Genomic DNA, 56295 nt, shown 5'->3' with positions numbered 1-56295 from the left:
CCCGGAGTCCGACCGGGCCCCCCTGCGGCCCTGGTCGGCGGACATCTGCGGGATGTACGAGCTGAACCCCTCGGAGGACACGGCGGCGAAGGCCGTGCGCGCCTCGGTCGAGTTCTCCGAGTATCTCCGCGAGCTGATCGCCGCCCGTCGCAAGGAGCCGGGTGACGACCTCATCTCCGGTCTGATCGCCGCGCACGACGAGGGTGACCGGCTGACCGAGCAGGAGATGATCTCGACGGCCGTGCTTCTCCTCAACGCGGGTCATGAGGCCACCGTCAACGCCACCGTGAACGGCTGGTGGGCCCTGTTCCGCAACCCTGACCAGCTGGCCGCCCTGCGCGCCGACCACTCCCTGATCCCCTCCGCGATCGAGGAGCTCATGCGCTATGACACCCCGCTCCAGCTCTTCGAACGCTGGGTCCTGGACGAGATCGAGATCGACGGCACGGTGATCCCCAGAGGTTCGGAGATCGCCATGCTCTTCGGGTCCGCCAACCACGACCCGGCCGTCTTCGCCGACCCCGAGCGGCTGGACCTGACCCGGAAGGACAACCCGCACATCTCCTTCAGCGCGGGCATCCATTACTGCATCGGCGCACCCCTCGCCCGTATCGAGCTCGCCGCCTCGATGGCGGCCCTGCTGGAGCAGGCCCCGACCCTGCGGCCAGCCGCCGAGCCGAAGCGGAAGCCGAACTTCGTGATCCGGGGGCTGGAGGGACTGAGCGTGCAGGTGAGGTGACTCAGGGTGCATCATGACGTTGATGAAAGAGCGACCGTCGACAAGCGAGACCGATACCGACACCGACACCGATACCGATACCGACACCGATACCGACACCGATACCGACACCGATACCGATACCGACACCGACACCGATACCGACACCGATACCGACACCGATACCGACACCGACGCCCTAGGCTTCCAGGCGTTGCTGGACGACCTCGATGAGCTGGTCGAGCCCGTCGGCTACAAGGCCGAGATCATCAAGGGGAACATCGTCCTGTCTCCGTGCTCACCAAGCCCTTCGGCGAGAAGCTCCACATCCCCGAGCCCTTCGACTGCCCGCTCGACACCACCGGCTTCCAGGCGCCCGGCTCACGTTGACGGCACCGTAAGCCCCCAAGCCCCCTCCACCACCCGCCAAGTCCGCCTCCGCACCGGCCCCGCCACCCCCGTGTCCGCGCGGTAGCGGAAGTCCGCGCCGGTCACGGTCACCGTGCGGCCGGACGCCAGCAGGGGGGACGCCTCCGCGCCCACCGAGGCCGGACGCACCTCCACGTCGGCCACGCCGGAGGCGCCCGCGGTCACCGACACCGCCTGCACCGGCTGCTCCAGGCCGATGACCGTCTCCCCGTCGACCTCCACCCGCAGCCGGGACGGGCCGGGGCCGGGGACGGTGGTGGTGAGGCGGGTGGGGCGGGCCGCCAGGGTGCGTACGAGGGAGCGGTAGCGGGTGCGCAGCCACGGGCCTCCGGCAGCCGATGCCACCGACGCCGCCGGCCCCACCGTCTCGGCCTCCCGTACGGGGACCGGCGGGATGCGCAGCGCGCCCAGCACCACCCCGTCGCTCTCGTCGACCAGCAGGTCCATGCGCCGCTCCACCCCGTCCAGCACCGTACGGGCCGCCGCCACGGCCCCCGTCGGCACGCCCAGCGTCTCCGCCAGGGCGAGGGAGCCCCCTACGGGCACCATCGACAGCACGCACCCGGCCAGCTCCCGCTGCCGGTGCAGCAGGGTCACCGCCCGGACCAGCGCCCGGTCGTCGCCCACGACCACCGGCCGTCGCGAGCCCCGCCGGGTGAGTGCCCGGGCGAATTCCTCGGGGTCGTCCGGCAGGCACACCTTCGTGGCCGCACCCGCGCTGAGCACGTCTTTCGCGATCCGTACCGCCTCCCCGTCCGCCTGCCGGGCGACGGGATCGATGATCACCAGCAGCTGATCGGACGTCGCGAAAGTCGCCACCTCGGTCCTGCCTCGCTTCCTCGGGTAGCATCTTTGTGCAAGAGCCCCTTGCGCTATTGCGCCAGGGGCTTCGTCTATTCCGGGGCATCCGGTCCGACGGTTGTGCGACCAACGACGGTCGCGGTGGTACGCGGCGGTGAAGCCTACGCGTACGCCCCTGACCTTGGACATGCCCCGCCCGGAAGGGGTGTACGCGCGTGCCCGCACTTGTGCTGCTCGGTGCTCAGTGGGGTGACGAAGGCAAGGGAAAGGCGACCGACCTGCTCGGTGGCTCGGTGGACTATGTAGTGCGCTACCAGGGCGGCAACAACGCCGGCCACACGGTGGTCGTCGGCGACCAGAAGTACGCACTCCACCTTCTCCCTTCCGGAATCCTCTCGCCCGGTTGTACGCCGGTCATCGGTAACGGCGTCGTCGTCGACCCGTCGGTCCTGCTCTCCGAGCTGAGCGGTCTGAACGAGCGAGGCGTCGACACGTCCAAGCTCCTCATCAGCGGTAACGCGCACATCATCACGCCCTACAACGTCACCGTCGACAAGGTGACGGAGCGCTTCCTCGGGAAGAGGAAGATCGGGACCACGGGGCGTGGCATCGGGCCGACGTACGCGGACAAGATCAACCGTGTCGGCATCCGGGTGCAGGACCTGTACGACGAGTCGATCCTGACGCAGAAGGTCGAGGCGGCCCTCGACGTCAAGAACCAGGTCCTGACCAAGCTCTACAACCGGCGCGCGATCGCCGTCGAGCAGGTGGTCGAGGAGCTGCTGGGCTACGCCGACAAGCTCGCGCCGTACGTCTCCGACACGGTGCTGGTCCTGAACCAGGCCCTGGAGGAGAACAAGGTCGTCCTCTTCGAGGGCGGCCAGGGCACGCTGCTGGACATCGACCACGGCACGTACCCGTTCGTCACTTCCAGCAACCCCACCGCCGGCGGCGCCTGCACCGGTGCCGGTGTCGGCCCGACGAAGATCAGCCGGGTGATCGGCATCCTCAAGGCGTACACCACGCGCGTCGGTGCCGGGCCCTTCCCGACCGAGCTGTTCGACGAGGACGGCGAGGCTCTGCGCCGCATCGGCGGTGAGCGGGGCGTGACGACCGGCCGTGACCGGCGTTGCGGCTGGTTCGACGCGGTGATCGCGCGGTACGCGACCCGTGTGAACGGTCTGACCGACTTCTTCCTCACCAAGCTGGACGTGCTGACCGGCTGGGAGCAGATCCCGGTCTGCGTGGCGTACGAGATCGACGGCAAGCGGGTGGAGGAGCTGCCTTACTCGCAGACCGACTTCCACCACGCCAAGCCGGTCTACGAGACCCTGCCGGGCTGGTCCGAGGACATCACCAAGGCGAAGTCCTTCTCCGACCTGCCGAAGAACGCCCAGAACTACGTCAAGGCGCTGGAGGAGATGTCCGGCGCCCCGATCTCCGCGATCGGCGTCGGTCCGGGCCGTGACGAGACGATCGAGATCAACTCGTTCCTGTAGGACGCGGTTCCCTCTTGGGCCGGTCATGGACATGAGCATCCTTGACCGGCCCTTGGGCTGTTCGTGGTTCCGCGCGGAAGTGGCCGAGGCAAGCATCTACGCGGGTAGTTGCCATCCCTCCACCCTCCTCAGCTCCAGGAGCCCCGAATGCCCGTCAGTCCCATGAACCGCCGTGAGTTCGTGCAGAAGTCGGCCGTCACAGGCGCGGCGGTCGCCGTCGCGGGAGCGGTCGGCACCGGCACCGCCGAGGCCGCCGGGCAGAAGTCCGGGCACAGGCCCGAACCCAAGCCCCGCACCTGGACGTTCTCCATCCTGGGCACCACCGACCTGCACAGCCACGTCTTCGACTGGGACTACTACAAGGACGCGGCCTACAGCGACAAGGCCGGCAACTCCGTGGGCGTGGCCCGGGTCGCCACCCTCATCAAGCAGCAGCGGGAGGCGAAGGGCGAGCACCGGGTGCTGCTGGTCGACGCCGGTGACATCATCCAGGGCACCTCCCTCGCCTACTACTTCGCGCGCGTCGATCCGATCACCGGCACCGACGGCAAGCACGGCCCCAAGCACCCGATGGCCGTCGCCATGAACCACATGCGCTACGACGCCGCCGCGCTCGGCAACCACGAGTTCAACTACGGCATCGACGTGCTGCGCAGGTTCGAGAAGCAGTGCCGCTTCCCGCTGCTCGGCGCGAACGCGCTGGACGCGAAGACCCTGCGCCCGGCGTTCGCCCCGTACACCGTGAAGAAGATCCGCGTCCCCGGCGCCCCCGACATCAAGGTCGGCATCCTCGGCCTCACCAACCCCGGCATCGCCATCTGGGACAAGGACAACGTCAGCGGGAAGATGGTGTTCCCCGGGCTGGTGGAGCAGGCGAAGAAGTACGTGCCCCGGCTGCGGGCGCTGGGCTGCGACGTCGTCTTCCTCACCGACCACTCCGGCCTCGACGGCTCCTCCTCGTACGGCGACGAACTGCCGTACGTCGAGAACGCGTCGAACCTGGTCGCCGAGCAGGTCCCCGGCATCGACGCGATCCTCGTCGGCCACACCCACGTCGAGGTCCCGTCCTACACCGTGAAGAACGAGCAGACCGGCGAGGACGTCCTCCTCTCCGAGCCGTACTGCTGGGGCTACCGCCTCAGCGTCTTCGACTTCGAGCTCGAACTGCGCGACGGGCAGTGGAAGGTGACGGGCAAGACCGCCCAGACCCTCAACCCGAACACCGTGGACGAGGACCCGGAGATCAAGAAGCTCCTCGCGGCCGACCACGAGCTGGTCGTGAAGTACGTCAACACGGCGGTGGGCACCTGTACCGAGGACCTCTCGGCGGCGGAGTCCTGCTGGAAGGACGTGCCCATCATGGACTTCATCCACAAGGTGCAGGCGGACACGGTGAAGGCGGGCCTGTCCGCGGCGGACGCGGCCCTCCCGCTGATCTCGGTCGCCGCGCCGTTCAGCCGCACGGCGGACATCCCCGCCGGGAACGTGACCATCAAGGACATCGCCGGGCTCTACATCTACGACAACACCCTGTACGGCAAGAAGCTGACCGGCGCCCAGCTGAAGGACTACCTGGAGTACGCGGCGAAGTACTACCACCAGGTCCCGAGCGGCACGAAGGTCGACACCGCCACCCTCACGGGCGCCAACAGCTTCTGGGACTACATGTACGACACCGCGGCGGGCGTCGACTACGAGATCGACATCGCGCAGGCGGAGGGCTCGCGGATCAGGAACCTGACGTACGGCGGCGCGCCGGTCGCCGACGACCAGGTCTTCGTCGTCGCCGTCAACAACTACCGGGCCAACGGCGGTTCGGGGTACCCGCACATCGCGTCCGCGGAGATCGCCTACAGCTCCACGAACGAGATCCGCCAGCTGATGATCGACTACGTGACGGCGAAGAAGACCCTCGACCCGAAGGACTTCGCGGCCGTCGACTGGAAGCTCACCCAGGACGGTACGCCGGTGTTCTAGACGGCCGGCCGGTGGACGGGGGCGGGCGGCTACTTCAGACCGATGGCGGCGCAGTCCGAGGCGTATTTCGGGGTGCAGAGCTGCTTGACGGTGTAGACGCCGTCCGCGATCACCGTGTCCTTGATGTTCTTCCTGGTGAGGGAGACCACCGGCACCAGGGCGGCGGGGATCTTCTTGGTGGTGGGGCTGTTCACCGTGTCCCGGGTCAGCGCGTCGAACTGGATGTCGTGGCCCTGGACCTTGTACACCGCCATCTCCGCCGCGTTGGTGGCCTCCTCCAGGAACGGCTTGTACACCGTCATGTACTGCTCTCCGGAGATGACCCGCTGCACCGCGTCCAGGTTCGCGTCCTGCCCGGTCACCGGCGGGATCCTGGTGGCGCCCGCCTCCTTCAGCGCCTCGATCGCGGCGCCCGCCATACCGTCGTTGGCCGAGTAGACGGCGGCGATGTCACCGAGGCCGAGGGCCTGGATCGCCTTCCGCATGTTCGCCTTGGCGACGTCCGGCGACCACTTGGCCGTGTCGTACGCCTTGGCGATCCGGACCTTGTCCTTGAGCTCGCTGAGGGCGCCTTCCTTGAACTTCCCGGTGTTCGGGTCCGCGGGGTCGCCGTTCATCATGACGACCTGGCTGGTCGCCGCCTTGCTGCCGAGGGCTTCGAGGATGGCGCGGCCCTGGACCTCGCCGACGAGCTCGTTGTCGTGCGAGACGTACGCGTCGATCGGGCCCTGCGCGAGCCGGTCGTAGGCGATGACGGGGATGCCGGCGGCCTTCGCCTTCCGGATGTCCGGCGCGATGGCCCTGGAGTCCAGCGCGTCCACCACGATGATGTCGACCTTCTTGGACACCATCTCCTGGAACTGCCGGCTCTGTCCGGCCTGGCTCGCCTCGGCGTTGGCGTAGTCGACCGTGCCCTTGCCGTGGGTGAGGGAGGCGACCTCCTTCTTGAAGATGGGGTGGTCGAAGGCCTCGAAACGGGCCGTGTCCTTGTCGGGCAGGAGCAGCCCCACCGTGATGTCGTCGCCCTTCTTGGGCGTCGCGGTGCCGTCGCTCCCGCCGATGCCGTCGACGGCACCGCACGCGGTGAGCGTGAGGGCCGAGGCGGAGGCGGTCAGGGTCATGGCGATACGGCGTACCGGGGGCCTACGGGTGCTGCACACAGCGGTGCCTTCCGTGGGGGGCATCATGCGGGAACCGATGATGTGCAAGGAAGGAAACGCAGAGAAACCAGGTGACGTCAAGACGTAAGGACAACAAGACGAGGGGCTCGTGTCCCGATCGTGACACGAGCCCCTCAACTACCGGGGAGTAGGCGGAGATCGGTTCAGCTGAACACGATCATCGAGCCCTGCGCCAGGCTCCGTGTCGCCGCCGCGTGCAGCCCCAGCCAGACGTGCCGCTCGCGCGCGAACGGGCTGGGGTCGTAGGGGGCGGCGACGGCCGGTTCCTCCAGCTCGGTCGGCGCCCGGGGCGGCTCCGGGGGCGCCGGCGGGTTGGCCGGGTCGATGCCGATCGACGGGGCCACGAACTCCAGCTCCCTGAGCAGGGTCTGCGCGGAGCCCAGCGGTCCGCCGCCGGCCAGCAGCTCGTCGTTGGAGAGCGGGTTCGGGAAGTCCACCGGGACGTAGGCGCCCGCGTGGTCGTAGTGCCAGACCAGGTGGGACTGCTGTGCCGTCGACTCGAACATCTCCAGCAACTGCTCGTAGTCCCCGCCCAGTTCGTCGACCGGGGTCACCGGCAGCCCGCACATCTGGAGCAGGTAGACGCGGCGCAGGAAATGCAGTGCGTCGTAGTCGAAGCCGGCCACCGGGGCGACCTCGCCGGACAGGCCCGGCATGTACTGGTACACGGGCACTGGTGGGAGCCCGGCCTCGGTGAGCACCTTGTTGTATTGCGCGAGTTCCTCGGCGAACGGGTTGTCAGGGGTGTGGCACAACACATCGACGAGCGGGACCAGCCACAGGTCACAAGCCAAAGAGGGCTCCTCGCATCAGCACGCGTACAGCATGGCGGTGTGGACAGGGAAGCCTAGTCGGTGCGGTACCCGGTCGACTCCCCTCGTGCACGTCCCATACCCATGCCCCGGTGCTCATTCGCCGGCCGGCCGCTCGATCGGCCGCTCGACCGGCCGCTCGGTCCGGCGCTCTATCAGGGCCAGGGAGTGCGCGTTGTACGCGGCGACGATCGACCGGGCGGTCGCGGCGTCCCGCTGGGCCAGGGCGTCGACCAGTTCGGTGTGCCGGGACCACAGGTGGCCGCGCAGGTCGGTGAGGCGGCGCAGGTGCTGCACCGTGCACACCCAGGACTGCACGCGCAGCCGGTGCAGGAAGTCCGCCAGGTAGGGGTTGCCGAACATGGCGCTGAGCTCGCGCCAGAAGCGCAGGTCGTAGCCGATCAGCACGGAGAGGTCCCCGGCCGCGGCGGCGCGTCGCGCCTCGTCGCCGCGGCGGCGCACCACGGCGAAGGCGGCCGCCATGCGGGGGTCCTCCGGGTTCCGGAAGCCGTCGTGGCCGTCGGCGAGGGCCTGGAACATGCCGTCGGTGACCAGACTGCGGGCCTCGATCATGTTCCGGTGGTCGGCCGCCGTGTACCGGGGGACCCGGAAGCCGCGGTGCTGGTCGGCCTCCAGGACCCCCTGGGCGGACAGGTCGACCAGCGCCTCGCGGACCGGCGTCGCGGAGACCCCGTACTGCTCCGCTATCTCCTTCACGGTGAACTCCCGCCCCGGCAGCAGCCGCCCGGCCAGCACCTCGTCGCGTAGCGCGTCCGCTATCTGCTGTCGCAGGGTGCTGCGGGTCACGGCGCCGGTGCCGGGCATGGTCGGGGAGCTCTCCTCACGCGTGCGGGTGGTTACTCGTTCAGCTATACGAGCACGCCACCTTACGCGTTCGGAGCATTCACGTACGTAGTTGTGACAACCGCTACTCAGGTCACTCCGTGTACTCGTCCGCCACGCTCAGCGCGGTGTCGAGTGCCGCGAGGCCCTCCTTCAGCTCGGCCTCGCTCGCGTTGCACGGCGGCACCACGTGCGTCCGGTTCATGTTCACGAAGGGCCACAGGCCCTGCTCCTTCGCCGCCGCGGCGAACGCCGCCATGGGCGCGTTGGCCTCCCCGGCCGCGTTGTACGGCACGAGCGGCTCCCGGGTCTCGCGGTTCTTCACCAGTTCGAGCGCCCAGAACATGCCGACGCCCCGCACCTCGCCCACGCTCGGGTGCCGCTCGGCCAGCGCCCGCAGCCCCGGTTCGAGCACCGACGCGCCCTGCGCGGCGGCGTTCGCGACGATGCCCTCCTCCTCCATCACGTTGATGGTGGCGACGGCCGCCGCGCACGCGAGGGGGTGCCCCGAGTAGGTGAGCCCGCCGGGGTAGGGCCGCCTGGCGAAGGTCTCCGCGATCCTCCCGGAGATTGCGACGCCGCCGAGCGGCACGTACCCGGAGTTCACGCCCTTGGCGAAGGTCATCAGGTCGGGCACCACGTCCAGCAGCCCGGCCGCGAACCACTCGCCGGTCCGCCCGAACCCGGCCATGACCTCGTCCAGGACGAACACGATCCCGTACTTGTCGCACAGCTCACGCACCCCGGCGAGATACCCCGGCGGCGGGACCATGATCCCGGCCGTGCCCGGGATCGTCTCCAGGATGATCGCGGCGATCGTCCCCGGCCCCTCGAAGGCGATGGTCGTCTCCAGGTGCTCCAGCGCCCGCGCGCACTCCTGCTCCTCGGTCTCGGCGTAGAACCGGGAGCGGTAGAGGAAGGGCGCCCAGAAGTGCACGACCCCGGCCGCGCCGCCGTCGGAGGCCCAGCGGCGCGGGTCACCGGTGATGTTCACCGCCTGCTGGGTGCCGCCGTGGTACGAGCGGTACGCCGACAGCACCTTCGGGCGGCCCGTGTGCAGCCGGGCCATGCGCACCGCGTGCTCGACGGCGTCGGCGCCGCCGTTGGTGAAGAAGATCCTGTCCAGGTCGCCGGGCGTCCGCTCGGCGATCAGCCGGGCCGCCTCCGAGCGCGCCTCGACGGCGAACGCGGGCGCGAAGGTCGTCATCGTCGCGGCCTGCTCCTGGATGGCGGCGACGACCTTGGGGTGCTGGTAGCCGATGTTGGTGAAGACGAGCCCGCTGCTGAAGTCCAGGTACCGCCTGCCGTCGTAGTCCCAGAAGTACGACCCCTCGGCGCCGGCGACGGCGAGCGGGTCGATGAGCTCCTGCGCGGACCAGGAGTGGAACACGTGCGCACGGTCCGCGGCCTTCACGGCGGCGCCGGCCTGAGGATTGGGCTGAGGGGTCATGGCGGTGAGCGTAGATGTCCGCGATGCGGGACCGGTATCGGCGTCCTGTTCCCTCGGCGGGGGCTAACCGCGACAGGGTGTCGAGAGCTGTTACGGAACCGTAGACCCTGCTCGCTGCGAAGGGGATCAGTGCCGCACTATTCTCGGTTTGTTGCACACGCGCAGATTTCGGGCCTATCGGGGGAGGCGGCGCGGCGATGGAGAAGCTGGTGCCGGGGGATCCGCAACGTATCGGGGCGTATCGGCTGCTGGCGCGGCTGGGCGCGGGCGGCATGGGGCAGGTGTATCTCGCCCGGTCGGACCGGGGCCGTACCGTCGCCGTGAAGCTGGTGCGCGAGGAGCTCGCCGCGCAGGAGGAGTTCCGGGCGCGGTTCCGGCAGGAGGTGCAGGCCGCGCGCCGGGTCGGCGGCCACTGGACGGCGCCCGTGCTGGACGCGGACACCGAGGCAGCCGTGCCCTGGGTGGCCACCGGGTACGTCGCCGGGCCCAGCCTCCAGCAGGTCGTCGGGCACGATCACGGGGCGCTGCCCGAGCGGTCGGTGCGGATCCTCGCGGCGGGGCTCGCACACGCGCTCCAGGACATCCACGCCGCCGGGATCGTCCACCGCGACCTCAAGCCGTCCAACGTGCTGGTCACCATCGACGGGCCGCGGGTCATCGACTTCGGTATCGCGCGGGCGCTGGAGACCCTGGCCGGGGACGGGCTCACCCGCACCGGCGCGCTGGTCGGCTCGCCCGGGTTCATGGCGCCCGAGCAGGTGCGCGGCGACCGGATCACGCCCGCCTGCGACGTCTTCTGCCTCGGCTCGGTCCTCGCCTACGCGGCGACCGGCGCGCTGCCCTTCGGGACCTCCAACAGCGGTGTGCACGCGATGATGTTCCGCATCGCCCAGGAGGAGCCCGACCTCGACGGCGTGCCCGAGGGCATCGCCGACCTCGTCCGCGACTGCCTGAAGAAGGACCCCGCCGCACGTCCGACGCTGGACACGATCCTGGCGCGTACGGGCGCGGAGGACACCGTCGCCGACGGCCGCTCCCGGGACCCCTGGCTGCCGGGGGCGCTCGTCGCCCAGCTGGGGCGGCACGCGGTGCGGTTGCTGGACACGGAGGATCCGGAGGGGGCCTCGGGGGCTGGAGGAGCCGGAGGGGTCAACGGGACCGGGGGATCCGGCGGGGCCGGTGAGGTGGCGGCGGCGTCCGCTCCCGCACCCGGTCCGGCGGCCGCCCCCGGGGGAGACCGGATGCCCGACCCCGTTCCCGACCGCATGCCCGACCGCGCGCCCGGTCAGGACCGTATGCCGGACCGCCCGCAGGCCCCCGCCGCCGCACCCGCGGCCTCCCCCGAGCACGCCCCCGCCTCCGACGACGCCTCCGCGCCGCCCCCGCCCGGGGATCCGCGCCCGCAGGGTCAGCAGGGCGGCGGCACGCCCCTGAACCACCTCCCCACGATGGTCGCCGGTCAGGGGCAGACGCCCCCGCCCGGCATGCCCCCGGCGCACCCGGCGTACGGCTATCCCCAGCAGCACCCGCAGCCCGCCGCCTACGCCTACCCGCAGCAGCCCGGCCCCCAGGCGCCGTACAACCCGTACGCGGGCGGCTACGGCTCGACCCCGCCGTACGGCCCGCCGCCCATCGGCCTCGGGCCCCAGCAGCCCGCGCGGGGAAACCGGCGGTCCAGCGCGCTGCTCGTCGTGGTCGCGCTGGTCGTCGCGCTCGCCGCGGGCGGCTCGGTGTACGCGCTGATGCGGGACGGCGGCGACGACACCGGCGGGGGCACGGTCAGCCCGTCCCCGACCGCCACCGGCGCACCCACCACGCCGGGGCCCACCCCGGCCACCACGGAGCCGGAGTCCCCGACCCCGTCGCCGTCGGACGGCGCGATCCCGGCCGCCTACCTGGGCACGTGGTCGGGGACGATCGACAACTCCCTCGGCCACCACACCCGCGAACTGACCCTCCAGCAGGGCGAGGTGGGGGACACGGTCCTCAGGGTGGTCGCCGACGGGCCCACCAAGGAGGGCGGGACGTACCACTGCGTCTTCGAGGCCAAGCTCGCCCAGCAGCCGGGCGCCGACGGCCCGTTGGAGATCGAGCCGTCCACCGTCACCGAGGGCCCGGGTTCGGAGTGCAAGCCGGGCGTCGCCAGCGAGGTCACCCTGCTCTCGGACGGCCGGCTGCGGCGCGACATGCAGGGCAGCGTGGAGAGCCTGACGTACACCAAGGAATGAGGTCGTCGAACGCCCGGCAGCGCCGAGTCGCGCACCCCCACCCCCGGCCGTCGCCCCGCGCAGCGCTCCGGCAGGGATCAGCGCGGCTCCGGCGGCCGTTGCCGGGGCATGTTCGGGCGGGCCGGCCCCGGCGGGAGGGGGAACCGGCCGGCGGGCGAGGCCGTCTCCGGTCGCGCCCCGGAAGCCACCGCCGTCTGGATCCCCAGCGGTGCCGCCCCGGTGCGGAACTCCACCATCCAGTCCGCCGTCTCCACCCGCACCAGCTCCGTCACGTCCTCGGAGAACCTCCGCAGCACCCCGAGGCACCGCTCCGCGGCCTCCCCGGCCGTCCCCTCCGTCGGACCGAGCACCTCCCGCACGCTCTCCGACGCCCAGTCGAACTGGAGCACCTGTAGCCGCCGCTGCACGGCCTGCGCGGTGGCCACGTCCCTCATCCACCCGGACGTGACCCCGAAGAACCGGTCCACGGCCACGCACGCCACCGCCAGCACGAACGCCAGGTACCCCCACGCGGCGGCCCCGCCGGCCACTCCGGTGAGGTCCAGCAGCGGCAGCGCGGCCCCGCACACCGCCCCGGCCGCCGCTCCGCCCCGCAGTGCCCGCGCACCGCGACGTTTCCACACCCGGTCCGCGAGGTACCAGGCCGCGGTGTCCAGTGCTCCCCGTTCCACCCACCGGTACAGCTCGTCGAGCCGCTCCGCCGGCTCGCCCCAGTCCCCGAGCGGAAACGGCCGCCCGGTCAGATCGCCCGGCCGCAGCCCGGCCGCCCCCTCGCCCCGCCCGTCCTGAGGCGGACCCTCGGGCCGCATCTCCGGCTGACCCACCCGGCACTCCCTACTGATTCCGACCCTACCGATTCCGACCCGTCACTCCGTGTGATAGCGCATGTCGATGTGCGGACCCTTCCTACCGCCCAACGGGTGGCGAGGGTGTCGCTTCGGTCGGTTTTCCGCCCGTAAGAGGGCCTTGGTCAGGTATGGCGCTGCCGCATATGTCACTCGAAAGAGTGCTGGGGCGACGGCCGAGTGGACCACGTAGGCTCGTGCACAACGGAGGAAACGACGAGACCAGGAGCTGATCGTGATTCCCGGTGGTGGCCAGCCCAACATGCAGCAGTTGCTCCAGCAGGCCCAGAAGATGCAGCAGGATCTGGCGCGGGCGCAGGAGGAACTCGCGGCCACGGAGGTCGACGGGCAGGCGGGCGGCGGCCTGGTGAAGGCCACGGTGACCGGCGCCGGCGAGCTGCGCGCGCTGCGGATCGATCCCAAGGCGGTGGACCCGGAGGACACCGACACCCTCGCCGATCTGATCGTCGCGGCCGTCCAGGCGGCCAACGAGAACGCGCAGGCGTTGCAGCAGCAGAAGTTGGGCCCGCTGGCCCAGGGGCTGGGCGGCGGCACCGGCATTCCGGGCCTGCCTTTCTAAGACCGGCCACCGCCAACTACGGTACGTACCGTAAGACTCCAGGAAGGGCAGTCCGTTGTACGAAGGCGTGGTCCAGGACCTCATCGACGAGCTGGGTCGCCTGCCCGGCGTCGGTCCCAAGAGCGCGCAGCGGATCGCCTTCCACATCCTCCAGGCGGAGCCGACGGACGTACGGCGGCTCGCACAGGCCCTCCTCGAGGTGAAGGCGAAGGTCCGCTTCTGCGCGACCTGCGGCAATGTCGCGCAGGAGGAGCTGTGCGGCATCTGCCGTGACGCGCGCCGCGACCCGGCCGTCATCTGTGTGGTGGAGGAGCCGAAGGACGTCGTGGCGATCGAGCGCACCCGCGAGTTCCGCGGCCGCTACCACGTGCTCGGCGGCGCGATCAGCCCGATCGAGGGCGTCGGCCCCGACGACCTGCGTATCCGGGAACTTCTCGCGCGGTTGGCCGACGGGACGGTCACGGAGCTGATCCTCGCCACGGATCCGAACCTGGAGGGCGAGGCCACGGCCACGTACCTCGCCCGAATGATCAAACCCATGGGCCTGAAGGTCACCCGCCTGGCCAGCGGCCTCCCGGTGGGTGGCGACCTGGAATACGCGGACGAGGTCACACTCGGCCGCGCCTTCGAGGGGAGACGACTCCTAGATGTCTGACGCCACGCTGCACGACTCGACGCGGAACCCGGACGACTTCGCGGTCCAGATCGCGGACCAGGTGGAGAGTTTCCTGGTGGCAGTCACGGAGGTGGCGAAGGGCGACGAACCGGACTCGGCGGTGCCCTTCCTCCTCCTGGAGGTCTCCCAGCTCCTGCTGGCCGGCGGCCGGCTGGGCGCCCACGAGGACATCGTCCCCGACGAGCGCTACGAGCCGGACCCGGGCCCGGAACCCGATGTCGACGGACTCCGCGAGAACCTGGCGCGTCTCCTGGACCCCATCGACGTCTACTCGGAGGTCTTCGACCCCTACGAGCCCCGCAAGGCGCCGGTTCCGGCCCGGATCTCCGACGACCTGGCCGACGTCATCACCGACCTGCGCCACGGCATGGTCCACTACCGGGCCGGCCGCACCACGGAGGCCCTGTGGTGGTGGCAGTTCTCCTACTTCTCCAACTGGGGCCCCACGGCCTCCGCCATGCTGCGCGCCCTCCAGTCGGTGCTCATCCACGTCCGGCTGAACCAGCCCCTGGAAGAACTCGACGGCCTCGACACCGACCAGCCCGCCATGGGCGACGAGACCCTGGAGTTCGAGGCGGGCCGCGTCATGGCCCAGGAGATCGGGGACCCGCTGGGGATGCGCGACGCCAGGTCGTAGTCGCCGGTTTCAAGGGGCCCGGTGGTCGCTGTGACCCCGGGCACTTTCCGAGTGGGCTCCCGTGAGCTGGGCATGTGCTGTTCCGGACGGGCGGCCGGGATCTCACGATGCGATATCGCGGAGGGGAAATCCGGGCGCTCGATAGACTGAGCCGACCGATACACACCGGAGCGAGGAGCGCACGTGGGCCTTGTCGTGCAGAAGTACGGAGGCTCCTCCGTAGCCGATGCCGAGGGCATCAAGCGCGTCGCCAAGCGGATCGTGGAAGCCAAGAAGAACGGCAACCAGGTGGTTGTCGTGGTTTCCGCGATGGGCGACACGACGGACGAGCTGATCGATCTCGCCGAGCAGGTGTCCCCGATGCCTGCCGGGCGCGAGTTCGACATGCTGCTGACCGCCGGAGAGCGGATCTCCATGGCACTGCTGGCCATGGCGATCAAAAACCTGGGTCACGAGGCCCAGTCGTTCACCGGCAGCCAGGCAGGTGTCATCACCGACTCGGTCCACAACAAAGCCCGGATCATCGACGTCACGCCGGGCCGCATCCGCACCGCGCTGGACGAGGGCAACATCGCCATCGTCGCCGGGTTCCAGGGTGTCAGCCAGGACAAGAAGGACATCACGACCCTGGGCCGGGGTGGCTCCGACACCACGGCCGTGGCCCTCGCGGCGGCGCTCGACGCCGAGGTCTGCGAGATCTACACCGACGTCGACGGCGTGTTCACCGCCGACCCGCGTGTGGTGAAGAAGGCGAAGAAGATCGACTGGATCTCCTTCGAGGACATGCTGGAGCTCGCGGCCTCCGGTTCCAAGGTGCTCCTCCACCGCTGTGTGGAGTACGCCCGCCGTTACAACATCCCGATCCACGTCCGGTCCAGCTTCAGCGGGCTCCAGGGCACGTGGGTCAGCAGCGAGCCGATCGAGCAAGGGGACAAGAAGGTGGAGCAGGCCATCATCTCCGGTGTCGCGCACGACACCTCCGAGGCCAAGATCACGGTCGTCGGCGTGCCGGACAAGCCGGGCGAGGCCGCCTCGATCTTCCGTGCCATCGCGGACGCCGCGGTCAACATCGACATGGTCGTGCAGAACGTGTCCGCCGCGTCCACCGGCCTGACCGACATCTCCTTCACGCTGCCCAAGACCGAGGGCCGCAAGGCCATCGACGCGCTGGAGAAGAACAAGTCCGGCATCGGCTTCGACTCGCTGCGCTACGACGACCAGATCGGCAAGATCTCCCTGGTCGGCGCGGGCATGAAGACCAACCCGGGCGTCACCGCCGCCTTCTTCGAGGCGCTGTCCGACGCGGGCGTGAACATCGAGCTGATCTCGACCTCCGAGATCCGCATCTCGGTCGTCACCCGCGCCGACGAAGTGCCGGAGGCCGTGCGGGCCGTGCACTCCGCCTTCGGACTCGACTCCGACACCGACGAGGCCGTCGTCTACGGAGGCACCGGGCGATGACCCGCAGACCGACGCTCGCGGTCGTGGGAGCGACCGGAGCCGTCGGCACGGTCATGCTCCGGATCCTGTCCGAGCGCGCCGACGTCTGGGGCGAGATCCGCCTGATCGCCTCCCCGCGCTCGGCCGGCCGCAAGCTGGCCGTGCGCGGCGAGGAGGTCGAGGTGGTCGCCCTCACCGAGGAGGCCTTCGACGGGGTCGACGTCGCCATGTTCGACGTCCCCGACGAGGTCTCCGCGCAGTGGGCGCCGATCGCCGCCGCGCGCGGTGTCGTCGTCGTGGACAACTCCGGCGCCTTCCGGATGGACCCGGACGTGCCCCTGGTCGTCCCCGAGGTCAATCCGCACACCACCCGGGTCCGCCCGCGCGGCATCATCGCCAACCCCAACTGCACGACCCTGTCGATGATCGTCGCCCTGGGCGCGCTGCACGCCGAGTTCGGGCTGCGCGAGCTGGTGGTGTCCTCGTACCAGGCGGTGAGCGGGGCCGGGCGGGCCGGCGTGGACACGCTGCGAGCCCAGCTGTCCCTGGTCGCCGGCACGGAGCTCGGGACCAGCCCCGGTGACGTGCGGCGGGCCGTGGGGGACGACACGGGGCCGTTCCCGGAGCCGGTCGCGCTCAACGTCGTGCCGTGGGCCGGATCGCTGCGGGAGGACGGCTGGTCCTCGGAGGAGATGAAGGTGCGGGACGAGTCCCGCAAGATCCTCGGACTGCCGAAGCTGCCCGTCGCCGTGACCTGTGTGCGCGTGCCGGTCGTCACCACGCACTCCCTCACCGTCCACGCCCGCTTCCAGGGCGAGGTCAGCGTCGACGGCGCCCGGGAGATCCTCGCCACGGCGCCCGGTGTCGTGCTGTGTGACAACCCCGCCGCCGGGGAGTTCCCCACACCCGCCGACGTGGTGGGCACCGATCCGACCTGGGTCGGACGGGTGCGGCGGGCGCTCGACGATCCCACCGCGCTCGAACTCTTCGTATGCGGGGACAATCTGCGCAAAGGTGCCGCGCTGAACACCGCGCAGATCGCCGAACTGGTGGCGGCGGAGTTCTCGTGAGCCCCCCGGGGCCGCCGGAAGACCGGCGGTGGGAGCGCGCCCATTCGTAGGTTCTGCGCAAAAAAGTGTGGTCAGAGGCATGGTCCGGACCACTTGAACCGACCCCCTTCGGTGTCCGAAGATTTTCCTCCCCGCCCTCCGCAACCGCGCGGAGGGCGGGGAGCGTCTTTGCGGTCGCCCTTACGGGGCGTGGGGACGCATGATCCTGGCGTGGGGACGCCGTGATCGGGGCGTGGGGACGCCCGTTCATATGGGACATAAGGGAAGAGCGGGACGGATGACGGCATTTGAGGCCTCGCCGGGTGTGCTGTCGGGGAAAGTGATGCCCGGCACGTACAACCCCGACGGGGGGAAGCGTGTCCAACAGGCGTGGCAGAGGTACTCGACTTCACTGTGGCGCCCCACGGCACGCCTTTCCGGCCCCGTGCGACGCTCCGACCCCGCATGCCCGGCACGCCCGGCGGCATGCCGGTGATCGCGCCCATGCCCGCAGCGCGGCCCACCCGCATCCCGAACCAGCGCGACGGCGTACCGGCTCCGCGTGAGAGCGCCGAGAGTGCCGGGACCACCGAGGACACCGTCGCGGCCGGCACCACGGTCGACCACCTCACCGAGACCTACCGGGCCCACTACCGCTCGCTGCTCGGCCTGGCCGCGCTCCTCCTCGACGACACCGCCTCCTGCGAGGACGTCGTCCAGGAGGCCTTCATACGCGTCCACTCGGCCCGCAAGCGCGTCCGGGACCCGGAGAAGACGCTCGCCTACCTCCGCCAGACCGTCGTCAACCTCTCCCGCTCCGCACTGCGCCGCCGCATACTCGGCCTGAAGCTGCTGTCGAAGCCGATGCCGGACATGGCGAGCGCGGAGGAGGGCGCGTACGACTCCCTGGAGCGCCGGGACCTCATCAAGGCGATGAAGGGCCTCCAGCGCCGCCAGCGCGAGGTCCTCGTCCTGCGCTACTTCGCCGACATGACCGAGGCCCAGGTCGCCGAGACGCTCGGGATATCGCTGGGCTCCGTGAAGGCGTACGGCTCGCGCGGCATCGCGGCCCTCCGGGTCTCCATGGAGGCGGCGACGTCATGAGCGACCGCGTGGAAGAGGGCGGCTCCCACGACCGCCACGAACCCTATGCCTGGCACGAGCCGACGAAGCAGGACGAGCAAGAGCACACGCCAACGCACGCTGGGAACGGAACTGTGAACCACGGCCCAACCGACCAGAGCCCTGACAGGCTCGACTCGGACGAGCTGGACCTGCGCCGGCTGCTGCACTCGGCCGTCGACGGCATCGAGCCGCGCGACGGCACACTCGACCACCTGCGGCGCGCGGTGCCCGCCCGGCGGGCGCGCAAGCGGCAGGCCGTCGTCGGCATGGCCGCCGCGGCGCTCTTCATCGGCACCGCCATCCCGGCCCTGGTGCACGTCTCCAACTCCCCGGGCTCCGACCCCAACACCTCCATGGCCGGCCAGGCCTCCCAGGCCCAGAGCGGCGGCTCGGGCAAGAACCCCGACGGCGGGGCCAGCACCGCGGGCGGCTCCAGCGGCAAGCCGGACAGCAAGGACAAGGGCGGCACGAAGCCCTCCGGCAAGGACAAGGGCACGAGCACCGGCCCCGGCTCCACCGGCGGCGCGAACCCCTCCGCCACCGCGGGCACCGCCACCTCGGTGTGCACGGCGGCCCAGCTGGGTTCGGCCACGGGGACCGTCAACGCGCCCGACTCGACCGGTGCGGTCTACGGCACCTTCCGCGTCGTCAACGTCTCCTCCACCAGCTGCACCGTCGGCGGCCCGGGCAGCGTGGGCGCCGCCGCGCAGGGCGCCGCGGACCCCACCAAGATCCTCACGGCCCGGCACGTGTCCGGCGACGCGGCGGCGGGCCTGCCCGACCCGTCGCTGGAGGCCTCCGGCCTGGTGCTGCTGCCCGGCGCCGCGTACGAGGAGAAGTTCGCCTTCGTCCCGTCCGAGACCTGCCCCACGACCGGCGGCGGCACGGACACCGGCGGCGGCTCGGAGACAGGCGGCCCCACGCCCGACCCGACGCCCACGCAGGACACCGGTGCGACCGGCAGCACGGACACCTCCGGTACGACCTCCTCCGGGACCACCACCCAGCTCTTCGCGGCGGACGGCACGGCGGACGGCAGCGTGGTGGTGTCCCACACCGCGGAGGGCGGCTCCCCTACGGCGGCCGTGACGGTACCCAACGCCTGCGCCGGCACCGTGTACTGGACCGGGGTGCTCTCGGGGGCCTGATCCGGGCCCGCCAGGGGGCTCCGCCCCCTGGGTCCCCGATCGGCCTGAACGGCCTCGTCCTCAAACGCCGGACGGGCTGAATAATCCGCACCGGCGCCGACGTAGCTGCGGGCAGTCGTGCCGCTGGGGCGGCACGGGTGGGCGCAGCGGCACCCCGTAGCGCCGGGTTGCGCAACCCCTGCCCGAGCCGGACCCCGGTGCACCGGAAAAGGGGTCACACCCCAGCGGTCTCCTGATCCGGCACCAAGCCCAGCGCAGCGTCCCGCGCGAACTCGACCTCCCGCCTCAGCAGCCGGAACCACATGAAGACGACGAAGCCGGCGAAGACGAACCACTCTCCGGTGTAGCCGAGGTTCTGGAAGGCCTTGAGGTCCAGCCCCGAGCCGGCGGGGGCGCTCGCCGGGACGGCCTTCATCCCCGAGTCCCCCTTGTCGAGGGTGACCCAGGCGTCGTACACCCGGTACGGCACCAGGTTCACCAGCGACGCGGAGCTGATCGCCGCCGTCTGGTCGGCCGGCAGTCCGCCCGCCGAGCTGACGCCGTTGTCCCCGGGCGTCTCGGAGGCCTGGAGCGCCCCGGTGACGGTGACCCGGCCGGCCGGCGGGGCGGGCGCCGCGGCCGGATCCGCGGTGCCGGGCAGCCAGCCGCGTACGACCGGCAGGGCCCGCCCGGAGTCGGTCCGCAGCAGCGTCAGCACGTAGAAGCCGTTCTTGCCGTCCAGCTCCCGGCCGGGCACGAGGAGCTGCTTGCCGTACCGCCCGGTCGCGGTGACCTGCCTGCCCGAGGTGTTCTGGTCCACGGGCAGCAGCTCGGCCAGCGGCCGGGCCGCCTCGTGCCGGTCGGACACGGCCCGCTCGCCGGCGTCGCGGTGGTCCTGCACCCGCGCCTCGAACCGGCTCAGCTGCCAGGACCCCATGAAGACGCAGAACGGGATGGCGAGCAGCACGAAGACGTTGATGCCCCACCAGCGGGGTGTCAGCAGAAAGCGGTACACGCCGTCAACGGTACGGGGGCCCGCCGCGGGCCCCGGACCCGGGAGGCCTCCGGAGGCGCATGATCGCAAAAGTTATCCACAGGCTGCGCACACCCACCAGCTATTTGTCGTCGTGGACGGGCAGTATGGGCGCATGACTGGGGCCATGAGTGAGAGCAACATGCCGGACTGGGAGAAGCGCTTTCGGGCGCCGCGGGTTTCGCTGCCCGACTGGGCGGAGGACGCGCCGCACCGCTCCCTGTTCGTGTCGAACGCGACAGGGACGTACGAGCTGTACGCCTGGGACCGCACGAGTGGAGAGCAGCGCCAGGTGACGTCCCGGCCGAACGGCACGACGGACGGCGTGCTCTCCCCGGACGGCGCCTGGATCTGGTGGTTCGACGACAAGGACGGCGACGAGTTCGGGGTGTGGCGCCGCCAGCGGTTCACGGGCGGCGAGGACGAACTGGCTACCCCGGGCCTGGAGCCCTCTTACCCGGCGGGCCTGGCCCTGTCCCGGGACGGGCGTACGGCGGTCGTCGGGCGCTCGACGGACGACGAGGGTTCGACCATCCACGTGGCGAGGGAGGGCGAGGCGCCCTTCGAGCTGTACCGGCACCGGGAGTCGGCGGGCGTCGGGGACCTCTCCCACGACGGCTCCCTGATCGCCATAGAGCACACGGAGCACGGCGACGCGATGCACTCGGCGCTGCGCGTGCTGCGCCCGGACGGCACGGCGGTCGCCGAGCTGGACGACACCAGGGGCGGCACCGAGGAACTGGGCCTGGAGGTGCTGGGCTTCGCCCCGATCGACGGCGACACGCGGCTGCTCATCGGTCACCAGCGGCGCGGCCGGTGGGAGCCGCTGGTCTGGGACGTCGCCTCGGGTGAGGAGACGGACCTGGTGCTGGACCTGCCGGGTGACGTGAGCGCGGAGTGGTATCCGGACGGGTCGGCGCTGCTCGTCGCCCACAGCTTCAAGGCCCGCAGCGAGGTGTTCCGGTACGACCTGGGCAGCCGCGAGCTGACGAGGATCCCCACCCCGCCGGGCACGGTCTCCGGCGCGACGGCCCGCCCCGACGGCAGCGTGGAGTACCTCTGGTCCTCGGCCGCCGAGCCGTCGTCGGTCCGCTCGACGACGGGCCGGGTGGTCCTGGACCCGCCGGGCCTGAAGTGTCCGGGCTCGGTCCCCGTGGAGGACGTGTGGGTGGAGGGACCCGGCGGCCGTATCCACGCCCTGGTCCAGAAGCCGGCCGGCGCGACGGGCCCCCTGCCGACGGTGTTCGACCTGCACGGCGGCCCGACCTGGCACGACAGCGACGCCTTCGCCGCGGGCCCGGCCGCCTGGGTGGACCACGGCTACGCGGTGGTCAGGATCAACTACCGGGGTTCCACGGGCTACGGCCGGGCCTGGACGGACGCGCTCAAGCACCGGGTGGGTCTGATCGAGCTGGAGGACGTGGCCGCGGTCCGCGAGTGGGCGGTCTCCTCCGGGCTCGCCGACCCCGAGCGTCTGATCCTGACCGGCGCCTCCTGGGGCGGCTATCTCACCCTGCTCGGCATCGGCACCCAGCCGGACTTCTGGACCCTGGGCATCGCCGTCGTCCCGGTCGCCGACTACGTCACCGCGTACCACGACGAGATGGAAGCCCTGAAGGCCATGGACCGCACCCTCCTGGGCGGCACCCCGGAGGAGGTCCCCGACCGCTTCGAGGCCTCCTCCCCCCTCACCTACGTCGACCAGGTCAAGGCACCCGTCTACATCTCCGCCGGCGTCAACGACCCCCGCTGCCCGATCCGCCAGATCGACAACTACGTCAAGCGACTGGAGTCCCGTGGGGCCGTCCACGAGGTGTACCGCTACGACGCGGGGCACGGATCGCTGGTGGTGGACGAGCGGATCAAGCAGGTGCGGCTGGAGCTGGACTTCGCGGCGAGGCACCTGAAGCCGACGGTGTGAGGTGCGGGGCCGTGCGTGTCCGCGCGCACGGCCCCGGCGCGGTGGACTGTGTGCAATGCGACTTACGTTTCTTTTTCAGTCTGGTTATCCGCGCTGCTTTAGATCCGGAAGAAAGGAGGGTTATTTTAAGCGTTTTTCCGTGTGGTTGTTCACCCGATCGCCGCGCATCCAAGTGAAAAGGGCCGACGTTAGTCGGGCATGGCTAATGCAAGCGATCCTGGCGAGTCGGTCGGCCTGTACGGGGTGACGGTGGGACCGTACGTCTATACTCCGGGAATCCTCAGTAAGGATGGTGTGCCTGTCGTACTTCAGGTCACCGACCCCTTGCTCCAGAATTTCCTCACCGCTGTCCGGAAGCTGGAATCCGACCTCGCCGGTCGCTGGGCCTGCGCACTGTCCTTCTCATGAATGACGAGCGCTACGGCCGTATGTGGCACGGCAGCACCGACTACCTGGACGAGTTCGACGAATCGTCGCCGGATCCGGCTTGGGACCCGGCCGAGGAACTGGCCTACCTGCTCCAGAAGGCCAGCCAGGAGGAGGCCGCGAGGTCCGTGCCGCACCCTCGTGACGAGGCGTCGGTCACCGCTCCTCCGGCCGGCAGCCCCATGCGGCACCTCCAGGACATCCAGGCCGACCTGCCGCCGGTGCGGGGGCCCCGCCGGGGGCACCGCAGAATTCCGGCGCACCGGCGCATCGGCGGACTGCGCATCGCCAGCTTCCTCATCGCCGCACTGGCCGCGATCATCGTGTCGATGGTGAGCGTCTTCAGCGGCCTGGCCACCTACGAGCCGTTGCTCGTCGTCACCTCGCACGACCAGGGTGGCTCCGACGCGTGGTGGCCCATGCTGGTCTACGGGCCCTGGATGGCTGGATCGCTGTCCATCCTGCGGGCGGCGCTGCACCAGCGGCGGGCCGTGCACTCGTGGTTCGTCGTGCTGCTCTTCTCCTCCGTCGCGGTACTGCTCTGCGTGGTGCAGGCCCCCCGGACCATCGAGGACACGGCGTCGGCGGCCCTGCCCGGAGTCGCGGCACTGGCCTGCTTCCAGCAGCTCGTCCGCCAGATCACCCTGACCCGACCGCCCCGCCGAGCCACCCCACGGCACCGCTCGCGGGCCCCCCAGGAGCACTTGGCCTCGCCGCCCACCCCCGGCGGCACGGAATCCCCGTGACCCGGAACCCGCCCGGCAGTCCCTGACCGGCGCCCGTTCAGCTCGCCGCTCCCGGTGGCTGGGCGGGCGCTCCGTGTCGGCCCGGGAGCTCCGCCGGTTCCGGGCGCGGGTCCGCGAGCAGCCACCGGGTCCGCGCGCAGCACTTGGTGTCGCCGCCCACTCCCGGCGGTGGGGGATCGGTGTGGCCGAGGACTCGTCCGGCGCCCGCTCAGCCCACCGGTCCTGGTGGCTGGTGTCGGCCCAGGAGTTCCGCCAGGCCCCGGCGGGTGGCCGCGAGGAGTACACGGTCCTCCGCGCGCAGCACGTACTCCTCGTCCGCGTCCGGTCGTCCCTCCAGTGCCAGGACCCGCCAGGCCCCGGGCCGGAACGCCGCCCGGGCCGTCCGTCCCTCCAGTTGCGGATGCCCGCCCACGTCCATCACCGCGAACAGCAGCACCCGCCGCTCCACGGGAATCGCCCCGAGGATCTGGCGCCCGAGCATCGCCCCGGCGAAGGCGGGCGCGGCCAGGTGGGTCACGCTCCGGCTCCGGGTCTGGGCCTGGGGGTGCGCGGCCCGCAGGGTGCGGTACACGGCGGTCGCGAAGTCGTCGTCGTACAGCCGCAGGACCACGCGCAGATCCGGGCGTACGGACCGCGCGTACAGCACCGCCTCCAGGTTGGTCGTGTCCGCGCTGGTCACCGCCAGCAGGGCGTGCGCGCGGTGGATCTTGGCGGCCTCCAGGACCCCTTCCTGCGTCACGTCGCCCAGCACCACCGGCACCCGCAGCCGCCGGGCCACCGCCAGCCCTCGCGCCTCGGGGCCGGACTCCACGCACACCACCGGGATGCCCAGCTCCCGCAGCCGCACCAGCACCCGTGTGCCGATCTTGCCCAGGCCCAGCAGCACCACGTGCCCGCCCAGCCCGCGCGGCGGTTTGCGCAGCCCGGACGCGGTCCGGAAGGTGCCCAGCGCCTCCAGGACCGCGGCCAGCAGCACGGGCAGCAGCAACAGCCCCACCAGCCCGGACAGCAGCTGGAGGATCTGCCGCCCGAGGGACTTGCCGATCGCCGGGTCGTCGATGGCGAACATGTCCAGCAGCGTCAGGTAGAAGGCGCTCAGCGGATGGATCCCGGTCACCACCGACAGGGCGACCGCCAGCGCCACCACGCACCCCACCATCCCGGCCAGCGACCACCGCAGCCGCGGTGAGAACAGCGAGGCGAACGGCGGCACGACCCCGACGCCGCGCCCCGTCGGCAGCGGTGTCCCGGCGGAGTACGACACCTGCTCCAGCACCACGGCCGCGCGCCCGCCGGCGTCCCGCACCTGAGCCGCGTCGGGCAGCAGCCGGGGCCCCTGCTCCCCGCTGCCCTCCGCCCCGTCCGCCCCGGCCGGATCGCTGCTGGACAGCAGCGCCAGCGTGCACAGCCCCGGGTCGGCGACCTGTCCCGGCCGCGGCGGCGGCCGCTCCACCGCGCGCAGCAGCAGCCCGTCGGTCTGTACGACCTTGCTGGTGCCGGCGACCGCGGTGGCCGCCAGCGCGGGCGCGGCGGTGTCGGCGTCGGACAGCACGACCGTGGACGCCTCCCCGGCGGCGGCGTCGTTCCCGGCCAACGTGGCGGCCTGGTCGAGGAGTTCCTCGATGTGCTGGCCCAACCGCCGGTTGTAGAGCCTGAGGACCAGCCGCAGCCGCGGGTTGAGCCGCCGGGCGGTGAGCGCGGCACGGATGTTGGTCTCGTCGTCCTCGTACACGAGCGCCAGCGCGACCGCCTGCTCGACGCCCGCCTCGGCGAGCACCGCCTCGCTGGGTTCGACGGCCTCCAACAGCCGCTCGCCCCGCGGTGGTTCACCGCTGCCGGCACTGCCGCTGTTGCCGCCCGCAGCCGCGGGGCCGCGCCCCACCGCGGCGTTCACCACCCGGTCGAGGAGCGCCGACGCGGCTCGCGCCCGCCCTACGACCGGTGGGCGCGCCGTGCGTTCGTTCGGCGGTACGACGAGCGTCACCTGCTCCCCGTACACCCCGCGCAACTCGGCGGCCAGCCGGTGCGCGAGCCCGTCGTCCCCGCACACCAGCATGCGCGCGGGCGCACCGTTGTGCCCACCACTGTGCCCACCTTGATACGGAACGCTCGCCACGAGGGAAAAGACTGCCCCAAAGGGACGGGTGGTTCCAGCAATCATCTGAACGCCGGGCGTCCGGGTGCCGTACTGAAGGGGAGGGAGAAGACGCACCCAGATCGCGGACCAGCGCCCGTACGCGGAGGTACCCCACCCGTGGCCATCACCGAAGAAGCCCCGCCCGGGCGGGCCCCCGACGACGCCGGCGCGCCGGCCGGCGGCGGGAAGCGGCCGGAGCAGGACGGCTGGCACCTCAACTCCCCGCTGGCGCTGACCCTGTTGCTGATCCTGGTGGTGGTCCTCCAGGGCCCGATCCGCGGGGCGCTGTCGGCGCCGGTGATGCAGAGCTGGATGACGGTGTTCGTGGCGGTGGTCGTGCAGGCCCTGCCCTTCCTCGCCCTCGGTGTCCTGCTGTCGGCGGGGATCGCGGTGTTCGTGCCGCCGTCGTTCTTCGCCCGCGCACTGCCCAGCCGGCCCGCTCTCGCCGTGCCGGTCGCCGGGCTGGCGGGCGCGGTGCTGCCGGGCTGCGAGTGCGCGTCGGTGCCGGTGGCCGGGGCGCTGGTCCGGCGCGGGGTGACGCCCGCCGCGGCGATCGCGTTCCTGCTCTCCGCCCCGGCGATCAACCCGATCGTCCTGACCGCCACCGCCGTCGCCTTCCCGCGGAACCCCGAGATGGTGCTGGGGCGGTTCGCCGGAAGCCTGCTGGTGGCGTGCGCGATGGGCTGGCTGTGGCAGCGGGTCGGCCGTACCGACTGGATCCGGCCGCCCGCGCACGCCGCGCACGAGGGGGAGAGCAAGGGCGAGGCGTTCTGGGGCTCGGTCCGGCACGACCTGATGCACGCCGGGGGCTTCCTCGTGCTCGGCGCGATGGCCGCGGCGACGCTGAAGGCGGTGGCCCCGGCGAGCTGGCTACGTACCGCGGCCGGCAACCCGGCGGTCTCGGTCCTCGCCCTGGCGGTCCTCGCCGTACTGCTGTCGATCTGCTCGGAGGCGGACGCGTTCGTGGCGGCCTCGCTCACCCAGTTCTCGCTCACGGCCAAGCTGGCGTTCCTGGTCGTCGGCCCGATGATCGACCTGAAGCTGTTCGCGATGCAGGCGGGCACCTTCGGCCGGGGCTTCGCCCTGCGCTTCGCCCCCGCCACCTTCGCCCTCGCCATCGTGGGCGCGGTGCTGACCGGGGCGGTGCTGCTGTGAACCGGCAGGCCCAGGCGGCGGTCCTGTTCCTGACCGGCGCGGCCCTGCTGCACGCGGGCCTCACCGACCTCTACCTGCGCTATGTGAAGGCGGGGCTGCAACCGCTGCTGCTGACGGCCGGCGCGCTGCTGGTGGTGACGGCGCTCGCGACGGCCTGGTACGAGTGGAAACGCGCCCGGCGCAAGCCGCCCGCGGCCGGGTCCATGCCCGCGACCGACGGCCACGACGACGCGGAGGACCACGGTCACGCGCACCCCGAGCCCCGCATCTCCTGGCTGCTGATCCTCCCCCTCCTGGCCCTCATCCTGGTCGCCCCGCCCGCCCTGGGCTCCTACAGCGCCATGCGCACCGGTACCGCCCTGCAACAGCCGTACGGCTACACGTCCCTGCCGGCCGCGAACCCGGTGCCGATCGGCCTGGTCGACTACGCGGGCCGCGCCGTCTACGACCACGGCCGCTCCCTCGGCGGCCGCCAGGTCCGCATCACCGGGTTCGTCGCCCTGGACCGCGCCGGCACCCCGTACCTGGTCCGGATGGCCCTCAACTGCTGTGCCGCCGACGCCCAGCCGGTGAAGATCGGCCTGATGGGGAAGATCCCGCCGGTCCTGCAACCCGACAGCTGGCTGGAGGTGACGGGCACGTACACGCCGAAGCAGGTCAAGGACCCGGTCAACAACGGGCCGATCCCGTTCCTGAAGGTGACCGCCGCCCGCCCGGTGCCCACGCCGCACGACCCGTACGACGAGTCGTGGAACACCTGACACCGGGGGGACTCACTGGTCCGCTTTCTCACCCCGGCCGGCGCCGCCGTCCTCGGCGCCGCCGTTGAAGTCGTACGGCCCGCCACCGCGCCACTCGATCAGTTCGGGATCGTCGACGGCCTGGTCCTCGGCGGGGAGCCCCGCACGGTGTACGAGGTCCAGCACGTCGAACAGGTCGTACGCCGTCCCCACGTGCTCACCGCGCACCGTCACCTGCCGGCCACCGTCCGAGGCCGGCGGCAGCACCACCACTGGAGGACCCGTACTCATGCCACCACCATGCGCCCGGCGCGCGCAAAACGCAGCACGTCACAGAGGCGGCACGTCACAGTTGTCTGGCCGGCCAGTCCAGCAGCCTGGCACCGATCACCGCCGTCTGAAGCATGTAGCGGTGGGTGGGGTCGGACGGATCGGCGCCGGTGAGGCGGTGGATGCGTGCCAGCCGGTAGGTCAGGGCGCGCACGCTCAGCGACAGCCGGCGGGCGGCCTCCGCGGCCACACAACCGCAGTCGAAATAGGCCGTCAGGGTGTCCAGGAGCGGCTGGGCGCCGCCCCGGGCGGTGGTGAGCGGGCCCAGCGCGGCGCGCACGAGGTCGGCCATGGCCTGCCGGTCGCGGGTGAGGACGGGGTAGACGAGTAAGTCGGCGGCGCGCAGGACCGGGCCCTCCAGCTGGAGCCGTTCGGCCAGCTCCAGCGTGTTGAGGGCCTCCTCGTACGACTGCACGACCCCACCGGCGCCGGGCTGCGGGCGGCCGATCGCGACCTGGCCGCCGTCCGAGGCCGCGTACACCTGCTTGGCGAAGTGGGTGAGGATCTCCTCGTCGTCGCCGGGCGCGACGCACAGCATCCGGCCGCCCTTGGTGGTGAGCAGGATGCTGCGGCCGCCGAACCGGGCGATGAGCGAGCGTTCCACCTGCCGGGGGACCGGGCCGCTCTCGTCGTACGCCGTCGGCCCCTGCGCCACGGCGACCGCGTGGGTCTGCGACAGGCGCAGCCCGAAGCGTTCGGCGCGTTCGGCGAGGCGGCCCAGGTCGCTGCGGCCGTACAGGAGGTCGTCGATGAACTCCCGGCGGGCGGCCTCCTCCTGGCGTACGGCGTGCCGCTGGGCGCGTTCGTAGCCCTCGGCGAAGGCGTCGACGGCCTGCTGCACGGCGGCCAGGGCGCTGTCGGTCGAACCGGGGCCGCCGGGCCAGGCGGCGCGGGCGGCGGCCAGATGGGCCCTGACCAGGGCGCGCAGTCCGTGGCCGGCCTCGGCGGCCTGTTCGCCCAGGACGCGCCGGGCCTCGATCTCGTCCCGGTTCAGGCGCCGGCCGGTGGCGGAGACGTCCGCCAGGAGCTGGGCATACCCGCGCAGATACTGGTCGGGTATCTCGTACTCCGTCACGTCGTCCCCCCGGATTCTGACGCGCCGGTGACGCTTTCCTGGCGGCCCCGGCACGCTGACCCTAATGAACACTGCCGGAAACCGGCAATGCGCCGGTGCGCGCGGGACGTGCACCATGACCCGAGGGGAGCACTGCGGATGGTCCCGATGCCGGAGCCCGGCAGATGGCGGGCGCCCGGCACCGGGACCTCGGTGCGCCGCCCCCGAGCGTGCGGGGCCGTCGTACAGGGCGTACGACGGGAGAGAGCGGAGGAGTTCCGGGACCGGATCATCCAGGTCATCGGCACCGACCTCAACGGCTACCACCTCGCCGGCCCGGCCCGCCCCGAGACACCGCGGCCCCATCCCCGGCGACCCGACGCGCGTGAACCAGTCGTAGCTGGTCTGATGGTTCAGGGGGTGTCCTTTCGGACCCGTACCCGCACCCCCGGGAGACCCCGATGAGTACGCATCGAGTCGCGCAGGTGACCGAGGCCGGTGGCCGTTTCGAGATCGTCGAGCGTGAGGTGCCGGAGCCGGGCTCGCGCCACGTACGGATCGCCGTGGAGGCCTGCGGGGTCTGCCACAGCGACGCCCTGTTCGTGAACGCGGCCGTGCCGGGGATCACCTTCCCGGTGGTCGCCGGCCACGAGATCGCCGGGCGCATCGACAAGGTCGGCGAGGCAACGGACGACGTCTGGCAGGTGGGCGACCGGGTGGCGGTGGGCTGGTTCGGCGGCAGCTGCGGCCACTGCACCCCTTGCCGGCAGGGCGACTTCGTCATGTGCGAGAACCTGAAGGTCCCCGGCTGGGCGTACGACGGGGGCTACGCGGAGAACGTCATCGTCCCGGAGGACGCCCTGGCCCGCATCCCCGACGCCCTGGCGGCGCCCGACGCGGCACCCCTGGCCTGCGCCGGCATCACCGTGTTCAACGGGCTGCGGCGTAGCACGGCACGCCCCGGCGACCTGGTCGCCGTACTGGGCATCGGCGGCCTGGGCCACCTGGGAGTGCGGTACGCGGCGGCCATGGGCTTCGAAACGGTGGCCATCGCCCGCGGCGCCGACAAGGCCGACTTCGCCAAGCAACTCGGCGCCCACCACTACATCGACAGCACCGCGGACACATCCGTCGCGGACGCCCTGCGGTCCCTCGGCGGCGCCCGGGTGGTCCTGGCCACCGCCGCCAACTCCGACGCGATCACGGCGGCCGTGGAGGGGCTCCGTCACCGGGGCGAGCTGGTGGTGCTCGGCGCGGCCGCCGAGCCGATGCGGATCAGTCCCACCGAGCTCATCATGGGCGGCAGGGTCGTCCGCGGCCATGCTTCCGGCACCTCCCAGGACACCGAGGACACGATGGCCTTCAGCGCCCTGCACGGCATCCGCCCGATGATCGAGCCCGTCCCCCTGGACCAGGCCGACGCGGCCTACCGGCGGATGATGTCCGGCGCGGCCCGTTTCCGGATGGTGCTCACCATGCCGTGAGGGCGGGGCCGAGGCGTGCGAGGGAGGATGGAAGAGGAACATCCGTACCGACTCGAAGGAGAGGAGGAGACGGGATGACCACTGCAGCTCAGACCGTGCTCGAGCCCGCCGCGCGGGTCCGGGCCCAAAAGGGGCAGCAGCAGACCCGCAGTACCTGGAGCGAACAGAGCACCCCGAGCACGCGGACGACGACAGGGAGTTCAGCGGCTCAGCAGGGCCGGACCGAGGAGACGCATCCTGACGGCGCGGGCCTCCACCTGCGTACTCGCACGTTCCGCCCTCCGGTTCCCATCCCCTACCTCGGCAGAGGAGAGGAACTGCCCGCCCGGGACATGGTCTTCTACGGCGGCCTGGGAGCACTCGCGGTGGCCGGGGCTCTCGAGTGGCCGGTCGCCCTGGCCATCGGCGGAGCCACCTGGCTGCTGCGCGGCAGGCGGAAGGAAGGACGCTGAGGCGCGCCAGGACCGCGCCAGGACACGGAGCGGCGCCCGGCGGCGGCAGCGCTGTCGGGCGCCGCTCCGTGCGCCCACGGACATGGGCCTGCTCACCGTCTCACCGCTACGCGGACGCGGCTCCCGCATGTTCCGGTAGCGGCTCTTCTCGATCGCGCCGACCGTCGGGCGGCGGAGCGCCGGACGAGCCGGCGCCTCCTACCGGCGCGGGCTACATCGTGATGGCCGATCCGGAGGGAACCGAGTTCTGCTGGGGCTGAAGGACGGGGAACTTCACGCCGGTGAGGTCTTCGGAGACGGCCCACAGCCGCTGCTGGACGGCCACCTCGTACGACTCCGGGCTGGAGGTGACCAGCCGGGGGTGGCCCTTGACCTCGTTGCGTCCGCCGGGACCGTAGTACTGGCCGCCGAGCGCGCCGGGGTCGGTGGCGGCGCGCAGGGTGGGCAGGGCGCCCATGGCCGGTGTCTGGGTGATCAGCGGCGCGAGCCAGGTGACGGGCAGGCGGAGCGCGGCGGGGGTGTGGCGGATGAGGTCGGTGTTGGACACGCCGGGATGGGCGGCGACGGCGACGGTGGTGCCGTGCGCGGCGAGTCGGCGCTGCAGCTCGTAGGTGAACATCAGGTTGGCCAGCTTGGACTGACCGTAGGCGGCGGCCCGGCTGTAGGACCGCTCCCAGTGCAGGTCGTCGAAGTGGATCGCGGCCTGGATGCGGTGGCCGGTGCTGCTGACCGTCACCACGCGTGAGCCGGGCACCGGCAGCATCAGGTCAAGCAGCAGCCCGGTGAGCGCGAAGTGGCCGAGGTGGTTGGTGCCGAACTGCATCTCGAAGCCGTCGGCGGTGGTCTGCTTCGGGGTGTACATCACGCCGGCGTTGTTGATCAGCAGGTCGATCCGGTCGAGCCGGGAGTGCAGCGCCGCCGCTGCGGCCTGCACGGAGTCGAGCGAGGTCAGGTCCAGCGCCTGCACGGTCACGTCGCCGGGCATGCAGGCCGCGGCCTGCATGCCCTTTTCGGCATTGCGCACGGCGAGCACCACGGACGCCCCGTGCTCGGCGAGCGCCTTGGCGGTCTCGTACCCCAGTCCGGTGTTGGCCCCGGTCACCACGGCCACCCGCCCGCGCTGGTCCGGAATGTTCGCCGTTGTCCACTTCTTGCCCATGTCAGACTCCCAGTCGCCTAAAGTACCGAAGGTATCTTGTGTCGTCGACGTTAAGGTACCTTCGGTACTTTGTCAACGTACCGAAGGTACGTAATCTAGACTGGGGAGCGTGACTTTCCAGCGGGCGCGAACCGAAGAGCAGCGGGAGATCCGGCGACGGGCGATCCTCGACATGGCGTCGGCGATGCTCGACGAGATGCCTGTGGCCGCGGTCACCCTGAACGAGCTCAGCCGCCGGGTAGGCCTGGCGAAGCCGAACGTGCTGCGCTACTTCGAGTCTCGCGAGGCGGTGCTGCTGGAGCTGCTCGACCGCTATTTGCGGGAGTGGCTGACGGAGCTGGCCGGGGAGCTGGCCGCCGGCATCGACGAAGACCTCCCCATGCCCGAGCGGGCGGCAGCGGTGGCCGAGATCCTCAGCCGCTCGCTGTCCGGCCGAATGGTGCTGTGCGAGCTCTTCGGCGCACAGGGCAGCGTCCTGGAGCACAACGTCTCCGTCGAGGTCGTGGCACGCTACAAGCGCGCCTCCCTGGACCGCCTGACAACCATGACCGCCCTGCTCCGGAAGCACCTGCCGGAGCTGGGCGAGAACGCGACACTGTTCAGCCTGCAGACCATGGTCATGGCCGGCGCGCTGTCGGCGTACAGCACGCCCCCACCCAGCCTGCAGGCGGCCTACGAGGCCGAGCCCGAGCTGGCCCGCTTCCACCTGGATCTGAAGGACTATTTGAAGCAGGCCTTGACCGCAACCCTCCTGGGCGTGCTACCCCGTCGCTGACCAGCGTTGCACTGAACAGGCCGAAACCTCTGTGCGTCGTGAGCTGACCGTCGAGTGCGCCGGACCTGGCCCCTACTCGGGTTCGGTGGGTGCTTGAGAGGCTTCGAGTCGGCTGGCGACATAGCTGGCGCGATCTCCCCCGTTGAGCTTGTGCCAGTTGTGGGCCGTGCCGTCGGCGAGGCCGAGGAGATCGGCGAGCATCTTCCAGTGGACGGGCCGACCATAACCCTCCGTGACCGGAACTACCCGCAAGGCCCATCCGGTGATGCAGCCGCTGCGCCACCGGTGCACGGGCTTCACGGCGAAGCCGTTGATGCGGTCCGCGCTACATTGCGCGGAGTCTCAGGCCCGCCCCCGCGACTCCGCGGCACGGCTCGCCAGCGAGTCGAAGACCACCGCGGCGAACAGCACCCCGCCGGTGATCATGAACTGGACCGAGGACTCGACCCCGAGCAGCGCCATGCCCGACGCGATCGACTGGATGATGAGCACCCCGAGCAGCGCGGACCAGGTCGAGCCGCGCCCGCCGAACAGGCTGGTGCCGCCGATGGTCGCGGCGGCGATGGCGTTGACCAACAGCATGCCCGAGGCCGGGACCTGGCTGGCCGAGGTCAGCCGTGAGGCGATGAACAGCCCGCCGACCGCGGCGAGGGCGCCCGACACCATGAACACCGCGATCCGTACGCGCACCACGTCGACGCCCGACCGCCGGGCCGCCTCCACACCGCCGCCCAGCGCGAGGATCTGCCGGCCGTAGGGCGTGCGGCGCAGGAAGAGGTCCGAGGCGATGACGACGCCGAGGAAGAGCAGGAGGGCCAGCGGCAGGCCCGCGAACCGGCCCAGCACGTAGACGGCGGCGAACGCGACCACCGCGAGGAGGCCCGTACGCGCCCAGATCTCCCCGAGCGGCCGGTACGGCATCCCGGCGGCGCTGCGGCGGCTGCGGTCGCGGCATGCGGCGAGGAGGTACGCGGCGGTGCCGAGCGCCGCCAGCCCATAGATGACCACGGCGGCGTCGAAATAGCGGCTGGTCAGCTGGGCGACCAGCCCGTCCTCGCTGAAGTTGATGCTGACGTCCGGCCCCAGCAGGTAGAGCATCAGGCCGTTCCAGCCCAGCAGGCCGGCGAGGGTGACGACGAACGCGGGTACGCCGATCCTGGCGAAGGAGAAACCCTGGGCGGCCCCGGCGGCCGCACCGCTGCCCACCGCGATGATCACGGCGATCCACTCCGGCACTCCGAGGTTCACGTTCAGCGTCGCGAACACGGCGCCCGCCAGGCCGGCGAGCGAGCCCACCGACAGGTCGATCTCGCCGATCAGCAGCACGAAGACGACACCGACGGCGATGATGCCGGTCCCGACCATGTCCACGCTGAGGACGGACAGGTTGCGCGGGGAGAGGAAGTTGTCGTTGAGGCCCTGGAAGACCGTCCAGATCACGGCGAGGGTGAGCAGGACCGGCGCGGGCCCGAGGTCCCGGTCGTGCAGTCTGCGGCGCGCCTTGCCGGCGTACGTCCCGAGGCGTCCGGCGTACCACCGGCGCCCGGCGCGTCGCCGTCCGGTGTCCGTCGCGGCGTCGGTGGCGTCGCCGGCGCGGGTCCCCCTGCCCCTCACGGCCATGTCTCCTCCGGGAGGGTCCGGCGGTGGGCGACGGCATTGTCCGCCGCGCCGGTGATGGAGGAGATGATCTGTTCCTGGGAGGTGGTGTTCACGTCGAAGACGCCGTTGTTGCGGCCGAGGCGCAGCACGGCGATCCGGTCGGCGACCGCCTTGATGTCACCCATGTTGTGGCTGATGAGGAGCACCCCGAGACCCCGGTCGCGCAGCGTCTCGATGAGGTCGAGGAGCTGGTTGGTCTGCTCGATGCCCAGGGAGGCGGTGGGCTCGTCGAGCAGGAGCAGCCTGGGTGTGCCGAGGAGCGAGCGGGTGATCGCGACGGCCTGCCGCTGGCCGCCGGACAGCGAGGCGAGCGGCGCGCGCACGTCGGGGATGCGGATGGACAGGGTGTGCACCAGGTCGCGGGTGCGGCGCTCCATCTCCACCTCGTCGAGGACGCCGTGCCGGTGGATCTCCCGGCCGAGGAAGAGGTTGCCGACGACATCGAGGTTGTCGCACATCGCGAGGTCCTGGTAGACGGTCGCGATCCCCAGGACCTGGGCGTCCTGGGGACGCTTGATCTGGATCGCCCGGCCCTGCCACTCGATGACCCCCTTGTCGGCGGGACCGACCCCCGAGATCACCTTGACCAGGGTGGACTTGCCGGCGGCGTTGTCGCCCACCAGGGCGACCACCTCCCCGGCCCTGATCTCCAGTTCGACGTCGACCAGCGCCTGTACGGCGGCGAACCGTTTGGAGACGCCGCGCAGCGCCAGCAGGGGCTGAACCGGCACGGAGCCACCTCCTTCCGCCTTGGGGCTTCCGCCTTGGGGCTTCCGCCATGGGGCTTCCGCCTTCGGGGAGCGCCCGTCAGGTGAGCCCGGCCTTGGCGCAGGCGGACCGGAGCTCCGGGGTGCATATCTGGCCGATGGTGTACGTACCGTCCTTCACGAGGGTCGTCTTGATGTTGCCGACGGTCACGGGGACCGACGGGAGCAGGACCGCGGGGACGTTCCTGGTGGTGCCGCTGTCGACGGTGCCGGTGGCGATGGACCCGATCCCCCGGTCACGCGCCAGGGCTACGGCCATCTGGACGGCGGCGTCGGCGGAGTCCTTGTAGGGCTTGTAGACGGTCATGGACTGGTCGCCCCGGACGATGCGCCGCACGCCCGCGAGGTCGGCGTCCTGGCCGGTGATCGGGGGCAGTGGCCGGACCTCGTGGGCGTTGAGGGCGGAGATCACGGCGCCGGCGAGGGTGTCGTTGGCGGCCAGGACACCGTCGATGTTGGCCCCGCCCAGGGCGGCGATGGCGCCGTTCATGTTGGCGAAGGCGTTCTCCGGCCGCCATCCGACGGTGTCGTACGACCTGGCGATCTTCACCTTGCCCTTGAGGACGGAGAGCGCTCCCCGCTCGAACCAGCCGGCGTTGGGGTCGCTCGTGGCGCCGTTCATCATGACGATCCGGCCCCCGTGCGCCTTACTGCCCATGGCCCTCAGCAGCGCCTGCCCCTGCTGCCTGCCGACCTCCGCGCCGTTGAAGCTGACGTAACCGGAGATCGGCCCCTGCGCGAGCCGGTCGTAGGCGACGACCGGGATACCGGCCCGGTGCGCGGCCTCGATCGACGGGCGGAGCAGCGGGGGGTCGATGGCCGCGACGATCAGCACGTCCACCCGCCTGATGATCATGGCTTGTAGCTGCTGCTGCTGGACCGCGGGGTCGGGGGTGGCCTGGAAGGCCGCGGCCGGGCAGTGCGGGCACAGCTCCTTCAGCCGCTTCTCGATCAGCGGCCCGTCGAACTTCCCGAACCGGGAGGCTCCCCCGCCCGGCAGCAGCACCCCGACGGTGAGGCTCCCGCCCTTGCCCGCGCCACTACAGGCCCCGGCCAGCACCAGACCGGCGGCCACCACGATCGCCATGGACGCACGCCCGAGGGCCCTACGCCTCACGGCCGGAAGACTGGCACCGAGACCCATCTTCGATTCCCTAGAGATTACGTCCCATCTGTCCCGTAATGCCCCGAAAAAAGCACTTCAAGCCAAGCGCAGCGCAGCGCTCGGCCCGTACTGGCTGAACACCCACCGGCGCCCGCCCGTACCCCCTACATGAAATCCGTCACCGCGCCCACCGCCCGTCTGGCCCGCCACGCCGCCCTGGCCGGGAGCCTGGCCCTCCTCCCGCTGACCGTCGCCTGCGGCGGCATTGGCGATGACGAGGCGTCCCCCGACGGCAGGAAGTCGAAGAGCCCGGCGATATCCGCCCAGCAGGCGCAGGTCGTGGCGCCCGCCAAGGTGGAGGTCATCGCCGGCCTGACGGGCTGCGAGGTCAAGATCCGGGTCGACGCGGACGAACTGCGCGAAGGCATCTGCCACACCAAGGACGGCGACTACCTCATCACCACCTTCCCCGAGGAGAAGTACCAGCAGACCTGGCTCGACTCGATCAGCCCGTACCAGGGCACGTACCTGGTCGGGACGCGCTGGGTGGTCAGCGCCCAGCCGAAGATGCTCAACCGGTTCCGCACCAAGCTGGGCGGCGACGTCGTCCACGTGACGGGCACGGGCCCGACCGCCGCCCCCAGCGCGTCCTGAAGGCACCGGCGGCGTTGGTGACGGCCACGGCGGCCGTGGCCGCGGCGACCAGCGCCGTGGCGACCGTGAGGTGACGGCGGGTGGGTCTGGGCATGGATACGTCTCCTTGAGGCGTCCGGCGTCCGGGGTCCGGGGTCCCGCGCGGACATGCGGTGACGGGGACAGACCGCCAGGCAGCGACAAAGGAGAGGTAAACGACTGGTCATGCACGCGTTTCCGGATCATGACACGCGTGTTCAAACCGGTTCGGGTTGCGGCTCCGGCTCCGGTCGCGGCGCCGGCGCGGCCTTCGGCTCCCACAGTCTGGTGGTCCGCACGTACCCCTGGATCACCGAGGCCATCGCCAGAACGAGAAGCGGTCCGAACAGCCACGGGTGTCCGGCCATCTGTACCGGCAGGTAGCGGTACGACACCAGGAGCGCGACGAAGACCGTCGCCCCATGAACGACCAACTGGATTCCCGCCCGGTCCCAGCCACGTGCCTGCGCTCGCAGAGCCGTCTCGATCGTGAGCGTGAACACCACACCGGCGACGAGGTCCGCGCCGTAGTGGTAGCCGAAGCCCAGCGTCGCGCCCAGCGTGGCGACCAGCCAGAACGCGCCCGCGTAGCGCAGTACGCGCGGGCCCCTGCGGGAGTGGATGAAGATCGCGGTGGCCCACGCCGTGTGCAGGCTGGGCATGCAGTTGCGCGGGGTGACCTCGTTGAACGGCATCGGGTGCGGCGCGTTGAACGGCGGCGGCGTGTTCGGCCACAGGTCGGCCATCGCGAAGTGCCCGCCGGTGGTGCCGTACGCGAAGATCGGCCCGACCACCGGGAAGATCATGTAGATGCCCGGCCCGAGGAGGCCGATCACCAGAAAGGTGCGCACCAGATGATGGCGCGGGAACCGACGCTCGGCCGCCACGTTCCGCAGCTGGTACAGCGTGACGACGACCGCCATCACCGCGAGCTGGATGTAGACGTACTCGAGGACATGGGCGCCGACCGGGCCGCTGGCCCTGACGAGCCGGCCCACCACCCACGACGGGTTGCCCAGCGCGTGATCGGCGGTCGCCACGTACTGGTCGAGCACCACCGGGCGGGTCCTCGACGTGATGAGCAGCCAGGTGTCACCGGTCTTGCGGCCGGCCACCAGCAGCAGGGCCAGCCCGACGCCCTTCAGCAGCAGGGCCCTCTCCGCGCCGGTACGCCGTGTGACCGCGATGACCGCATAGCCCAGAATCACCCACAACGCGCCATTTCCGAACGGGTGCCCGTGCCCCTCGGTCATCTTGAAACCGGCCGGCCACCGCACCACGAAAAACACGACGTCGATACCGACCGCGACACCGGCCGCGATGAACCGCTCCCGCCAGGTGAGCACCACCATCATCAACGCCAGGCTGGCGTACAGCAGCGGCCCCGACTTGGGCGGGAGCACCACCTCTTCCACCTGATGGGTGATCGGCCCCGGCAGCCCGTAGTGACGTGCGGCGATCTCCAGCGCGACGAGGAATCCAAGGGTCACCACACCCGCCGTGACCCATAGCGCGGCCCGTGCCTGAGGCCGCGCGGAGAACCCGTATCTACGCTTTATTCGTGAAAACGCGCGCGATGTTATAGATGTCAATTGTTTGGCCGATTTGTTAGTTATTGAAGGTGATCAACATGAATTTGAAGATGCTATCGGATGGCTGTGGGCCGGCTCAGCTCTTCACAGATGGTGCGAACGCCGCCGGGGGCGGTCCCGAACGCCGCCGTCTCGGCGCCGCCCTGGACAACCTCTCGGTCACCTTCCACGGCATGACCGCCCATCCGGACGAGCACAACTGCGAGTGCCACTGGGGCAGCCCGGAGGAGCTCGCCCTGCTGAAGGCGCCGGACGTGGAGCTGGAGCCGGACCTCCTGCGCAGGACCTGGCAGGCCATCGACTGGAGCGATCACGCGGCCGTGCTGCGCCGCATCCTGCCGCAGTTCGCCAGGGTCCTGGTCGCCGGTCGCGCGGAGCCCCTGTTCGGGCTGGAGGAGGCCGGACACTGCTTCGCCCGCGGCCGCTGGCAGCAGTGGCCGGACGATCAAGCCGGTGCCGTCCGCGAGTTCCTGCATGCGTGGTGGGCGCAGAGCCTCACCGATCCGGACGCGGCCGTTCCGGCGCACCAGGTCTTCGCGATGTGTGCCGAGGCGTCCGGCACGGTCGGTCCCTGGCTCGCCGCCTGGGAGAAGCAGACCGGGTCCCTCAGTGACCGACGTCTCGCCGAGGCGGTCGCGGAATGGGAGTACGACCTCCTGGGAGACGGTCTGCCGTGGAACGTCGACTGGTACGAGCACGACGAGGAGCAGACGCGCGCCGAACTGGTCGCCTGGCTCCTCGGACCCGCCGCGGCCCGGCTCCGCGACTCGGGCGCATCACCGGACCTGCGACACCGGATACGCCTGCTCGGCCTCACCGACGAGGCCCGCTGGACGGACCCGCACTGGCCCGGCCACCGCTACTGACGGCCGGTTGGCCGGGTACCCGACGGCGTGCGCACGCGAGAACAGGTGAGGCACCCAGGAATGTTCCTGGGTGCCTCACCTGCTGTTACCCAGGCGTTCGACCTTGGGCCGGTGTGTCTCTCACCTGCTGCGATGGTCCGCAGGTGTGCGCGGTCGTCCGTCGCTGTCCGTCGGCGTTGTCGCGCAGTTGGCACTCACCGTTCCCTACGCCGGTTCGAAAGATTTGAGTGGTGGGACCGGACGGCCCGGAGACGGCCCAGGGTCGGCCGGCACCAACGCCGGTCGCACCGGGCCTTCCCGTGCTACTCGTCGATCGGGCGCACGAATTCCAGGGTCCACGTCTGCTGGAACTCGGGCTTGGGTGTGGTGAGTTCGATCTGCGCGCCGCGGTGGCTGGCGGACCAGGCGAGGCCCTTCTCCGAGAGGATCTTGACGCCGCCGAGAACCGGCTCGAAGGTGAACCTCGCCCACTCGCTGCTGGGGACGCTGTTGACCCAGAGTTTGTCCTCGGCGATCACCAGCCCCGCGGTCTCGTTGGCGGCGAGGCGAATCATGTAGGGCGCTCCCGGCTCCGGCTCGACGGGCTCGATGGCCCACTCCTGGTCGATAGGGAGGGGATTGAGGCGGTCGGTGATGACGGGGGCGCCGTACTTCACGGCGTACTCGGTGGCAGTCACCAAGGAGCTGGGGCCAATGATGTGGGCGTGAAGCTTGTAGACACCAGGTTTCAGTGGGATCGGAGGCATGGGCGGAATTCCCTCTCTCGCGCTCTGCTGTGAATCGATGACTTACTGTCACCAACACAGTCCCAACATCACCATGAGCCCAGCTCCGACGCACGAGGGGTTCCGCCATGCTGGCTACGGCAGGGTCCGGAGCGGTAGTCACGCAGATGGACAGGCACGCGAAAACAGGTGATGCACCTAGGAATGTTCCTAGGTGCATCACCTGGTGTTTCGGCTGTCGGGGTGGCGGGATTTGAACCCACGGCCTCTTCGTCCCGAACGAAGCGCGCTGCCAAGCTGCGCTACACCCCGGTGTCGCTGCTCGTCGCGGCGACGTCGTTTACTTTAGCCCACTGGTGGCCGGAGACGAAATCCGGTTTAGCGGGGGCGGCGGACGAGGTTCGGGCGGGTGTGGTCGAGGGTGACCAGGAGGACGGCGAGGGCGTAGGAGGCGAGGCCGAGGAGGAGGGCGTTGGCGAGGGTGCCCCTGTAGCCGTGCCGGTCGGCGTCGAGGAAGGGGTAGAGGTAGCGGGCCGGGGTGCCGGGGAGGAGCAGTTCGGCCCGGGCGAGGGAGAAGGCCAGGTAGGCCAGGGGATAGAGCATCCAGGTGGTGGCCTGGCGCAGGTGCAGGCGACCGGGGGTGGTGAGCAGGAGCCAGTCCAGGAGGGCTCCGAGGGGGACGGCCGTGTGGAGGAGCTGAAGGGCGGTCCACTGGCCGTGCCAGCGTGCCGGGAGCGTGGTCGCGTCCGTCATCGAGAACGGGGGCGTCGTGTGGGGGAGGAGCAGGTGGTAGACCGCCGCCGCGATCAGGGCGTACAGCAGCACCGCGCCGGTCAGCGCCGACGGCAGGGGGCGGCGGGCCGTTGCCGCGCGGTGGGCCGAGGCGGCGAAAGCCAGGGCCAGCAGGGTGTTGCTCTGGACGCTGAAGTAGCTCAGGGTCCGGGCCGGGCTGCCGAGCAGTAGCTCCAACGCGACGCCCGCCGTCGCGAGCACGGCGATCAGCAGGCGGAAGACCGCGGTCAGGGGGCGGTGTACGGGAGGCATCACCGCCGCGGCCGGGACCGGGGGGAGCGGCAGGGCGGGGGAACTCGGCACCGGGGGGAGGTCGGGGATGTCCCTGGGTATCGCCATGCCCTCACGCTAAGCAGGGTGGGCGAAAGGGGCGATCCGGGTGGATCCGGGTGGGTTACCTCCCCCGCGTCTTCCTCGGTCGCAGCCTTCTACTCCTTCGCCACCAGCGTCAGCAGCGACGCCTCCGGCGGGCACGCGAACCGTACCGGCGTGTAGCGGTTCGTGCCGCAGCCCGCCGAGACGTGGAGGTAGGCCGTACGGCCCTCCGCCGTGTGCGTGGACAGGCCCTTCACGCGGTCCGTGTCGATGTCGCAGTTGGTGACCAGGGCGCCGTAGAAGGGGACGCAGATCTGGCCGCCGTGGGTGTGGCCGGCCAGGATCAGGGGGTAGCCGTCGGCCGCGTACGCGTCCAGCGCGCGCAGGTAGGGAGCGTGCACCACGCCCATCGAGAAGTCGGCGGAGGCGGAGGGGCCGCCGGCGACCCGGGCGTAGCGGTCGCGCTTGATGTGCGGGTCGTCCAGGCCGGTCAGCTCCACCGAGACGCCCTCGATCTTGAGCTCGCCCCGGGTGTTGGTCAGGTTCAGCCAGCCCGCCCCGTCGAAGCCGTCCCGGAGGTCCTCCCACGGGTTGTGGATCGCGCCCACCACCGGCGGGTTGCCGTTCAGGCCGTGCCGGCCGCTGACCTTCTCCAGCAGGTAGCGGGCGGGGTTGCGGGGCTTGGGGCCGTAGTAGTCGTTGGAGCCGAAGACGTACGCGCCCGGGAACTCCATGAGGGGGCCGAGCGCGTCCAGTACCTCCGGCACGCCCTCGGGGTCGGAGAGGTTGTCGCCCGTGTTGATCACGAAGTCGGGGCGCAGGCCCGCCAGCGAGCGCAGCCAGCGCTGCTTCTTGCGCTGGTCGCGGACCATGTGGATGTCGGAGACCTGGAGCACGCGCAGCGGGCGCATGCCCGCGGGCAGGACGGGCACCGTCACCCGGCGGAGGCGGAAGGAGCGGACCTCGAAGCCCGCCGCATACACCAGACCGGCGGCCCCGGCCGCCACGACTCCCAGGGGTACTCCGTATCGCGCGCGCATACCCCCATCGTCTCAGACCCTGACGGGGCGTCGAGACGGGGCCGTCCCTCGAGGTGCTCGACGGGACCCCGTAAATCAGCGGGCGTTCGCGTCACCGCACCTGCGACAATCGAGCCATGACCACCACGCTCAAGTCGAAGCTTCACGACGACCTCAACGCCGCGATCAAGGAGCGCGACGAGCTCCGCTCCTCCACGCTCCGGCTGACGCTCGCCGCGATCACCAAGGAGGAGGTCGCGGGCAAGACGAAGCGCGAGCTCTCCGACGACGAGGTCCAGAAGGTGATCACCAAGGAGGCCAAGAAGCGCCGCGAGGCGGCCGAGGCCTTCGCGCAGGGTGGTCGCGCCGAGCAGGCCGAGCGGGAGAAGGCGGAGGGCGAGGTGCTCGCCGCGTACCTGCCCAAGCAGCTGTCCGACGAGGAGCTGGAAGCGATCGTGGCGCAGGCCGTCGGGGAGGCCAGGGCCGCCGGTGCCGAGGGGCCGCGGGCCATGGGCGCCGTGATGAAGATCGTGAACCCGAAGGTGGCCGGTCAGGCCGAGGGCGGCCGGGTCGCCGCCGTGGTCAAGAAGCTGCTGGCGGGCTGACCGCCACCCCGGTACACCGGCACGGGTACGACGGCGGGGCCGCACCCTCGGTCTGAGGGTGCGGCCCCGCCGCGTCGTCCGGTGGGATCAGCGCGTCCCGCCGTTCCCGTGCCCGTTGCGCCCCCCGTTGCCCTGCCCCTGGATGAAGCCGTCCGGGAAGGAGAAGGTGGGCGTCGGGAAGCCGGTGTTGTCGCCGGTCGTACCGCCGCCGATGAGCCCGCCGACGAGCCCGCCGGTGTTGTCGCCGTTGCCGCCGCCGTTCCCGTTGCCGTGCCCGTTGCCCTTGCCGTCGCCCTTGTCCTTGTTGTCGTCCGGGATGTCGACGAGGTTGAAGTCGGGGGCGTCCTTGCCGGCCAGCGCGCCGTCCATGGCGTCGCGCCAGATCGGGCCGGGGACCCGGCCGCCGTAGACGAGGTCGTTGTACCGGCCGCCGATGGTGATGTTGACCATCTTCACGTTCTGCTTGGCGCTGCCGACCCAGACCGCACCCGCCAGGTTGGGCGTGTAGCCGACGAACCAGGCGTTCTTCCGCTCGTCCGTCGTACCCGTCTTGCCCGCGCTCTCGCGGTCGCTGAGTCCGGCCTGCTGGCCCGTACCGGAGTCGATCACGCCGCGCAGCAGGGTGTTGACCGTGTCGGCGGTCTTCTCGCTCATCGCGCGCGAGCACGTCGACTTCGGCACTTCGAGCGACTTCTGCTCGTCACCGACCTTCTGGGTGATCGACTCGATGGCGATCGGCGTGCAGTACATGCCCCGGTCGGCGAAGGTGGCGTACGCGCTGGCCATCGTCAGCGGGGAGAGACCGATCGCGCCGAGGGCGATGGAGGGGTTCTCGGGGAGCTTGTCGCCGTTGCCCTGGACCACGTGCAGGCCATCGGTCATCTTCATCACCGGGCACAGGCCGATGTCGGAGATGAGCTGCACGAAGTAGGTGTTGACGGACTTCGCCATCGCCTCCTTCATGCGGTACGGGCCCTTCTCGGACTCGCTCTCGTTCTCCACCGTGTACGAGCGGTCGTTGACCCACGGCTTGCTGCTGCAGGTCTGCACGGGGCTCGGATAGTTCATCTTGTACGGCGCCGAGTACTGCTGCGTCGGGGGCTTGCCGCCCTCTATGGCGGCGGCGGCCACGAACGGCTTGAAGGTCGAACCGGTCGGGAAGCCGAAGTTCGAGCCGCCCATGTCGCGGTTGACGGAGTAGTTGTACTCGGTCTCGTCCTTGCCGTAGCCGTACGGCTTCGACTGGCCCATCGCCAGGATCTTGCCGGTGCCGGGCTCCACCAGGGTGGAGGCGGCGGCGACCCGGTCGGACTTGTAGACGTGCTCCTTGAGGGAGGCCTGCACCGACTCCTGGGCCTGCGGTTCGAGCGTCGTACGGATCGTCAGGCCGCCCTTGTTCCACAGCTTGGCGCGCGCCTCGCGCGTCTTGCCGAAGGTGGGGTCGGTGAGGAAGACGTTCTCGACGTACTTGCAGAAGAACGCCGCCCCCTTGGAGGCGGTGATGCAGCCGTTCTTGGGCCGGCTGACGTGCAGCCCGAGCGGGGCCTTCCTGGCCTTGTCGGCCTCCCCGTTCGAGATGTCGCCGACCTGGGCCATACGGGTGAGCACGGTGTTGCGCCGCTTGGTGGCCTCGGCCTCGTCGTTGACCGGGTCGTACCGGCTCGGGGACTGCACGATGCCGGCCAGCAGCGCCGACTCCTGGAGGTTCAGGTCCTTGGCGTGCTTGGAGAAGTAGCGCTGCGAGGCCGCCTCGATGCCGTAGGCCTGCTCGCCGAAGAAGGTGATGTTCAGGTAGTTCTCGAGGATCTTCTTCTTGCCCAGCTTGTCCTCGAGCTGGATCGCGTACTTCAGCTCGCGGATCTTGCGGCCCAGCGTCTGCTGGGTGGCCTGCGCGACCTTCGTCGGGTCGTCGCCGGCCTCCTCGATGAAGTAGTTCTTCACCAGCTGCTGGGTGAGTGTGGAGGCGCCCTGGGCGACCCCGCCGCTCTGCGCGTTCTTGTTCAGGGCGCGCAGGACGCCCTTCAGGTCGATCGCGCCGTGCTGGTAGAAGCGGGAGTCCTCGATCGCGACGATCGCCTTCTGCATGTACGGCGAGATGTCCTTGAGGTCCACCACCGTACGGTCCCGCGAGTACACGGAGGCGATCTTGTGGCCCGCGCTGTCCAGGATCGCGGTGCGCTGACTGAGCTGTGGGCTCTTGAGGTTGGCGGGGATCTCGTCGAAGCCCTGCACCGTACCCTTGGCCGCGAGGCCGAGCGCGCCGGCCGCGGGCAGCGCGATGCCGGCCATCACCGCTCCCGCGAGCACACTGACACCGAGGAACTTGGCGGCCTGCTGTGCGGCCGACAGACCACCGCCCGAGCGCTTCTTTGGCATGAGGGCAGCCTACGTTCTCATTCGCCGGACACGCGTGAAGGCATTGGCCTAAGCTGCTCTCAACTGTCACAGCAGTGAGGCCACGTATCAATACGTCCCGCGACCCCGAATCGTTCCGGATGTAGCCGACTTTTTTGTGGGCGGCGTGTCCGAATCCGCCTCGTGTGTCACCTGGCGCCCGTTGTGGCGCACCACAGCTGTACCGGTTTGCCGGGATGATCACGCATGTCGCCAGCTCACTCCCGCGGGTGATCTGCCGCTTACCCATAGTCCGTTCGGGCCATTCAAGATTGGGCCCGAAGGGGGTGTTGCGCTGTGCCCACCTTCCGTAACGTCCTCAACTGGCGGCGGTGAATATGCCGCAAGCCGCCGTGGGGGAGCCTCGATTCGGGAGAGGACGGCGCCGGTATGGGCTGGGTAACCGACTGGAGTGCGCAGGCCGCCTGCCGCACTACCGATCCGGATGAACTGTTCGTTCAGGGAGCAGCGCAGAACAGGGCCAAGGCGGTGTGCACCGGATGCCCGGTACGCACCGAATGCCTGGCCGACGCGCTGGACAACCGCGTCGAGTTCGGCGTGTGGGGAGGCATGACGGAGCGCGAGCGCCGCGCACTGCTGCGCAGGCGGCCCACCGTGACCTCCTGGCGCAGGCTCCTGGAGACCGCGCGCTCGGAGTACGAGCGCGGAACCGGAATCGTGCCCCTCGACGACGACGAGGTGTACGAGAACTACGCGGCCGTGAGCTGACCTGAGGGCCTAGGAAAGTTCGGGCCGGCCGGCAGCGAGCCGGTCGCCGATGTTCCGCAGACCCGTGAGGTCGTGCACATCGCCGGGCAGCGCGGCCACTTCCACCACCGCCACCTCGGGGTGGAGCGCGGTGAAGCGGTCACGTGTGCGCTGCTCGCGGGAGAGCAGCCGCATGCGCTCGGCGTGCAGCCTCAGCAGGCCCGCGGCGAGCCGGTCGACGGACGCTTCCGTCGTGGAGGATTCCGCCGTGGGGGATTCGGGCGCGGTCGGCTCCGACGCGGAGGATTCTGAACTGCCGTACGTGTCGGGAGAGTTACGAAGTCCAGCTTTCCCGTCCCCCTGATCCACAATGCGGGGCTCTTCAAGATTTTCCGCGGCGGCGAGCGCACGCTCGGCCGACAAGCGGTCGGCGCCGCTGCCGTGGACCCGGTTGAGCACCAGCCCGACCAGCGGCATGTCCTCCGCGGCCAGCCGCTCGACGAAGTACGCGGCCTCGCGCAGCGCGTCCCGCTCCGGGGCCGCCACCACCAGGAACGCCGTGCCGGGCGCCTGGAGCAGCTTGTACGTGGCGTCCGCGCGCGTACGGAAGCCACCGAAGGTGGTGTCCATCGCGGCCACGAACGTCTGGACGTCCTTCAGCAGCTGACCGCCCAGCAGCTTCCCCAGCGTGCCCGTCATCATCGACATGCCCACGTTGAGGAAGGCCATCCCCGCGCGCCCGCCCAGCTTCGCGGGTGCCGTCAGCAGCCGGATCAGCCGGCCGTCCAGGAAGGAGCCGAGTCGTTTCGGCGCGTCCAGGAAGTCCAGCGCGGAGCGCGACGGCGGTGTGTCGACGACGATGAGGTCCCACTCGTCCTTCGCCCGCAGCTGCCCCAGCTTCTCCATCGCCATGTACTCCTGCGTGCCCGCGAAGCCCGCCGAGAGCGACTGGTAGAAGGGGTTCGACAGGATCGCGGCCGCCCGCTGGGGGTCGGCGTGCGCCTCGACGACCTCGTCGAAGGTGCGCTTCATGTCGAGCATCATGGCGTGCAGTTCGCCGTCGTTCTCGGTGCCCTTCACCCGGCGCGGCACGTTGTCCAGCGAGTCGATGCCCATGGACTGCGCCAGCCTGCGCGCCGGGTCGATGGTGAGGACGACCACCTTGCGGCCGCGCTCGGCGGCCCTGAGCCCGAGCGCCGCCGCGGTCGTGGTCTTGCCCACCCCGCCCGAGCCGCAGCACACCACGATCCGGGTCTCGGGGTCGTCGAGCAGCGGATCGACGTCGAGCACCCGCGTGGGAGAGAGCCGGTGGCGTGCGGTGTCCTGCGCCTGGGTCGGGTCCGGAGTCATGACATCCCCTGATTCCGCAGCTCGTGGGCGAGTTGGTACAGGCCCGCCAGGTCCATGCCCTCGGCGAGCAGCGGCAGCTCGTGCAGCGGCAGGCCGAGCTCACCCAGGGCCGCGCGCTGCTCCTGCTCCAGCGCGTACCGCTCGGCGTACTCCTCGGCCTGCTCCAGCAGCGGATCCACCAGCCGCTCGGCGTTCCCGCCCCGGCGCGCCCCGCCCAGCCCGGCGGCGGACAGCGACCGGGCGACGGCGGTGTGCTCCACGGTCCGTACGAGTTCCAGGTCGTCCGCGTCCAGCACCTCGGGCCGGACCATGTTCACCACGACCCGGCCCACCGGCAGCCGGGCCGCGCGCAGTTCCGCGATCCCGTCCGCGGTCTCCTGCACGGGCATCTCCTCGAGGAGCGTCACCAGGTGGACGGCCGTCTCGGGCGACTTCAGCACGCGCATCACGGCCTGCGCCTGATTGTGTATCGGGCCGATCTTGGCGAGCCCGGCGACCTCGTCGTTGACGTTGAGGAAGCGGGTGATGCGCCCGGTCGGTGGCGCGTCCATGACCACGTAGTCGTACGCGAACCGTCCGCTTCTGTCCTTGCGCCGGACCGCCTCGCACGCCTTGCCGGTGAGCAGGACGTCCCGCACCCCCGGCGCGATGGTGGTGGCGAAGTCGATGGCGCCGAGTTTCTTCAGGGCCCTGCCCGCGCTGCCCAGCTTGTAGAACATCTGGAGGTAGTCCAGAAGGGCCAGTTCGGGGTCGATGGCGAGGGCGAACACCTCCCCGCCCCCGGGCCCGACCGCGATCTTCCGTTCCTCGTAGGGCAGCGCCTGCGTTTCGAAGAGCTGTGCGATGCCCTGCCGACCCTCGACCTCGACGAGAAGCGTCCGCTTCCCCTCCGTGGCCAGGGCCAGCGCGAGTGCGGCGGCGACCGTCGTCTTTCCGGTCCCGCCCTTGCCGCTGACGACCTGGAGCCTGCTCACGTCTTCGAGCCTAACCAGTCCGCCCGCGGGCTACGCGGGAGGCTGTGGATAACAGGGGCTACAGTCGGCCACATGACCAAGTGGGAATACGCAACCGTGCCTCTGCTCGTCCATGCCACGAAGCAGATTCTGGACACCTGGGGCGAGGACGGCTGGGAGCTCGTCCAGGTCGTGCCCGGGCCGAACAACCCCGAACAGCTCGTGGCCTACCTGAAGCGGGAGAAGCAGTAATGGGCGCCGTCGAGGAGCGGCTGGCCGAACTCGGTCTGACCCTGCCGGAGGTCGTGCCCCCGCTGGCCTCCTACCAGCCGGCCGTGCAGTCCGGCCCCTACGTCTACACCTCCGGCCAGCTGCCGATGGTGGAGGGCAAGCTTCCGGTCACCGGCAAGGTGGGCCTGGAGGTCACCGCGGAGGAGGCCAAGGAGCTGGCCCGCACCTGCGCGCTGAACGCGCTGGCCGCCGTGAAGTCCGTCGCCGGCGACCTCGACCGCATCGCGCGCGTGGTGAAGGTCGTGGGCTTCGTCGCCTCGGCCGCCGACTTCACCGGCCAGCCGGGTGTCGTCAACGGCGCCAGCGAGCTGCTCGGCGAGGTCCTCGGCGACCGGGGCGTGCACGCGCGCAGCGCGGTCGGCGTCGCCGTGCTGCCGCTGGACGCGCCGGTGGAGGTCGAGGTCCAGGTGGAGCTCGTCCCGTAACACTCCGGGATATGCCCTGGCCCCGGGCGCCTCTCGAACATTCGCGCACCACGGGATAGCCTCCGGCCATGGCGAATGGGCAGTGGTACCCCCCGGAGTGGCCCGAACGCATCCGCGCGCACGCGGAGGGCACGCTCACGCCGGTGCTTCCCCGGCGCGCGGCCACGGTGATGCTCCTCAAGGACACCGGGGACCCCGCCACCGGTCCGATCGTGCACATGCTGCGCAGACGCGCCTCCATGGCCTTCGCCGGAGGCGCGTACGCGTATCCCGGCGGCGGGGTCGACCCGCGCGACGACCGCGACATCCGCTGGGCGGGCCCCACGCGCGCGTGGTGGGCCGACCGGCTCGGCGTCGACGGGGCCGGTGCCCAGGCGATCGTCTGCGCGGCCGTCCGGGAGACGTACGAGGAGGCGGGCGTTCTGCTCGCCGGCCCCACGCCCGAGTCGGTGGTCGGCGACACCACCGGCGCCGACTGGGAGACGGACCGCGCCGCCCTGGTCGCCCGGGAGCTGTCCTTCGCGGAGTTCCTGGACCGCCGCGGCCTGGTGCTGCGCTCCGACCTGCTGGGCGCCTGGGCCCGCTGGATCACCCCCGAGTTCGAGAGCCGCCGCTACGACACCTGGTTCTTCGTGGCCGCCCTGCCCGAGGGCCAGCGCACCCGCAACGCCTCCACCGAGGCCGACCGCACGGTGTGGATCCGGCCCCGGGAAGCGGCGGACCGGTACGACAAGGGCGAGTTGCTGATGATGCCGCCCACCATCGCCACCCTGCGCGAGCTGTCCCCGTACGGCACCGCCGCCGCGGCCCTCGCCGCCGCGCCCGCGCGCGACCTGACCCCCGTCCTGGCCCGGGCCCGTCTGGTGGACGGCGAGATCGTCCTGTCCTGGCCGGGCCACGACGAGTTCACCAAGCACATCCCGACACTCCCGACGCCCGGTGGAGGCCCCGCATGACGGACGCACCAGCCCTGCCGGGCCGATCCCGGGGCGGGGTCGGGATTCCTCGCGCATCCCTCCCACCGCTGCGCGGCGAGGCTGCGCCGGCCGGGGGCCGGCGTCCTGACGGGACCGTGACCCTGCCGGACGACGTGATCGCGACGCTGCCGGAAGGAGCCCTCGCATGACGGACGCAGCAGCCCTGCCCGGCCAGCCCCGCGGCGGAGTCCTGGCCGGGCCCGCCACGGAGCGTGCCGTCAACGTGCTGGCGCCCAACGCCTCCGCGATGACCCTGGACGGCACGAACACCTGGATCGTCTCCGAGCCCGGCTCCGAGCTCGCCGCGGTCGTCGACCCGGGCCCCCTGGACGACGGCCACCTGCGCGCGGTCGTCGACGCGGCCGAGAAGGCCGGCAAACGCGTCGCCCTCACCCTGCTCACGCACGGCCACCCCGACCACGCCGAGGGCGCGGGGCGCTTCGCCGAACTCACCGGCACGCGCGTGCGTGCCCTGGACCCGGCGCTCAGGCTCGGCGACGAGGGCCTGGCCGCCGGTGACGTGATCACGGTCGGCGACCTGGAGCTGCGGGTCGTACCGACCCCGGGGCACACCGCGGACTCCCTGTGCTTCCACCTCCCGGCCGACCGTGCCGTCCTCACCGGCGACACGATCCTCGGACGCGGCACGACCGTCGTGGCGCATCCCGACGGCCGTCTGGGCGACTATCTGGACTCGCTGCGCCGCCTGAGGTCCCTTACGGTCGACGACGGCGTCCACACGGTCCTCCCGGGCCACGGCCCGGTCCTGGAGGACGCCCAGGGCGCCGTGGAGTTCTACCTCGCCCACCGCGCACACCGCCTCGCCCAGGTGGAGACGGCCGTCGAGGACGGCTACCGCACCCCCGGCCAGGTCGTCGCCCACGTCTACGCCGACGTGGACCGCACGCTGTGGCCGGCGGCGGAGCTGTCGGTGCGGGCCCAGCTGGACTACCTGAGCGAGCACGGACTGATCTAGTCCGGTCTGGGAGCCTTGGTTCCGTGCACGCGCGTGTACTCCTCCGCGAGCCAGGGCCCCAAGTCGTCGACGTAGGAGTGCAGGACCTCCGGGTCGCCGACGGGCTCGTAGCCGTACTCCGCGGCGGTACGCATCTGCCTGGCGCGCTCCGGGTAGTACGCGCCGAACACCTCGGCCATCTCGCGCAGGTCGCTGGTCCAGCCCTGCCAGCGGGGCATCACGAGGGTGAACCCCGTGCGCACGAGATGGCGTGACATGAAGCGCACGAGCGGCCGCCGGGCCTCTTCGCGGTCCTCGGCACCCGCTATGCGCTCCCGCCAGCGGGGCAGGAAGAGCGCCAGGTCGCCGTTGGTCTCGCGGGCCAGCAGGGAATCGGGCCGGTAGCGGGGCAGGAACGCCGCGAGGTCGGCACCGAGCAGCGGGGTGCACAGGCAGGCGACGAACCACCCCAGGTCGTACCGCTCCAGGTCGCTGAGCAGCCGGGCCCGGCCGTACAGCAGCGTCCCGGCGCCGTCGATCTGCGGGAACTCCTTGTCGAGCGCCGCACCGAGTACGCGTGCCGCCTGCCGGTCCGCGTCGGTCGGCTCCGCACGCAGGGCCACCAGCAGATCCAGATCGCTGCGCCCCACGCGCGCGGTGCCGCGCGGAACCGACCCGTAGAGGTACGCGCTGTGCAGGCGGGCACCGAAGACGTCCTGGAGCCGCTCGCGAGCGGCCGCCACGACGGGGCGGAAGGCGTCCGGGACGCGAGTGAGGGAGCCTTCGCGCTCGATGTAGCCCCGGTCGTCGAGACCCTTCGGGGGAACCGTGTCGGCCATGCGCTCACTGTGCCCGGCGGACGCCCGTGGGGCAGCCCGTTTTCCACGAGGGCCGGGCAGCCCGTTCCCGCGCGGCGCGGGACGTGCCCGTCCGCGCGGGCCGGGAAGCGCCCGGCGGCTACCGCGAGCGCTTCGCGAGCCTTTCCACGTCGAGCAGGATCACCGCACGCGCCTCCAGGCGCAGCCAGCCCCGCTGGGCGAAGTCCGCCAGCGCCTTGTTCACGGTCTCGCGCGAGGCGCCGACGAGCTGGGCCAGCTCCTCCTGCGTGAGGTCGTGGACGACGTGGATGCCCTCCTCCGACTGCACGCCGAAGCGGCGGGAGAGGTCCAGCAGGGCGCGGGCGACACGCCCGGGGACGTCGGAGAAGACCAGGTCGGACATCGCGTCGTTGGTCTTGCGCAGGCGGCGCGCGACGGCGCGCAGCAGGGCGCCGGCCACCTCGGGACGCACGTTCAGCCAGGGCTGGAGGTCACCGTGGCCCAGGCCCAGCAGCTTGACCTCGGTCAGCGCGGTCGCGGTCGCGGTGCGCGGGCCCGGGTCGAACAGCGACAGCTCGCCGATGAGCTCGCCGGGACCGACGACGGCCAGCATGTTCTCGCGGCCGTCGGGTGAGGTCCGGTGGAGCTTGACCTTGCCCTCGGTGACGACGTACAGCCGGTCACCGGGGTCGCCCTCGTGGAACAGTGAGTCACCGCGCGCGAGGGTCACCTCACTCATGGAGGCGCGGAGCTCCGCGGCCTGCTCGTCGTCGAGCGCCGCGAAGAGCGGGTTGCGCCGCAGAACGTCGTCCACGAGTTATCTCCCTTGTCGACCTGCTCAGGGGATCTTGCTCCCCCATGTGCCAGGGGACCGTGTTCCCCATTTTGCCGGACGATCCAAACAGTGTGATCTGTCACAAGGATGCCGCACAGGTGTCCCGGGGTAAGCGGGTGGGGTCCAATCGGGGGCCGATCTTCCGGGTCCGGGGCGGATGTCGGTGCCGGGCTTTAGGCTGGCCGGGTGTCCAAATCGCCGGTGAGAGCACAGGCCAAGGGGGCTGCGCGGGTGGTTGTACGTCGTGATTCCGCTGTGGGCGAACAGGATCCTGGTCGCGGTAATAAAACAGTCAAAACAGCTAAAAAGGTACCCGCGAGCGAGACGCGCACCGCTCTCGTCCGCAGGGCCCGGCGCATCAACCGCGAGCTCGCCGAGGTCTACCCGTACGCCCATCCGGAGCTCGACTACGAGAACCCCTTCCAGCTCCTGGTCGCCACGGTCCTGTCCGCCCAGACCACCGACCTGCGGGTCAACCAGACCACGCCCGCGCTCTTCGCCAAGTACCCCACCCCCGAGGACCTCGCCGGCGCGAACCCGGAGGCGGTCGAGGAGATCCTCCGCCCGTGCGGTTTCTTCCGGGCCAAGACCAAGTCGGTCATAGGGCTGTCCAAGGCCCTGACCGAGCAGTTCGGCGGCGAGGTCCCCGGGAAGCTGGAGGACCTGGTCAAGCTGCCCGGCGTCGGCCGCAAGACCGCCTTCGTCGTCCTCGGCAACGCCTTCGGGCGGCCCGGCATCACCGTGGACACGCACTTCCAGCGGCTGGTGCGGCGGTGGAAGTGGACCGAGGCGAGCGACCCGGACAAGATCGAGGCCGAGATCGGCGCACTCTTCCCCAAGAGCGACTGGACGGACCTCTCGCACCACGTGATCTGGCACGGCCGCCGCATCTGCCACGCCCGCAAGCCCGCCTGCGGCGCCTGCCCCATCGCCCCGCTCTGCCCGGCGTACGGCGAGGGCGAGACCGACCCCGAGAAGGCCAAGAAGCTCCTGAAGTACGAGAAGGGCGGCTTCCCCGGCCAGCGCCTGAAGCCCCCGCAGGCCTACCTCGACGCGGGCGGCCGCCCGGCGCCGCCGCTGGGGGCCGTATGACGGAACGATCTCGAGGCACCCGGGCGTTGAAGACGGCAGAACGGGGGTGGCGATGACGCACGCGAGCAATACCCAGGGCGGTGCGGTGACGCTCAGCAAGGTCGACCTGCCGGCCTGGCTGGAACCGGTGGTGCGGGCCGCGGAGACGGTCAAGCCGGTGCAGCTCAGCCGCTTCCTGCCGCCCGAGGACGGGGCGGGGCGCCAGTCCGCGGTGCTGATCCTGTTCGGCGACGGCGGTAACGGCGATGGCAGCGGCACCGGGAACGGCAATGGCGACGGCGAGCGCGGCCCCGAGCTGCTGCTGATGGAGCGCGCGAGCTCGTTGCGCTCCCACGCCGGGCAGCCCTCCTTCCCCGGCGGCGCCCTCGACCCCGAGGACGGCGACCCGAAGGGCGACGGACCGCTGCGGGCCGCGCTGCGCGAGGCCGAGGAGGAGACCGGTCTCGACCCGTCAGGGGTGCAGCTCTTCGGTGTGCTGCCCAAGCTGTACATCCCGGTCAGCGGGTTCGTCGTCACCCCGGTGCTCGGCTGGTGGCGCGAGCCCAGCCCGGTGGGCGTCGTCGACCCGAACGAGACCGCCCGTGTCTTCACGGTCCCCGTGGCGGATCTCACGGACCCCGCCAACCGCGCCACAGCCGTCCACCCCAGTGGTCACCGAGGTCCGGCATTCCTGGTCGAATCGGCACTGGTGTGGGGATTCACGGCCGGAATCATCGACCGTCTGCTGCACTACGCGGGCTGGGAGCGCCCGTGGGACCGGGAGAAGCAGGTCCCGCTCGACTGGCGGTCATGACAGGGTGATCCCCGTGCTGTGTCTACCCGGGGGACGTCCCCCGGCCCCCCGGCCGTGCTCGTGGGACCGGAGCTTGAAGAGTCGAGGCCTGAAACGGTGAACGTGCTGGACATCCTGTTGCTGGTCGCCGCCGTGTGGTTCGCGATCGTCGGCTACCGCCAGGGCTTCGTCGTCGGCATCCTGTCGGTGATCGGCTTCCTCGGCGGCGGGCTCGTCGCCGTCTACGCGCTGCCGGTCGTCTGGGACGCCGTGACCGGCAAGGCGGAGGTCAGCACGACCGCCGCTGTCGTCGCAGTGGTGGTCGTGATCGTCTGCGCCTCCATCGGTCAGGCCCTGACCACCCACCTCGGCAACAAACTGCGCCGGTACATCACCTGGTCCCCCGCCCGCGCCCTGGACGCCACCGGCGGGGCCCTGGTCAACGTGGTCGCGATGCTCCTCGTGGCGTGGCTGATCGGTTCCGCCCTCGCGGGCACCACGCTGCCGACGCTGGGCAAGGAGGTCCGCAACTCCAAGGTGCTCCTCGGCGTCTCCCAGGCGCTGCCCGCCCAGGCCGACAACTGGTTCGCGGACTTCTCCTCCGTCCTCGCGCAGAACGGCTTCCCGCAGGTCTTCAGCCCCTTCGCCAACGAGCCGATCACCGACGTACAGCCCCCCGACCCGGCCCTGGCGGGCAGCGCGGTCGCCGCGCACGCCCAGCGGTCCGTCGTCAAGGTCATGGGCACCGCCCAGAGCTGCGGCAAGGTCCTGGAGGGCAGCGGCTTCGTGTTCGCCGACCGCCGCGTGATGACCAACGCGCACGTGGTCGGCGGCGTCGACGAGCCGACCGTGCAGATAGGCGGAGAGGGCCGCAAGTACGACGCGAAGGTCGTCCTCTACGACTGGCACCGCGACATCGCCGTCCTCGACGTCCCCGACCTGAAGGCGCACCCCCTCAGCTTCTCCGCGAAGGACGCGGCGAGCGACGACGGCGCGATCGTCGCGGGCTTCCCGCAGAACGGCTCGTACGACGTCCGCGCCGCGCGGGTACGCGGCCGCATCACGGCCAACGGCCCGGACATCTACCACCGTGGCACCGTCCGCCGTGACGTCTACTCGCTCTACGCGACCGTCCGCCAGGGCAACTCCGGCGGCCCGCTGCTCACGCCCGAGGGCAAGGTGTACGGCGTGGTCTTCGCGAAGTCCCTGGACGACGCCGAGACCGGTTACGCGCTCACCGCGGACGAGATCCAGCAGGACATCGACCAGGGGCGTACCGCGAACCAGCAGGTGGGCACCGACAGCTGCGCTCTGTAGGGCGAGGGGCGCCGACGGGGGCTCAGCCGCGGGGGTGACGCAGGCGTACCGAGACCCAGCGGGCCCGGCGGCGCAGGATGCGCGGGATTCCCACCCGGAGGTCCGTGCCCTGCATCTGCGGAGCGCCTCCCCGGTGCGCGCTCAGGCCGGTGGCCGAGCGTCGGTTACGGGGTGCGTCACTGTAGTCGTGCGTCCAGCCCATACCCGGACGTGTGCCCCCGCCCCAAGGTCGATAACCGCCTCGGAGCGCCCCAATTGGCCTATGCGCTGGGCATGTGGCCGTTCGTGGAACAGGTGTTCACGTTCGGATACCGGGCGCATTGGCCCGGTCACCGATCCGACCCGGGGCTTTTCGGTCACCCGGGCCGGATCGCATGCGCTGCCGGATCCTCTGCGCGCGGGCTGTGCTGACCGGCGGCTGTGCTGACCCGGGGGGGGGTAACCCCCGGACCCCCAGCCCGA

At 71.0% G+C, this 56295-nt stretch carries 54 protein-coding genes and 1 tRNA gene (1 of these 55 cut by a window edge); 29 read left to right on the top strand and 26 right to left on the bottom strand.

The window, feature by feature from the left end:
- Positions 1 to 739, top strand: the 3' portion of a protein-coding gene (locus ACFY01_RS21305; protein WP_390737273.1) for a cytochrome P450. The gene continues 482 nt to the left of window position 1, outside the view; the window shows 739 of its 1221 coding nt (coding positions 483–1221); its start codon lies off the left edge, out of view; the stop codon is at positions 737 to 739.
- A gap of 360 nt (positions 740 to 1099) precedes the next feature.
- Here ACFY01_RS21305 and ACFY01_RS21300 read toward each other — a convergent pair whose 3' ends face one another.
- A complete protein-coding gene (locus tag ACFY01_RS21300) occupies positions 1100 to 1966 on the bottom strand; it encodes a diacylglycerol kinase (RefSeq protein ID WP_390737272.1) in 867 nt (288 codons plus the stop codon).
- A 197-nt stretch (positions 1967 to 2163) separates the two neighbouring features.
- On the opposite strand from ACFY01_RS21300, the gene ACFY01_RS21295 reads away from it, so the two are divergent.
- Positions 2164 to 3447, top strand: coding sequence for an adenylosuccinate synthase (locus ACFY01_RS21295; protein ID WP_390737271.1), 1284 nt, complete (start codon positions 2164 to 2166; stop codon positions 3445 to 3447).
- Between the two features lie 147 nt (positions 3448 to 3594).
- Positions 3595 to 5424 (top strand): bifunctional metallophosphatase/5'-nucleotidase, encoded by a 1830-nt coding sequence (locus ACFY01_RS21290; RefSeq protein ID WP_390737270.1) that lies wholly within the window; start codon positions 3595 to 3597, stop codon positions 5422 to 5424.
- A gap of 29 nt (positions 5425 to 5453) precedes the next feature.
- Here ACFY01_RS21290 and ACFY01_RS21285 read toward each other — a convergent pair whose 3' ends face one another.
- The 4 genes from ACFY01_RS21285 to ACFY01_RS21270 form a co-directional block, all read right to left on the bottom strand.
- Entirely contained in the window at positions 5454 to 6545 is a 1092-nt protein-coding gene (locus tag ACFY01_RS21285) for a sugar ABC transporter substrate-binding protein (RefSeq protein WP_390737269.1), read from the bottom strand.
- 203 nt (positions 6546 to 6748) lie between these two features.
- Positions 6749 to 7399, bottom strand: a complete 651-nt coding sequence (locus ACFY01_RS21280) for a hypothetical protein (protein WP_390737268.1) — start codon at positions 7397 to 7399, stop codon at positions 6749 to 6751.
- Positions 7400 to 7513: 114 nt separating this feature from the next.
- A complete protein-coding gene (locus tag ACFY01_RS21275; protein ID WP_390737267.1) occupies positions 7514 to 8242 on the bottom strand; it encodes a GntR family transcriptional regulator in 729 nt (242 codons plus the stop codon).
- 112 nt (positions 8243 to 8354) lie between these two features.
- Complete coding sequence (locus ACFY01_RS21270; protein ID WP_390737266.1) at positions 8355 to 9710, bottom strand: aspartate aminotransferase family protein; 1356 nt, start codon at positions 9708 to 9710, stop codon at positions 8355 to 8357.
- 197 nt (positions 9711 to 9907) lie between these two features.
- Between ACFY01_RS21270 and ACFY01_RS21265 the strand changes: the two genes are divergently transcribed.
- Positions 9908 to 11938: a protein kinase gene (locus ACFY01_RS21265; RefSeq protein WP_390737265.1), complete on the top strand. Its 2031-nt coding sequence runs from the start codon at positions 9908 to 9910 to the stop codon at positions 11936 to 11938.
- Positions 11939 to 12015: 77 nt separating this feature from the next.
- On the opposite strand, the gene ACFY01_RS21260 is transcribed toward ACFY01_RS21265, so the two are convergent.
- Positions 12016 to 12762, bottom strand: coding sequence for an SLATT domain-containing protein (locus tag ACFY01_RS21260; protein ID WP_390737264.1), 747 nt, complete (start codon positions 12760 to 12762; stop codon positions 12016 to 12018).
- A 256-nt stretch (positions 12763 to 13018) separates the two neighbouring features.
- Between ACFY01_RS21260 and ACFY01_RS21255 the strand changes: the two genes are divergently transcribed.
- From ACFY01_RS21255 to ACFY01_RS21225, 7 genes are all read left to right on the top strand, one after another.
- Complete coding sequence (locus tag ACFY01_RS21255; RefSeq protein WP_390737263.1) at positions 13019 to 13363, top strand: YbaB/EbfC family nucleoid-associated protein; 345 nt, start codon at positions 13019 to 13021, stop codon at positions 13361 to 13363.
- A gap of 55 nt (positions 13364 to 13418) precedes the next feature.
- Positions 13419 to 14018 carry a recombination mediator RecR gene (gene recR / locus ACFY01_RS21250; protein WP_132856910.1) on the top strand — a complete coding sequence of 200 codons (600 nt, stop codon included), beginning with the start codon at positions 13419 to 13421 and terminating at the stop codon, positions 14016 to 14018.
- Complete coding sequence (locus ACFY01_RS21245) at positions 14011 to 14676, top strand: DUF5063 domain-containing protein (RefSeq protein ID WP_390737262.1); 666 nt, start codon at positions 14011 to 14013, stop codon at positions 14674 to 14676. The genes recR and ACFY01_RS21245 overlap by 8 nt, the downstream gene beginning before the upstream one ends.
- A gap of 183 nt (positions 14677 to 14859) precedes the next feature.
- Positions 14860 to 16137, top strand: coding sequence for an aspartate kinase (locus ACFY01_RS21240; protein WP_390737261.1), 1278 nt, complete (start codon positions 14860 to 14862; stop codon positions 16135 to 16137).
- Positions 16134 to 17186, top strand: a complete 1053-nt coding sequence (locus ACFY01_RS21235) for an aspartate-semialdehyde dehydrogenase (RefSeq protein ID WP_390737260.1) — start codon at positions 16134 to 16136, stop codon at positions 17184 to 17186. The genes ACFY01_RS21240 and ACFY01_RS21235 overlap by 4 nt, the downstream gene beginning before the upstream one ends.
- A 444-nt stretch (positions 17187 to 17630) precedes the next feature.
- Positions 17631 to 18269 (top strand): SigE family RNA polymerase sigma factor, encoded by a 639-nt coding sequence (locus ACFY01_RS21230; protein WP_390737259.1) that lies wholly within the window; start codon positions 17631 to 17633, stop codon positions 18267 to 18269.
- Between the two features lie 113 nt (positions 18270 to 18382).
- A complete protein-coding gene (locus ACFY01_RS21225; RefSeq protein ID WP_390737258.1) occupies positions 18383 to 19438 on the top strand; it encodes a hypothetical protein in 1056 nt (351 codons plus the stop codon).
- Between the two features lie 214 nt (positions 19439 to 19652).
- Here ACFY01_RS21225 and ACFY01_RS21220 read toward each other — a convergent pair whose 3' ends face one another.
- On the bottom strand, positions 19653 to 20432 hold the full coding sequence (locus ACFY01_RS21220; RefSeq protein ID WP_390737257.1) for an SURF1 family protein: 780 nt from the start codon (positions 20430 to 20432) through the stop codon (positions 19653 to 19655).
- 145 nt (positions 20433 to 20577) lie between these two features.
- Here ACFY01_RS21220 and ACFY01_RS21215 point away from each other — a divergent pair, with 145 nt between their 5' ends.
- Both ACFY01_RS21215 and ACFY01_RS21210 read left to right on the top strand, forming a co-directional pair.
- Positions 20578 to 22371 (top strand): prolyl oligopeptidase family serine peptidase, encoded by a 1794-nt coding sequence (locus ACFY01_RS21215; protein ID WP_390737256.1) that lies wholly within the window; start codon positions 20578 to 20580, stop codon positions 22369 to 22371.
- Positions 22372 to 22775: 404 nt separating this feature from the next.
- Positions 22776 to 23543, top strand: a complete 768-nt coding sequence (locus ACFY01_RS21210) for a hypothetical protein (RefSeq protein ID WP_390737255.1) — start codon at positions 22776 to 22778, stop codon at positions 23541 to 23543.
- A 208-nt stretch (positions 23544 to 23751) separates the two neighbouring features.
- Here ACFY01_RS21210 and ACFY01_RS21205 read toward each other — a convergent pair whose 3' ends face one another.
- Positions 23752 to 25599, bottom strand: a complete 1848-nt coding sequence (locus ACFY01_RS21205; RefSeq protein ID WP_390737254.1) for an NAD-binding protein — start codon at positions 25597 to 25599, stop codon at positions 23752 to 23754.
- A gap of 198 nt (positions 25600 to 25797) precedes the next feature.
- Between ACFY01_RS21205 and ACFY01_RS21200 the strand changes: the two genes are divergently transcribed.
- The gene (locus ACFY01_RS21200; protein ID WP_390737253.1) at positions 25798 to 26835 is read left to right on the top strand and encodes a permease; all 1038 of its coding nucleotides are present in this window, start codon (positions 25798 to 25800) and stop codon (positions 26833 to 26835) included.
- Positions 26832 to 27596: a TIGR03943 family putative permease subunit gene (locus tag ACFY01_RS21195; protein WP_390737252.1), complete on the top strand. Its 765-nt coding sequence runs from the start codon at positions 26832 to 26834 to the stop codon at positions 27594 to 27596. Before ACFY01_RS21200 ends, ACFY01_RS21195 begins: the two co-directional genes overlap by 4 nt.
- 12 nt (positions 27597 to 27608) lie before the next feature.
- Here ACFY01_RS21195 and ACFY01_RS21190 read toward each other — a convergent pair whose 3' ends face one another.
- Both ACFY01_RS21190 and ACFY01_RS21185 read right to left on the bottom strand, forming a co-directional pair.
- Positions 27609 to 27866: a hypothetical protein gene (locus ACFY01_RS21190; RefSeq protein ID WP_390737251.1), complete on the bottom strand. Its 258-nt coding sequence runs from the start codon at positions 27864 to 27866 to the stop codon at positions 27609 to 27611.
- A 55-nt stretch (positions 27867 to 27921) separates the two neighbouring features.
- Positions 27922 to 28980: a PucR family transcriptional regulator gene (locus tag ACFY01_RS21185; RefSeq protein ID WP_390737250.1), complete on the bottom strand. Its 1059-nt coding sequence runs from the start codon at positions 28978 to 28980 to the stop codon at positions 27922 to 27924.
- 440 nt (positions 28981 to 29420) lie between these two features.
- On the opposite strand from ACFY01_RS21185, the gene ACFY01_RS21180 reads away from it, so the two are divergent.
- The gene (locus ACFY01_RS21180; protein ID WP_390737249.1) at positions 29421 to 30443 is read left to right on the top strand and encodes an alcohol dehydrogenase; all 1023 of its coding nucleotides are present in this window, start codon (positions 29421 to 29423) and stop codon (positions 30441 to 30443) included.
- Between the two features lie 74 nt (positions 30444 to 30517).
- Entirely contained in the window at positions 30518 to 30895 is a 378-nt protein-coding gene (locus tag ACFY01_RS21175; protein WP_390737248.1) for a hypothetical protein, read from the top strand.
- 211 nt (positions 30896 to 31106) lie between these two features.
- On the opposite strand, the gene ACFY01_RS21170 is transcribed toward ACFY01_RS21175, so the two are convergent.
- Entirely contained in the window at positions 31107 to 32054 is a 948-nt protein-coding gene (locus ACFY01_RS21170) for an SDR family NAD(P)-dependent oxidoreductase (RefSeq protein ID WP_390737247.1), read from the bottom strand.
- 109 nt (positions 32055 to 32163) lie between these two features.
- Here ACFY01_RS21170 and ACFY01_RS21165 point away from each other — a divergent pair, with 109 nt between their 5' ends.
- Entirely contained in the window at positions 32164 to 32829 is a 666-nt protein-coding gene (locus ACFY01_RS21165) for a TetR/AcrR family transcriptional regulator (protein ID WP_390737246.1), read from the top strand.
- 72 nt (positions 32830 to 32901) lie between these two features.
- Here ACFY01_RS21165 and ACFY01_RS21160 read toward each other — a convergent pair whose 3' ends face one another.
- From ACFY01_RS21160 to ACFY01_RS21145, 4 genes are all read right to left on the bottom strand, one after another.
- Positions 32902 to 33081 carry a hypothetical protein gene (locus tag ACFY01_RS21160; protein WP_390737245.1) on the bottom strand — a complete coding sequence of 60 codons (180 nt, stop codon included), beginning with the start codon at positions 33079 to 33081 and terminating at the stop codon, positions 32902 to 32904.
- Positions 33082 to 33171: 90 nt separating this feature from the next.
- Positions 33172 to 34449, bottom strand: a complete 1278-nt coding sequence (locus ACFY01_RS21155; RefSeq protein ID WP_390737244.1) for a sugar ABC transporter permease — start codon at positions 34447 to 34449, stop codon at positions 33172 to 33174.
- Positions 34440 to 35219 carry an ATP-binding cassette domain-containing protein gene (locus ACFY01_RS21150; RefSeq protein ID WP_390737243.1) on the bottom strand — a complete coding sequence of 260 codons (780 nt, stop codon included), beginning with the start codon at positions 35217 to 35219 and terminating at the stop codon, positions 34440 to 34442. Before ACFY01_RS21150 ends, ACFY01_RS21155 begins: the two co-directional genes overlap by 10 nt.
- Positions 35220 to 35295: 76 nt before the next feature.
- On the bottom strand, positions 35296 to 36399 hold the full coding sequence (locus ACFY01_RS21145) for a sugar ABC transporter substrate-binding protein (protein WP_390737242.1): 1104 nt from the start codon (positions 36397 to 36399) through the stop codon (positions 35296 to 35298).
- 129 nt (positions 36400 to 36528) lie between these two features.
- Between ACFY01_RS21145 and ACFY01_RS21140 the strand changes: the two genes are divergently transcribed.
- Positions 36529 to 37014: a hypothetical protein gene (locus ACFY01_RS21140; RefSeq protein WP_390737241.1), complete on the top strand. Its 486-nt coding sequence runs from the start codon at positions 36529 to 36531 to the stop codon at positions 37012 to 37014.
- 236 nt (positions 37015 to 37250) lie between these two features.
- On the opposite strand, the gene ACFY01_RS21135 is transcribed toward ACFY01_RS21140, so the two are convergent.
- A complete protein-coding gene (locus ACFY01_RS21135; protein ID WP_390737240.1) occupies positions 37251 to 38525 on the bottom strand; it encodes a phosphatase PAP2 family protein in 1275 nt (424 codons plus the stop codon).
- Positions 38526 to 38674: 149 nt separating this feature from the next.
- Between ACFY01_RS21135 and ACFY01_RS21130 the strand changes: the two genes are divergently transcribed.
- Complete coding sequence (locus ACFY01_RS21130) at positions 38675 to 39490, top strand: hypothetical protein (protein ID WP_390737502.1); 816 nt, start codon at positions 38675 to 38677, stop codon at positions 39488 to 39490.
- A gap of 302 nt (positions 39491 to 39792) precedes the next feature.
- Here ACFY01_RS21130 and ACFY01_RS21125 read toward each other — a convergent pair whose 3' ends face one another.
- The 4 genes from ACFY01_RS21125 to ACFY01_RS21110 all read right to left on the bottom strand — a co-directional run bounded on the left by ACFY01_RS21125 (position 39793) and on the right by ACFY01_RS21110 (position 42362).
- A complete protein-coding gene (locus tag ACFY01_RS21125; RefSeq protein ID WP_390737501.1) occupies positions 39793 to 40167 on the bottom strand; it encodes a hypothetical protein in 375 nt (124 codons plus the stop codon).
- Between the two features lie 286 nt (positions 40168 to 40453).
- A tRNA-Pro gene (locus tag ACFY01_RS21120) sits at positions 40454 to 40527 on the bottom strand.
- Between the two features lie 66 nt (positions 40528 to 40593).
- Positions 40594 to 41346: a Pr6Pr family membrane protein gene (locus ACFY01_RS21115; protein WP_390737239.1), complete on the bottom strand. Its 753-nt coding sequence runs from the start codon at positions 41344 to 41346 to the stop codon at positions 40594 to 40596.
- 89 nt (positions 41347 to 41435) lie between these two features.
- Positions 41436 to 42362 (bottom strand): metallophosphoesterase, encoded by a 927-nt coding sequence (locus ACFY01_RS21110; protein WP_390737238.1) that lies wholly within the window; start codon positions 42360 to 42362, stop codon positions 41436 to 41438.
- Positions 42363 to 42478: 116 nt separating this feature from the next.
- Here ACFY01_RS21110 and ACFY01_RS21105 point away from each other — a divergent pair, with 116 nt between their 5' ends.
- A complete protein-coding gene (locus ACFY01_RS21105; protein WP_390737237.1) occupies positions 42479 to 42946 on the top strand; it encodes a GatB/YqeY domain-containing protein in 468 nt (155 codons plus the stop codon).
- An 87-nt stretch (positions 42947 to 43033) separates the two neighbouring features.
- On the opposite strand, the gene ACFY01_RS21100 is transcribed toward ACFY01_RS21105, so the two are convergent.
- Positions 43034 to 45322, bottom strand: coding sequence for a transglycosylase domain-containing protein (locus ACFY01_RS21100; RefSeq protein ID WP_390737236.1), 2289 nt, complete (start codon positions 45320 to 45322; stop codon positions 43034 to 43036).
- A gap of 408 nt (positions 45323 to 45730) precedes the next feature.
- Here ACFY01_RS21100 and wblA point away from each other — a divergent pair, with 408 nt between their 5' ends.
- The gene (gene wblA / locus ACFY01_RS21095; RefSeq protein WP_189956079.1) at positions 45731 to 46069 is read left to right on the top strand and encodes a transcriptional regulator WblA; all 339 of its coding nucleotides are present in this window, start codon (positions 45731 to 45733) and stop codon (positions 46067 to 46069) included.
- A gap of 9 nt (positions 46070 to 46078) precedes the next feature.
- Here the strand turns inward: wblA and ACFY01_RS21090 are convergent, their stop codons facing one another.
- Entirely contained in the window at positions 46079 to 47398 is a 1320-nt protein-coding gene (locus tag ACFY01_RS21090; protein ID WP_390737235.1) for an ArsA family ATPase, read from the bottom strand.
- Positions 47395 to 48372: an ArsA family ATPase gene (locus ACFY01_RS21085; RefSeq protein ID WP_390737234.1), complete on the bottom strand. Its 978-nt coding sequence runs from the start codon at positions 48370 to 48372 to the stop codon at positions 47395 to 47397. The genes ACFY01_RS21090 and ACFY01_RS21085 overlap by 4 nt, the downstream gene beginning before the upstream one ends.
- A 72-nt stretch (positions 48373 to 48444) precedes the next feature.
- Between ACFY01_RS21085 and ACFY01_RS21080 the strand changes: the two genes are divergently transcribed.
- From ACFY01_RS21080 to ACFY01_RS21065, 4 genes are all read left to right on the top strand, one after another.
- Positions 48445 to 48603 (top strand): DUF4177 domain-containing protein, encoded by a 159-nt coding sequence (locus tag ACFY01_RS21080; RefSeq protein WP_003991873.1) that lies wholly within the window; start codon positions 48445 to 48447, stop codon positions 48601 to 48603.
- Positions 48603 to 49067 carry a RidA family protein gene (locus ACFY01_RS21075; RefSeq protein WP_390737233.1) on the top strand — a complete coding sequence of 155 codons (465 nt, stop codon included), beginning with the start codon at positions 48603 to 48605 and terminating at the stop codon, positions 49065 to 49067. The genes ACFY01_RS21080 and ACFY01_RS21075 overlap by 1 nt, the downstream gene beginning before the upstream one ends.
- A 68-nt stretch (positions 49068 to 49135) precedes the next feature.
- Positions 49136 to 50023: an NUDIX hydrolase gene (locus ACFY01_RS21070; RefSeq protein ID WP_390737232.1), complete on the top strand. Its 888-nt coding sequence runs from the start codon at positions 49136 to 49138 to the stop codon at positions 50021 to 50023.
- Between the two features lie 166 nt (positions 50024 to 50189).
- Complete coding sequence (locus tag ACFY01_RS21065) at positions 50190 to 51020, top strand: MBL fold metallo-hydrolase (RefSeq protein WP_361797959.1); 831 nt, start codon at positions 50190 to 50192, stop codon at positions 51018 to 51020.
- Here the strand turns inward: ACFY01_RS21065 and ACFY01_RS21060 are convergent.
- Positions 51017 to 51838 (bottom strand): nucleotidyltransferase domain-containing protein, encoded by an 822-nt coding sequence (locus ACFY01_RS21060; protein ID WP_390737231.1) that lies wholly within the window; start codon positions 51836 to 51838, stop codon positions 51017 to 51019. The genes ACFY01_RS21065 and ACFY01_RS21060 overlap by 4 nt on opposite strands.
- A gap of 118 nt (positions 51839 to 51956) precedes the next feature.
- A complete protein-coding gene (locus ACFY01_RS21055) occupies positions 51957 to 52631 on the bottom strand; it encodes a Crp/Fnr family transcriptional regulator (protein WP_030734182.1) in 675 nt (224 codons plus the stop codon).
- 276 nt (positions 52632 to 52907) lie between these two features.
- Here ACFY01_RS21055 and nth point away from each other — a divergent pair, with 276 nt between their 5' ends.
- The 3 genes from nth (at position 52908) to ACFY01_RS21040 (ending at position 55833) form a co-directional block, all read left to right on the top strand.
- Positions 52908 to 53744 (top strand): endonuclease III, encoded by an 837-nt coding sequence (gene nth / locus ACFY01_RS21050; RefSeq protein WP_390737230.1) that lies wholly within the window; start codon positions 52908 to 52910, stop codon positions 53742 to 53744.
- Positions 53745 to 53796: 52 nt separating this feature from the next.
- Positions 53797 to 54537 (top strand): NUDIX hydrolase, encoded by a 741-nt coding sequence (locus ACFY01_RS21045; RefSeq protein ID WP_390737229.1) that lies wholly within the window; start codon positions 53797 to 53799, stop codon positions 54535 to 54537.
- A gap of 96 nt (positions 54538 to 54633) precedes the next feature.
- Complete coding sequence (locus ACFY01_RS21040) at positions 54634 to 55833, top strand: MarP family serine protease (protein WP_390737228.1); 1200 nt, start codon at positions 54634 to 54636, stop codon at positions 55831 to 55833.
- 22 nt (positions 55834 to 55855) lie between these two features.
- Here the strand turns inward: ACFY01_RS21040 and ACFY01_RS21035 are convergent, their stop codons facing one another.
- The gene (locus ACFY01_RS21035) at positions 55856 to 56035 is read right to left on the bottom strand and encodes a hypothetical protein (protein WP_361446172.1); all 180 of its coding nucleotides are present in this window, start codon (positions 56033 to 56035) and stop codon (positions 55856 to 55858) included.
- Positions 56036 to 56295: the final 260 nt, after the last annotated feature.

The organism is Streptomyces sp. NPDC001480 (assembly GCF_042894725.1).
GTDB lineage: Bacteria > Actinomycetota > Actinomycetes > Streptomycetales > Streptomycetaceae > Streptomyces.
This window is presented reverse-complemented; position numbering and strand designations above follow the sequence as displayed.

Coding starts and splice junctions, on each gene's coding strand:
- ACFY01_RS21290 (WP_390737270.1), top strand. CDS start 3,595: ATGCCCGTCAGTCCCATGAACCGCCGTGAGTTCGTGCAGAAGTCGGCC.
- ACFY01_RS21285 (WP_390737269.1), bottom strand. CDS start 6,545: ATGACCCTGACCGCCTCCGCCTCGGCCCTCACGCTCACCGCGTGCGGT.
- ACFY01_RS21275 (WP_390737267.1), bottom strand. CDS start 8,242: ATGCCCGGCACCGGCGCCGTGACCCGCAGCACCCTGCGACAGCAGATA.
- ACFY01_RS21270 (WP_390737266.1), bottom strand. CDS start 9,710: ATGACCCCTCAGCCCAATCCTCAGGCCGGCGCCGCCGTGAAGGCCGCG.
- ACFY01_RS21265 (WP_390737265.1), top strand. CDS start 9,908: ATGGAGAAGCTGGTGCCGGGGGATCCGCAACGTATCGGGGCGTATCGG.
- ACFY01_RS21245 (WP_390737262.1), top strand. CDS start 14,011: ATGTCTGACGCCACGCTGCACGACTCGACGCGGAACCCGGACGACTTC.
- ACFY01_RS21235 (WP_390737260.1), top strand. CDS start 16,134: ATGACCCGCAGACCGACGCTCGCGGTCGTGGGAGCGACCGGAGCCGTC.
- ACFY01_RS21230 (WP_390737259.1), top strand. CDS start 17,631: ATGCCCGGCACGCCCGGCGGCATGCCGGTGATCGCGCCCATGCCCGCA.
- ACFY01_RS21215 (WP_390737256.1), top strand. CDS start 20,578: ATGAGTGAGAGCAACATGCCGGACTGGGAGAAGCGCTTTCGGGCGCCG.
- ACFY01_RS21210 (WP_390737255.1), top strand. CDS start 22,776: ATGAATGACGAGCGCTACGGCCGTATGTGGCACGGCAGCACCGACTAC.
- ACFY01_RS21205 (WP_390737254.1), bottom strand. CDS start 25,599: ATGCTGGTGTGCGGGGACGACGGGCTCGCGCACCGGCTGGCCGCCGAG.
- ACFY01_RS21190 (WP_390737251.1), bottom strand. CDS start 27,866: ATGAGTACGGGTCCTCCAGTGGTGGTGCTGCCGCCGGCCTCGGACGGT.
- ACFY01_RS21180 (WP_390737249.1), top strand. CDS start 29,421: ATGAGTACGCATCGAGTCGCGCAGGTGACCGAGGCCGGTGGCCGTTTC.
- ACFY01_RS21175 (WP_390737248.1), top strand. CDS start 30,518: ATGACCACTGCAGCTCAGACCGTGCTCGAGCCCGCCGCGCGGGTCCGG.
- ACFY01_RS21170 (WP_390737247.1), bottom strand. CDS start 32,054: ATGGGCAAGAAGTGGACAACGGCGAACATTCCGGACCAGCGCGGGCGG.
- ACFY01_RS21155 (WP_390737244.1), bottom strand. CDS start 34,449: ATGGCCGTGAGGGGCAGGGGGACCCGCGCCGGCGACGCCACCGACGCC.
- ACFY01_RS21145 (WP_390737242.1), bottom strand. CDS start 36,399: ATGGGTCTCGGTGCCAGTCTTCCGGCCGTGAGGCGTAGGGCCCTCGGG.
- ACFY01_RS21140 (WP_390737241.1), top strand. CDS start 36,529: ATGAAATCCGTCACCGCGCCCACCGCCCGTCTGGCCCGCCACGCCGCC.
- ACFY01_RS21130 (WP_390737502.1), top strand. CDS start 38,675: ATGCTATCGGATGGCTGTGGGCCGGCTCAGCTCTTCACAGATGGTGCG.
- ACFY01_RS21115 (WP_390737239.1), bottom strand. CDS start 41,346: ATGGCGATACCCAGGGACATCCCCGACCTCCCCCCGGTGCCGAGTTCC.
- ACFY01_RS21110 (WP_390737238.1), bottom strand. CDS start 42,362: ATGCGCGCGCGATACGGAGTACCCCTGGGAGTCGTGGCGGCCGGGGCC.
- ACFY01_RS21105 (WP_390737237.1), top strand. CDS start 42,479: ATGACCACCACGCTCAAGTCGAAGCTTCACGACGACCTCAACGCCGCG.
- ACFY01_RS21100 (WP_390737236.1), bottom strand. CDS start 45,322: ATGCCAAAGAAGCGCTCGGGCGGTGGTCTGTCGGCCGCACAGCAGGCC.
- wblA (WP_189956079.1), top strand. CDS start 45,731: ATGGGCTGGGTAACCGACTGGAGTGCGCAGGCCGCCTGCCGCACTACC.
- ACFY01_RS21090 (WP_390737235.1), bottom strand. CDS start 47,398: ATGACTCCGGACCCGACCCAGGCGCAGGACACCGCACGCCACCGGCTC.
- ACFY01_RS21080 (WP_003991873.1), top strand. CDS start 48,445: ATGACCAAGTGGGAATACGCAACCGTGCCTCTGCTCGTCCATGCCACG.
- ACFY01_RS21075 (WP_390737233.1), top strand. CDS start 48,603: ATGGGCGCCGTCGAGGAGCGGCTGGCCGAACTCGGTCTGACCCTGCCG.
- ACFY01_RS21070 (WP_390737232.1), top strand. CDS start 49,136: ATGGCGAATGGGCAGTGGTACCCCCCGGAGTGGCCCGAACGCATCCGC.
- ACFY01_RS21065 (WP_361797959.1), top strand. CDS start 50,190: ATGACGGACGCAGCAGCCCTGCCCGGCCAGCCCCGCGGCGGAGTCCTG.
- ACFY01_RS21060 (WP_390737231.1), bottom strand. CDS start 51,838: ATGGCCGACACGGTTCCCCCGAAGGGTCTCGACGACCGGGGCTACATC.
- ACFY01_RS21045 (WP_390737229.1), top strand. CDS start 53,797: ATGACGCACGCGAGCAATACCCAGGGCGGTGCGGTGACGCTCAGCAAG.
- ACFY01_RS21035 (WP_361446172.1), bottom strand. CDS start 56,035: ATGGGCTGGACGCACGACTACAGTGACGCACCCCGTAACCGACGCTCG.